Here is a 57,671-nt window from a genome sequence, read left to right as displayed (position 1 = left end):
GGCCGTCGGCGACGTCTGCGCCAAGGACGCCGATTGCGGCGTGAACGCCCGGTGCGGCGTCGCTTGGTCCACCGGCGATCGCCGGTGCCTCGCGTATTGCGACGCCGCGCACCCCTGCACTGGGGACGCGACGTGCTCGACGTACGGCATCCCCGGCCATCCCGAGTTCGGCGTGTGCCAGTAGCGGCGATCGGGGCGCCGCGGGGGGGAGCGCTCTTTCAGTACACGACCGAGGACATGGCGTACTCGCACGAATAGGTGCCGCCGTCCGTACACGTCCGCGAGCACGCGCCGTTCGAGATCTTCATCGTGCAGTTCGAGTAGACGATGTCATACCATTCGGGGTCGTCCGGATAGGGGTAGACCACCTCGCAGCGCGTGCTCGTCCCCGTGCCGGAGCCGTCATAGCCGATCGTGAAGTCGTACGAATCGCCGCAGGTCTCGAAGACCTCCTCGATCGTCCGGCGGCGGGAGCCGTCGAGGTACATCGTGTCGCTGCCGAAGATGTACGCGTCGCCCCAGTTGATAAGCCAGTTGACCCACGTCGTCCCCTCGACGTTACCGCCCCACGTCTCGTCGATGTCCGTGCCGACCCCGTTGTAGACATACGACTCGCTCCAGGATCCATCGGGCTGCCGCTGGCCGTAGAACAACTGCTTCTGGCCGCGGGTGCGCGTGAACCGCTCCTGCGCGTAATGATACACCTGGCCGTCCCACGTCCCCTCGTGCGTCAGCCATTGCGAATTCGACCCGCCGAGCGGCCGCGCGCGCTGCGTGAGGGAGCAGCCCTGCCACGACTCCTCGACCTCGGTCGAGCGAATCGTGCCATTGTCCTCCTTCACGGTGACCACGGAGAGCACGTCGGTGCCATACGAGGACGTGATGACGTCGCCCGTGACGTTGGTCTCGGCGAGGTAACTGTCAGACGCCGGCGTCTCCCGCCAGCGGATCGTCCCCACGCCCAGATCATGGTCCGTGAAGCGGCCCTTGATGTACGTCACCGCGAGCCCGGGGGGATCGTACGCGAACACATCCCCATGCGCGACGTGTGCGCCGAGCGTACCAGGAATGGGGCAAAGACCGAGGAGCGCAGCACTTCGATAAAAATGATTCCGAACGTTCATGGTTCCCCAGCCTACAGCATACGGGAAGAAGTTACCACGGCGGCGTCGTGCCCGATCGGTCGGGGGACAGGGGGCTCCCCCTGGAACGCGCCGACGTCCACGGCGGCGCGTTGACAAGACCCCTCTCGTTCGCCTACTCTTTTCTTTTCGAGCAGGCGGGATCCAATGCAAATCGTCTCGAATGCCCCGTTCCCCTGTGCGTCCTTGATCTGGCCGAATCGAGCGCAGGGGTGGGTGTTCACGGTCGTCTGCAAGGCGACGTTTTCCCTCGCGCCGGGCACGTCCCCGCTCGCGGAGGACCCGGAAGACATCGCCGCCGCCGACGAGCACTGGGACGATGACACGAACCGCAGCCTGCGCGTCCCGAGCGACGTCGTCCCCTTCAAGCCGCGCGCGGACGTGCTCCTCGTGGGCTCCGCGCACGCGCCGCAGCAGGTCCCCGCGCGTTCGGTCGTCGCGCGCCTCCTCGTGGGCGAGGTCGACAAATCGATCGAGGTCACCCAGGATCGCTGGTTCCAGCCCGACGGCTCTCTCGCCGAGGGGCAACGTTTCACGCGAATGCCGCTCGTCTACGAGCGGGCCGGCGGCGGGCCGGACACGGCGAATCCGGTCGGCGTGCGCGCGGGATGGGCCGACGCGATGGGGCGCGTGCGCATGCCGAACATCACGTGGCCCGGCGTCACGGTCCGCGCCCCGGCCGATTTCGTCGAGCCCGTCGGGTTTGGCCCTCTCGCGCCTTCCTGGCCCGCGCGGCGCGAGCGGCTCGGCGCGCTCGCCCGCGGCAGCCTGCCCGATCGCTGGTACGAATCGCACATCCCCGACGGCTTCGATTTCCGCTACTTCAATGCAGCGCCGCCGGATCAGCAGACCGATTTCCTCCCCGCGAACGCGCGGATCCTCCTCGAAAACCTGCACCCCAGCGTGCCGCGGCTCGTCACGAGCCTGCCGGGCCTCGCGCCGGTGTTCCTGGTCGAGGGCCGCGGGCAAGGCGCGCAGCCGATGCGCGCCGATACGTTGTGGATCGACACCGATCGGCTGCTCTGCACGCTGACGTTCCGCGCGCAGATCCCCATGCGCCTGCGCGACGAGCCGGGCGAGGTGAAGATATGGCTCGACAGCGCGCCGCCCTCGAAGGCCGCGGCCGCGCCCGAAGCGCCATCACGACCGCAGAAATCGATCCCGCCGACCGAGGAGGCGGAGATCAAGTCCACGAAGCCAAGGCCGCCACCGGCCCAGACGATCGCCGATCCGAGCCTCGTGCAGGCCGCGTCCGGGCGCGTCTTGCCTTTCCAGTCGACCCCGAGCGCCACCCCCGAGGCGGCGGCCCGCCCCCCCGCGCCCGGCGGGCGCCTCCCCTTCCTGAGTGCGCCGGCCTCGTCGATCAGCGCGCCAACCCCCGCGCCCCCGGCTGCGCCGCCGCTGTATGCCCCTCCGCCCGCGCCCGTCGCGCCGCCCGCGCCCGTCGCCGTCCCGCCGCCCGCGCCTGTCGCGCCGCCGCCCGTGCATGATGCCCAGGCGACGCTCGGCGGGCTCGCGGCGGCCTCGGATGCGGCGGCCGTCGCCGCACCGCGCCCCGAGCCGGCGGCGCCCGTGATCTCGACGAGCGTGCCCGTGCGACGCCGCGCGCCGGCCGCCGAATACGTCGATTTGATCTGGTTCGACGAACACGCGCCGCAGCGGGTGCGACAGCAATCGGCGTGGGCGTCCTACCTGCGGGATCCGCAGCGCCCGACGGAATGGCTCACGGGCGAGGAGCCGGAGGAGCCGACGCAGGCCGTGACGGATCGCCGCGACATCCGGCGCGCGCTCGGCCGCGTGCCGCCGCTCGACGCGATCGGCATGGCCCGCGTGATGGAGGAGGCCATCGACGAGGATGGGATCTTCGAGCAGCCGCTGGTGATCGTGAACGGCGAGCTCGCGATGACCTGCGACCCGCTGGAGACGCTGAAAACGACGATCGCCGTGGCCTCGCAGCTCGCCGCGGCGGACAAGCGGCTGAAGGAGGCGCTCGACGCGGCGGAGGAGCTCTGCCGGGGGCCGCGGAGCGCGGCGGTGCCGCTCCTCGAGGGGGCCTTGTCGCGCGTGCGGCAGGCGTTTGCCCAGGCCAATCGGTCGCTCGCGTCGGATTACCTTGAAACGACGGCGCAGCGAATCCTGATCGAGGAGCGTCATTACCTGAAGCGCAAGCTCTTCGGCGGGGAGCACATCGGCGGATTGCTCTCTCTGGGCAGCGGTTCGCCGCTGCCGACGTACATGCCGGAGGTGCTGTCGGAGAAGCTGCCGCTCTTCCCGCGGCTACGTGTGCGAGCCATTGCCGAGCCGCACCCGCAGCAGGATCCGGCAGACAACGAGTCGATCACGCTGCGCGTGCTGGCGCTGGGCCGCGTGGTGCAATCGCAGCCCGTGGGTCGAGGCGGGCGCTAAGGTCAGCCGCCTGGGCGACCGCCCTTATCGAGATTCACGCCTCCTCCACCCGGCGGCGGCGGCGGCGGCGGCGGCGGTGGCGGCGGCGGTGGCGGTGGCGGCGGTGGCGGCGGCGGCGGCGGCGGCGGCGGCGGCGGTGGCGGCGGCGGCGGCGGCGGCGGCGGTGGCGGTGGCGGCGGTGGCGGCGGCGGAGGACCCGGAGGAGGCGGTGGCGGCGGCGGCGGCGGCGGAGGACCCGGAGGCGGAGGAGGAGGACCCGGAGGAGGAGGAGGACCCGGAGGAGGATCGCCCCCCCGCGCCCTTCGGAGATCCCGCGCCACGCCGACCCCGCCGAACAGGGTCGTACCCCAAACGTACGCGGGGTGATCGGTGACGCCCGTGATCACGTCTGCAACCTCCTGGTACCCGAGCCCCTGAGCAATCGCTGCCGCGTACCCGGCCGCCTTGTCGCCGAACGTGAGAATGCGCGAGGTGCGGTCGTAGAGCCTCCACCATTTCGAGGGGTCCGCCGCGCCCGTCGGCGCGAGGATCGTGACCCAATCGACGACCTCGCGGCCAACCCAGAACCACATCGGCAGCTCGCCCGAGGCCCGCTTCGCCAAGACCCGCGCGGACGGACCGCCATAAAGCACCGTCTCGCAGCCCGTCTTCAGCTTGCCGTCACAGACGGTCTCCTCCTTCACCCGCGCCGCGAGCTCCTGGTTGATGAGGATCGTCGCGCACCCGGTGGCGATCTGGAGGTCGTGACAACGCACCTTGTCGCGCGCACGCGCTGCCTTTCTTCCTGGCTCGCCGACGAATACGTTCGGGGACCCCTCCGCCACGTCCCCCGCTTCGTGCTTCAGGTTCTTGAACGCCTTCTCGCCGGCGTTCGAGAGAAAGACAGCGACGCCCGCGGCGGCGAGCCACCCGAGCGGGCCCGTACCGAACACGAGCAGGCCGAGCGCGAGCCCTCCGAGGGCGCCCAGGACCGCGCCGAGGAACGCCAACGAATGTTCGACCGCGTCGTCGATCCGAACCGCTTGTTCGAGCGGCATCGCTTCGCTCATGCCCCTGCCCCTCCCTTCAGGCCCCGCTCGGCCGCGCCCGCAACGAGAGCGTGGACGCCGCGCGCTCGAGAATGGCGTCCGCCTCGGCCTGCTGCGAAAGCGTCGCCGTGACGCCCAGCGAGACGAATCGCCCCCCGATCACGAACCCCAGCGTCCGCTGGTATATCTTCTGCTTGGCGTCCTCGTAGGTCACCTTCACGTCGATCGCCGGAAGGCCCGCGCAGAGGCGCTCCGATCGCCCGAGGAGCTCGAAGAACGGGAGCTTGCGCCGCTGCTCCACGAGCCGCTCCTCCACGCACGCGGCGAGGTCCTTCCCGCCTCGATCGCTACGCGACATCCCCACCCGGATCGTGCCCTCGGGGCGCGCATATTCGAGGAGGTTGACGGTCCCGTCGACCCAGTTCGCGGGCAACTCGAAGCCCGCCTCGTGCGTGATGTAAAGGCTCAAAGAAAGCTCCTCCTCACCCTACCGCTTCTTCAATCGCAAGCTCGTGAGCAGCCGCTCGACGACGGCGTCGCACTGCGCGCTCTGCGCCCGCGCCGAGGTCGCGATCACCGAGATGAAGGTGCCATAGTGACCGACGAAATAATACCGCTGGTAGACCGGGTGTCCCTGCTGCGTCGCGTGCGCCCGCGCCTCCCGGCCCGGGAGCGCGCCGAGGGGCCGATCGCGCTGCCCGATGATCTTGAGGCTGGGGACCTTGGTCGAGAACACCTTCAGGATCCTCGCCGCCTGCTGCACGACCGTCTCCTCCGTGCGCGGCTCCCGCGTGATCACGAGGTTTTGCGTCCGGAGCCGCGTCATGGCCTCCCGCGGGAAGAACAGGTTCATGCTGCGATCGACGTACCCGTCGGGCACCTCGAACGAAAACTCGTCGACCTCGTAGATCGCCATGGCCTCACCCGAGCCGGATCACTTGATCCGCCGGCACGCTCGACACGAGCGCCGCCGATTGCGTCGCCACGATGAGCTGGTTGTTTGCGCCGAGCGTCGCGAGCGCCTTCACGAAATCGCGCGCCTCCACGTCGCCGAGGTGCTTCTCCGGCGTGTCGATGAGCACGATCGATTGCCCGACGCCCGCCCGCACGAACGTCGTCGCGAAGAGCAACGCGTCGAGCTCGCTGTCCGAGAGCTGCGCCAGGCTGTAGGCCCTCCGCTGGCCGTCGAGGAAGACCGGCAGCATCGCATCGCCCGCGCGATAGAGCCCCCCGAGCTGCTTGGTCGGGCAGAGCGCCTCGAAGGCCTTCTTGATGCGCCCCGGGGGCTTCGGTTTGCCCTCGGCGTCCACGTCGAGCCCGAGCCCCGCCTCCACGATGAAGCGCACGAGCCCGCTGTACTTCATGTCGTCGCGGCCGAGCCGCACCATCCGATCGAGGCTGTCGCCGGCCGACCGCGAGAGATCGATCGCCGACGCGAATGGCAGCCGTCGCGAGGCGTGGAAATACTCGACCTTCCCGAAGGCCGGATCCGGGATGTACTCCGCGAGCAGCGCCGCGAGCGCCGGATCCGGCTCCGGCGGCTCGAGCACGAGGTCGCCGAAGATCGACTCGCTCACGAAGGCGCGCGCGCCGGTGCCATACCGATCCCGCTCCCCGTTCGAGAGCTCCCATTCGATGCGCACCTTCGCCGTGGTCACGCCGGGCCGCAGGAAGCTCGACGACGGCGCGGCCGGGCCATAAGGTCCGACTTGCTCCTTCGCCGCGAGGATCGCTTCGAGGAAGCTCGTCTTGCCGCTCGCGCGCGCGCCCGTGACGACCACGATCTCGTGGGCGCCGTCCGTGCGCGGGTTGATCAAGGAAAACTCCTGATCGGGCAAACCCCGGAAACCGTCGACCCGTAGCTTGCGAACTCTCATGGTGCTCCGATGTATCCCGTGACGGTCGCCGCGTCTTCGATCGCCGCGGGCTGCGGCGGGTTGGGGACCCGGAGCATGCCCGGGTTGATCTGCACGATCGGCGATTGGATCGTGATCCCGCTCTGCGAGATCACGATGAACGAGTCCGGCGAGGTGGAGAGGATGATCATCTCGCTGAAGAGCCGGATGGCCTGCTTCGACAGGTGCGTCGATACGCCGTTGACCGACTGCACGAGGATGTTCTCGCCGACCTGGTGCTGCTGATCGAGCTTGACCCGCACGGTGCGTTTCTTCGCGACCTTCACCGACTGCTCGCCGACCACGGTCTCCGTGTCGTTGTTGCCGACGTTGTGCGTGCGGTCGTTCTGGATGTTCATCCGGAGGTCGTGCTTCACGAGGCCCGTGAAGTCTTTCTCGGCCTGGAGCCGCATGAGCTCGCGGCCCGCGGCGTCCTCGAACATCAGCTCGTTGTAGCCGCCCGTCGCCGGCGACGAGGCCGAGCGGAGCCCGCTCTGCGTCTTGTTCGCCGGCAGCGGGTACGGCACCTTTTGCAGGTTCGTGAAGACGCGCCCCACGATGATGGGCCGATCCGGATCGCCGCCGAGGAAATCGACGATCACCTCCTGGCCAACGCGCGGGAGCTGCACGCCGCCGTATCCCGCGCCGCCCCAGGATTGGCTCACGTGAATCCAGCACGAGCTGTCCTGGTTCATCTGGCTCTCGCGATCCCAGTGGAAATGGACCCGCACGCGGCCGAACTCGTCGGTATGGATCTCTTCGCCCGCGGGGCCGACGACCGTCGCGCTCTCCACGCCGCTCACCTTCGGCTTCGGCGTGACGAGCGGCGGGCGGTAGGGGATCTCGGCGCTGCGCGTTTCGAGCCGGTGGACCCACTCGCCATACGACGTGCCCTCGTACGTCGAATGCACCACGAGCAGCCGGCTCGCGAGCTCGCGCCGCGGATGATCGACGACGCGCATCACGGTCCCGGGCCGGAGCTCGACGAGGTTCGTGCGGAACGTGGCCTTGCGGGCCTCGGCGCGCTTCGCCTCCAGGCGGATCTTCGCGATTCGCTTGGCCTCGCCCTCGTCGTGCCGCGCCGCGCCCTTGTCGTCGGCGCTCGGCGTGGGCTCGCGCCCGTCGCTGCGGAAGAGGGACGCGCCGGGCACGTAATGGAAGCGCTCCATCTGCTGCTCGAAGGCCTCGCCCTCGGCGTGCGTGCCCATCAGCTTGTAGTTCGCCGGCCGCCGGTAGTCGTGGTCGAAGATCGTGTACTTGCCGGGCCGCGTGCGCTGTCCGACGCGCACCTCGGTGACGAACTCGAGATCCTTGTCCACCATCGGTTTGTCGACGAACCGGACGGAGGGCTCGCGGGGTGGATTGTTCTGCGGCGCGTCGTGAAGGACGAGCACGGTGGTCTCGCCTTGCTGGTCGAAGTAAAACGTGATGCCCGCGTCTTCGAGCAGCCGGCAGAGGAACGCGTAATCACTCTCGCCGTACTGCACGCGATATTTGCGTTTCTTGTACGTGGCCGCGTCGACCTTCTGCACGGGCTCGATGCCCCACTCGCGGAGGAGCTGGAGCACGACGTCGAGGTCCGAGAGCTGCTGGAACATGCGGTGGTTGCGCCGCTGCGTGAGGAACCAGAGCTTCGGCACGATCACGAGCTCGTACGTGGAGAGCCCCGCCTCCTCCGACTCGATCTGCTGGATGTGATGGCAGATCCCGCCCCACGTGCGGTAGGCGGTGGCGAGGAGCTGGTCGCGGGAGAGCGTGAACGTCGCTTCCCGGCCGAGCACCGCGTCAAAGTCGATCTCCGGGTTCGGCGAGAGCGCCACGAGGCGGACCTCGAAGAGATCCGACATGCGCTCCGTGACCTGGAACTTGCGCACGTCGAGCGTGTCCCCGGACGCGACGTCGAGCTGCAAGTTGGGGCGCAAGGCCTCGGTGGGCGCGAACATCACCATGGTTGTCTCTCCTCGGGCGACTCTACGCGCGGATGATAAGGGAAGATCCTACGAGACGGAAATGTCCTCCTTGCCCCAACTTGCTCCCACTCAGCCGGCTTCGTGGTATGGTCCGCGCCCCTGCCATGAGGAAGACCAGCCTCGACACCGTACTTCGCGTCAAATGCAAACACCGCGTGGGCCAGCTTGCACGCCTCGCGACGGCCATCGCCGAGCAAGGTGGTTTGCTGGGTGACCTCACGACCTTGCGCAGCATGGAGGGCGATACCCTGCGTGAGGTCACGGTCGAGACGCTGGACGAGGAGCAACGCGACCGCGTCATCGAGGCCGTGCGCGCCGTCGACGGCGTCGAGATTCTCGACACGATCGACCGCGTCTTCGACCTGCACAAGGGCGGCAAGCTCCACATGACGAGCCGGATCGAGCTCCGGCATCAGCGCGATTTGCGCTACATCTACACGCCCGGCGTGGCCCGCGTCGCGCGCGCGATCGAGCGGGAGCCCGAGCGCGCGCGGCACCTCACGGGGATCGGCAACTCGGTCGGTATCTTCACGAACGGCACGCGCGTGCTCGGCCTCGGCCACGTCGGGCCGCTTGCCTCGCTGCCGGTCATGGAAGGAAAGGCCGTCCTTTACGACAAGTTCGTCGGGATCAGCGCCACGCCGATCCTCGTCGACACCCTCGATCCGCGGGAGTTCGTGGACACGGTCATGCGCCTCTCGCTCACGTTCGGCGGCATTCACCTCGAGGACATCCGCATCCCGGATTGTTACAAGATCGAGGAGGAGCTCATCGCGCGCCTCGACAAACCCGTGATGCACGACGACCAGCACGGCACGGCCACGGTCGCGCTCGCCGCGGTGCTCAATGCTTGCAAGATGACGGGCGTGGCGCTGGAGAAGGCGCGCGTCGGGCAGATCGGGCTCGGCGCGGCGGGCAGCGCGATCGCGCGGCTCATGATGGCGCACGGGGCGCGCGACGTGCTCGTGACGGACCGGTCGGAGGAGGCCATGAACTGGCTGAAAGGCATGGGCGCGCGCCCGGTCGATCTGCCCACGCTCATGCGCGAGGCCGATATCGTGATCGCGGCGACGGGCAGGCCTGGCCTCATCGATCCGAAATGGATCCGGCCCGGGCAGGTGATCTTCCCGCTGTCGAACCCGGACCCGGAGATCGAGCCGACGGACGCCATCGCAGCGGGCGCGGCGTTCTGCAGCGACGGGCGCAGCATCAACAATGCGCTCGCGTTCCCGGGCCTGTTCCGCGGCGCGCTCGCCGTGGAGAGCCGCGCCATCACGCCGGAGATGCGTATCGCCGCGGCGCGCGCCATCGCGTCGTGCGCCGAAAAGGGCGAGGTCGTGCCCTCGCCGCTCTTGCCGCACGTGCACGAGGCCGTGTGTGAGGCCGTCGTCGAGGCCGCCCGCGCGCAGGGCCTCGAGGGCACCGCGCGCCTGACGCCTCGCAAGCCTTCCTGACTCAGCCCGCCTCGCTGGTGATCGCCACGACGGTCACCAGCATTCCCTGCACCTTGTAAAGCAATCGCCGGCCGCCCATGCGGTTTTGCAGGTGTCCGTCTTTCCGACCGTGAAGCGCCATCACCCCGCGCGGCACCGGATCAAAGGCGAGCGCATCGATCTCCAGCGAAATCTCCTCCCGTTCGGCCGGCCCGAGCGCTTCGAGGTCACGCACCGCGCGTGCGAACAGCTCGATGTCGCGCACGTCCCTCCCCCGCCCGCGCCGGCTCGACCGCGCCGCGCTGCCTCGCCACGTCACCGGCTCCTCTCTCCCTTGTTCGGCCCAGGCCGCGGAGATCGCCTCGTCGTCGATGCGCAGCGCAAGCTCCTCGGCGAGCTTGGCCACGAAATCCGCGGGGAGCAGCGCGTCCCCCTTCGAGAGCCGCCCCGCGAGCGCCGAAAGCACCTGCGCTTGTGCAGCCCGTACATCCTCGTCACCGCGCGTCTCGTCCATGGGGAGCACGATACACGAACGTGCCCGCGTCGAGCGCCCCGTGGTAGGGTCCGCCGATGCGCCCGGTGGCCCTCGCGTTCGTCTTCGCCCTCCTCGCGGCGGGTCCACGTCCGGCGTCGGCCGAGGCCCCGGCGGCGGAGGTCGACACGCGCCGCTGGTGCGCGGCCGAGCTCAAGGCGCTCGCGAACGAGGTGTGCGTGTTCGTCCCCGAGAAGCCCGCGCCCGGGCCTCGGACGCTCATCATCCACCTCCACGGCGTCATTCAGCCCGATACGCACGATCAATGGAACTCGCAGCGCAACGCGGCGCGGGTGGGCGCGACGTACGGGCATACCGTGATCATGCCGCGGGGCCGGCGCGGGATCGGGCCGAAGACGATGGAGAGCTGGTGGGCCTGGCCGACGAGCATGGACGCGCGCCGGGGCCACGAGGACGCGCTCATCGCCGAATGGACGGCCGCGCGCAATGCGCTGGAGCAAGCCGCGGGCAAACCGTTCGAGCGCGTCTACGTTTTTGGATTCTCGAACGGCGCGTATTATGCCACCTCGCTGGCGATGCGCGGACGGCTCGACGTCGCGGGGTATGCGCTCTTCGCGGGCGGCTCGGGCGCGCCGTATCACGAGACGGAGGCCAAGGGGACGAAGAAACGCGCGCCGATCGTGGTCGCGTGGGGCGCGGGGGATCCCACGCACGACAAACAGCAGGCGCTCGCGAAGATGCTGAAGCGGATGCGCTGGCCGCACCTGGAGATCGGGCGTCCCCGCGCCGGCCACGCGATGACGGACGAGCAGGTCGAAAAGGCGCTCGCGTTCCTCGGCAAGCCCTGATTTTCATTTCGGGCAGGATCCGCGAATCCCCTCGACCCCGCGGCCCCCTCACGCGCCGAGGTGTGATCGCGCCGCCGGATGTGCTAGCCTCCGCGCGTGGTGAAGGAACGGGGACGCGAGCTAGGGGCGGTCGCGATCGCGATCCTCGCGCACGCGCTTTTCCTTTCCGTCGCTCCGCGCGCCCCGGCGCCGGGTGCCGAGGTGTTGCTGCCCCGCGTCGAGCCTCCAGCGGATACGACGGTCGATATCGAGGAGGAAGGCCCGCCCGGCGTGGTGACACGCGCGCCGGCCCCCGCGCCCGAGCAAGCGCCCACGCCCGAATCGGCCCGCGCGGCCGTGCGTGCCCCGGCGCCCGTCCCGGCGCCCGTCCCGGCCCCCGCGCCCGAATCCGCTCCCGCTCCCGAATCCGCTCCCGCTCCCGAATCCGCTCCCGCTCCCGCTCCCGCTCCCGAATCCGCCTCCGCGCCCGAATCCGCTCCCGCTCCCGCGCCCGCCGCGCCGAGCCCTCCCGTCGACGAATACGGCGGCGCGCCCGCGCCGGCCCCCGTCGTCGGCGCGCTTCCCGGTCTCGGTTCGCCGGTATGGGCCGTCCCGGGCGTCGTGCCCGGCGCGCCGGCGGCGCGGCCCGCGCCCACGACCATCGAGGCGCCGCGTCCCGTCGATTCCGATATCGCGAGCCGCGTCATTGCCGGCACCCTTCACAACAAGGACAAGTCCACCGGCATCGACGTCCCCGCGGCCGGCGTCGTCGCCTCCACCATTGCCTCCGCCGTCCGCTCCTCGGCGGTCAAGGACGCCCGCGCCACGTTCGAGGTCAAGCTCGACGCGCAAGGCAAAGTCGAGGGCGTTCGCCTCGTCAGCACCACGGACGCGAATGCGAACCACTGGACCGGCGTCGTGGAGGCCGTGAAGAGCGGGCTCGCCGCGCGGTCCTTGCAAATGGGGCCGGACAAAAAGGGCGTCACGGTCGTCGTCAAGATCGAGTCGAAGGTCCAGTATCCCGCCGGCAGCACGGTGAAGGGCGAGATCAAGCCCCTCTGCGCGAACGAGGTCATCGAGCAGATCGCACAGGCGATCCAGGACGGGATGGCGCCGGGCGGCGGCGGTGGCTACACGCGCGGCATACGCGACGATACGGGCCGTTTCATTCCGTACGGCGACCTCGACGAGGAGCGCAAGCGCCGCTTCTGCATTCCGATCGGCATCGTCGGCGGGGGCGACCTCTCGAATATCGGCGCCCACATGTACAACGTCGTGAGCTCGTCGTTCACGGTCAAGCGCGCCGGCGAGCAAGCGTTGCCCGCGGATACGCCGCTGCCCGTGGATCGGAGCGCGCCGTGGATCCCCGCTGCGCCGGGCAAGACGCGGCCGCCGCCGCCGCCGAAGAAAAAGAAGAAAAAGAAGAGGATTTGAGGGCAGGCTGGGGGATGCAGGCGATACCGTCGTGGCAGCGCCGCATGGGACCCGTGCTCAGGGCGTAACGGGCGGCGCGACGCGTTTCTTCGATTCGGTTGCTTTTTGCGTTTCGAGCGCCTGGATCTGCACGTCGAGGGATTGTCTCTGCCTGCGCAGCCGCTCGATCTGCACGAGCGCGTCGACCGTGGAGAGCGTCTCCTCGGTCGCAGCGCTGTCGACCATGCTGGCGAACCCGAGCGCGTCGCTCGCGCTGGCGAGGCCCTCCGCGACCGCGCCGGTCGCGCTGGGGAAGGTCGAGGCGCTGCTCTGCTCCAGCCGGACGAGGCGGCCTTTCGTGTCGAATCCGAGCGCGAGCCTGCGCTTGGCGAATGCGGCCGGATCAAAGGAGACCGTCGCCGGCGGCTCACGGGGATCCATCACGTCGATGATCCTCGCGTCCACGATACGAATCCCCTCGTACGACTCCCCGATTCGCCCTTCGTCCGGATCCGCGATTTTCCCTTGCGAGAGCAGCCGCAGCGTGGCCGCGCGCGACGGACGATAAAACACGCGCCCTTCCGCCTCTTCCTCGGCCGGCGCCGCGCCCTTCGGTGGTTTCGGCGGCGCGCCGCGATCGGGGGTCAAGGCCATCGCGATGCGGGTCGCATTCCAGAGCTCCAGCATGGCCGGGTGACGCGCGAGCTTCGCCGGCACGTCGGCCGATTTCGTACCCTCGGGCAGCGTGGCTTCCTCGGGGATCTCCGCGACGTCGAAGACACGCACGACGTCTCGCGTGATCGACTCCGGCGCGAACCGTTGCTCTTCGGCGAATGCCTGGAGTCGGGCTTCGAACGCGGCGCTCACCTCTTTGCGTTCTTCGAGGGCCGCGCGAAGCGAGGCGTCGAGCATGGCGCGCTTCGATTCGAGCGCGGCGAGATCTTTCGCGTCCGCGGCGCCGATCCGATCCTCGATCTCCTTCTTCGTTTTCCTGCGCTCACTCGCGACCGCGTCGAGCTCGTGGCCGCGCAGGAAGAGCTTGCGACCCTCCGCGCTCGCCGCGAGGAAATACAAGGTCTGCATGGGCAACCCTTCGAGGTCCTCGCAGGGGAATTTCGCCGCGGAGGGATCGGTACGGAGTTTTCCGCAGGCGAACGTCCGCGCAGCCTCGGTCCCACGGTCCGCGAGCCCCACGAGAAATCCCGCGATCGTGGCCGCCGCTTCGAGCGTATCGGCGACGACCTGCCCTTCGCGCCCCGCGCTCTCCACGTTGATGGACTTGAGCAAACCATTGCCGTACGTCTCGACGGCCAGCGAATCGTCGGACGTGCGGCCCGGTTCGAGGTGGAGCGCATAAAACTCGCGCGTGTCCGGCACGTGCAGGACCGTGACCGTCGCCGCGCTCTGCTCGACGTCGAACGGCAGGCTCTTCACCTTGAACTCGTAGAGCCCCGCGTCGTTTTTCTCGTACGAGACGCTCCGCCGCGACGTGAGCGTGGTCCGGACGCTGACCTCGACCAGCGTCTTCGGCAGGTGATACCGGATGCCCTCGGGCGCGGCTTCCCCGTACGCATGCGGGCCGCTCCCGATCATACGCGTGCCCCCGCAGCCGGACAGCGGCAACACGAGCGCCGCCGCGAGGAGGAAAGACCGTGCCGCGTGTTTCCTTCGCATCAGAGAATCACCATCGTCCCGAGCGTCTGCCGCATGTCCCGGAGGTCCTGCGCATACCCCGGCGGCGCCGTCACGAGCCATTGCTCGACGAGGCCGAGCCAGCGTACACGAATCTCGTCCACCACCTTCGGATCGGGCGTATCAATGACCGCGCGCACGGTCTCGGCGTCGAACGCGCGCCACCGCTGCCGGCCCTCCGGCGAATGCCAGCGCGGTTTGCCCTCGAACCCGACGACGAGGCGCGCGCCGAGCCCCGCGAGCCGCGAGAGGAGCGGGCCCGCGCCCGTGTCGCAGCACATGAAATGCAAGGCGCGGTTCTCCGCCCAGAGCCGCAGCTCGTCCTCGGGGAAATCGTCGGCGAGGAGCAGGCCCTTGGGCGAATTCGTGTCGAGGACGCGGCTCGGCTCGCCGTGCGAGGTCACGAGGATCGCCGCATAAGGTCGCCCCTCTTCCGCGGCGACGCGGAGGGCCGCGAGGACGGTGCTGCGCTCGGTGAGCGTGCGCCCGAAGCGCACGACACGGCCGCCGAGGCCCGCATACAGCGCATCCCGCATCCGCTGGACCTCGACGGTGTCCTCGTCGTACGCGCTGTCGATCGAGAGCACGCGGCGCTCGATCCGCGGGCCGACCTCGACGGCCAACGTCATGCCATGCCCTTCGCTTCGAGCCATTGCCGCGCGAGGCTGTCGATCTCGGCCTCGAGCGGATGAAAATCGCGCCGGAGATAGGTCTTGATGCCCCGCAAAAAGACCCGCTGGCCAATCGGATGCTCGCGGAGCTTCCGGAGCTCGGCCCGGAGGTCGACATCACCGCGGCGGCGGTCCTGATCGAGGAGCACGAGCGTGCCGGCGATCCAGAACGCCGCGAGCGTGGAGGCGGCGAGGGCCATGCCGGCGACCCGCAAGGCATAACTCGGCGCGACCTTCCCGAGCACGTCGAAGGCGACGGCGCGGTGCTCGATCTCCTCGGCGGCGTGCCAGAACAAGAGGTCACGCAGCGCCGGGTGGGCCCGATCGAGGAACCGCTCGCGGAGCGCATTCTCGGCCATGATGGCGGTGAAATGCTCGGCCGCGGCGGTGACGGAGAGGCGGAAGGCCGGGGGGAACGCAGGTTCGAGGACGCCGTACGCGATCTTCTCGTAGACGCGGAGGAACGTCTGGATCTCGTAGCCTTGCTCCTCGAGGCGCTCGAAGAAACGCTCGTGCGTGCGGGCGTGGCGGCCCTCCTGAGCGAAAAAGCCCTTCACCTGGGCGCGGAGCTCGGGGTCGTCGAGTTTGTCGAGGTAATGATGGACGCTGCGCACGAAAAAGCGCTCGCCCGCCGGGAACAGCAGATTGACGCCGTTCGCGATGTGCGTGGCGAGCGCGTTGCCCCCGAACCAGTGGCGCGGGACGGTCTCGTCGAAGTCGAGGCCGGGATCACGAGGCTTGATGGCAGGGCGTTCGTGGGAGGTTTGCATGGCCGACTCCAGGGACGATTCGAGGGTACCCTCACGCCGCTACCCGGTCAACGCGATGCTCCGGACAATCACGGCAAGCCGGATGCTCCGAGGAACAGGCTTTCGCCGAGCGTGATCCAGCCATTTTCATCCCCCTCGACTTGCGCCAAACTCGCGCCCCGCGATGTCTGCCCGAAGCGCCCTCCTCCTCGCCACGCTCTCGCTCACGGCCTGCTCGGCCGCAGAAACCCCGACGCCCGAACGCGCCGCCACACCCGCCGCCGCGCCCGCTGCCGCTCCCGCGACCGCTTCCGCCGCCGCTCCCGCTCCCGCTTCCGCTTCCGCCGCCGCTTCCGCCGCCGCTCCCGCCCCCGTGCCCCGCGATCCGAACGTCGACAAACTCCAGAGCGCCGCGAAGGTCGACTCGCGCGCGTACGACATGGTTCGTTCGCTCGTCGACGAGGTCGGGCCGAGGCTCGCGGGGTCGCTCGGGGACAAGGCCGCCGTCGCCTGGGCCCTCCGCACCCTGAAGGACAAGGGGCTCGACAACGTGCGCGCCGAAAAGGTCATGGTCCCGCATTGGGAGCGTGGCCCGGAGAGCGGCCGGATCGTCGCGCCGTACGCGCACCCGCTCGCGCTCACCGCGCTCGGCGGGAGCGTCGGGACGCCCGCGAAGGGGCTCGAAGGCGAGATCGTCATGGTCGAGTCGCTCGACGCGATGGCGGCGATGGACGAGGCCAAGGTCAAAGGCAAGATCGTCTTCTTCTCGGCCCCCATGACCCGCACGAGCGACGGCTCGGGCTACGGCAAGGTCGCCGGCGTCCGGCACCGCGGCGCCGTCGCCGCCGCCAAAAAGGGCGCGATCGGCGTGCTCCTCCGCTCGATCGGCACCGATCACGACAGGCTCCCCCACACGGGCGCCATGGGCTACGAGAAAGACGTCCCCAAGATCCCGGCCGCCGCGCTCTCCGTGCCCGACGCGGAGCTCCTCGCGCGGCTGGTCGGTCAGGGCAAACCCGTGCGCGTGAGCTTCTCGCTCGGGGCGAAGCTCCTGCCCGACGCCGAGAGCGCGAACGTGATCGGCGAGGTGAAGGGGCGCGAGAAGCCCGACGAGATCGTCCTGATCGGCGCGCACCTCGACGCGTGGGACCTCGGGCAAGGCGCGATCGACGACGGCGCCGGGTGCGCGGCGGTCGTCGAGGCCGCGCGGCTCGTGCTCGGCCTCGGCACGCGGCCGCGACGCACGATCCGCGTGGTGCTCTTCGCCAACGAGGAGAACGGCCTGCGCGGCGCGGTCGCCTACGCCAAGGACCACGCGGCCGAGCTCGACAAGCACCAGCTCGCCCTGGAGATCGATCTCGGCTCCGGCCGCGTGCACACGACGCGCTTCCTCGTCGCCGACACCTCGCGGCCCGTGGCCGAGCGGATCGCGAGCCTCGTTTCGCCGCTCGGGATCCAGTACGACAAGGGCCCGGCGCGCGGCGGCGCCGACCTCATCCCGCTGCACGCCGCGGCCGTGCCGATCGTGGATCTGCACCAGGACGCGACGAAGTACTTCGACGTCCACCACACGGCGAACGACACGCTCGACAAGGTCACGAAGGAGGACCTCGATCAGGTCGTCGGGGCTGTGGCCACGGTCGCATGGGCGGCTGCCGAAGCCCCCGAGACGTTTGCCCGCGTGCCAGAGGAGCTCCGGAAACGCTGAGCAACACGCTTCTCCGGGATGGCCGCGCCGGCCTATAGTCGCTCGATGCGGATCGGAATTGTCTGGACAATCCTCGTCTTCGGGACGTTGCAGGGGCTTCTCGCATGCGGCGCGGAGGAGCCCCCTCCCTCTTCCACGACGACGAGCGGCTCGGGCGGCAGCGGCGGCGGCGAGCCGAAGCTGCCGCCGGCGAGGTGCGGCGAGCTCTGCGACCACGTCTCGCAGATCAAATGCTTCGTGTGGTCGAGCTGCGCGAAAGATTGCGCGGACTACCTCGACACGGACGAGGCGTGTGAAAGCGCGTTCGAAACGCTGCTCGGATGCTGGGCGGATCAGAAAGCGGATTTCACGTGTGTGCCGACGCAGGTCGTGCCGCCGGCCGGCTGCAAGGCCGAGGAAGACGCGTTCCGGGCCTGCGCGCAGGGAAAAACGCGGAGTGATACGGCCGCGTGCACGGGGCAAAGTGGCACGTCCGCGAGCGACGCGTGTACGAGCTCGACGTTCTGCGCAGGAGTCGGTGAGCTGCGCACGTCGTGCACGCGCCTCGGCGACGGGACGTGGCAGTGCACCTGCCGCTCGGATACGTCGCTGCTCGGGACGTGCACGGAGCCGTCGGGCAAATGCGACAATCAAGAGGGTTGTTGCGCTGCATTTTTCTTCTGACGTTCACGACCGCGCACGGGCAAACCTCCCCGGCGCTGCGCGGCGCGCGCTTCGGGTCCGTCGATGACGGGTACGTCATGGCCGCCCTATGGGGCTTCGCGTCCCCCGCGGCCCGCCGCGAGGTCTTGGGGTTTCCGTTGCGCGCGGGACGCGCGTGACTGCGCCCCCTGAACGGAGGGCACGGGGGACGAAAAACCCGTCGTCCACCCTCGACGCGGGCCCGCCTTCGCGTTAGAGGGGCGAGCCATGAAAACCACGGTATCGTTTGTCGGGATGCTCTCCCTCGTCGTGAGCGCTTTCGCGTGCGGCGGCGCGGAGACCGAGGTGAAGGAACCGTCGCAGGAAGAGGCGAAGCCGGCCGAGACGACGGCCGTGCCGACGCCCGAGCCCGCGGCCACGACGACGACGACGACGACGACGACCGAGGCGAAGAAGCCCGCGCCGCCGCCGCCCGTCGTCGAGGACATGAAGCCGAGCGAGGACCCGAAGCCGCTGCCGAGCGTGAAGATCACGGCGCCGAAGAACGACGCGTCGATCGGCGACCTGGCCAAGGCGAAGGACTTCGAGATCAAGCTCGACGTGAAGGACTGGGCCACGGTCGAGAAGGGGCCGCACGTCCACCTGATCCTCGACGACCTCCCGTACAAGGCGATCTACGACACGAAAAAGCCCGTGAAGGTCTCCGAGCTGCTGCCCGCGGGCACCGAGCTCACGGAGGGCGAGCACACGCTCGTCGCGTTCGCGAGCCGCGCGACGCACGAGTCGGTCAAGGGCAAGGGCGCGCAGCAGCTCGTGACGTTCTGGGTCGGCAAGAAGGGCAAGAGCGCGTTCGACCCGAAGAAGCCCCACGTCGTCTACAGCCGCCCCAAGGGCGAAAACAAGGGCGCGATGGGCAAGGAGCTGCTCCTCGATTTCTATCTCTTCGGCACGGCGCTCGACAAAGGCGAGAAGGTCAAATACACGATCGCCGGCGCGGGCCTCGCCACGCCGCTCACGGGCGAGTTCACCACGTGGGCCCCGAAGGTCGCGAAGAACCTGCCGAAGGGCGACTACGAGGTGACGGTCGAGCTCGTCGACAAGGACGGCAAGCCCCTCGAAGGCCCGCTGACGAAGACGACCCGCAAGGGCATCTCGGTCGATCCCGAGGCCGCCGCGAGCGATCCGCACGCCGGCCACGGCGCCGAGCCCGCCGCGCCCGCCGCTGCGCCTGCCGCCGCACCTGCTCCCGCGCCCGCGCCCGCTCCCGCCAAGAAGTAACGCGCCCCGCGCGATTCGTTGGACGACCAACCCTTCGTGAAGAAGCGCGGGGGGACGTCGCTCAAGGATCCAGCGCGAGCCGGCCCATCCACAAAGCGCCGTCGTTGCGAGGAAGGAGCCCGTCCTTCCCCTCGGAATACCCGAGGACCGCACTCACGAGCGACACCTCGCCCGCCCCCACGTCGAGGGCAGCGAACCGCCCCGCGTTGCACGAGAGGATCCGATGGCCGAGCGGCGCGCCCGCGGGGTCGAGGACCAACGCGAACAGCGCGCTCCCGAGGCCCCCGCCGAACGTCGAGGTGCCGCCCGGGAGCGGCTGCCCGCCGATGCGAAACCCCGACGTCGCGCGGCCCGCGAGCACGACGCGCCCGTCCTCGGCGACGGCCACGTCGGCGAGCGCGAACGCCTCCAGGACCGCGCTCGCCGGGTGATCGAAGTGCTGCCCCCATATCGGACTGCCGGTCGCGTCGAGCGCCACGACGAACCCATCGTCGCCCGGGCCCGTGCTCACGAGCGGCTCCATTCCGACGTCGATCACGCCGGTAAAAGCCCCCGCCACCACGACCCCGCCCCCGGGCCGCACTGCGAGCCGCACCTGGTGGCTCGGGCGAAGCAGGACGTGCCCGAGGTCCCGCGCGAGGATCGGCGTGCCTTGGGGATCAAACGCCGCGACGAAGAGCCTTGCCTCCGGCGGCGTGACGATCCCAGGCCCCACGATCGGCGGCAGGCCATGGCCGAAATCGAGCACGCCCTCGGAGACGCCCACGAGCCAGGTGGTGCCCTCGTCGTCGACCGCGACGTCGATCGCTTGCTGCTCGTACGCATCGCCGAAGCGGTTCGCGTAAAGCAGCGCGCCCGCGGCGTCGTACGCGGCGACGAGCAGGTCCGGGCCGCAGTCGTCCACGGGCGGCGTCGCCTCGATCGGGCCGCCGGCGAACGAGATCCATCCGTGGAGGCTCTTCACGAAGCTCACGCCGCCGTCCGGGCGGGCTGCGATACGCGGGTAGGGCAAGGTGCAAAGGGTGCGCGGAGGAGCCACGTCCTCGATGAATCCGGTGCTCCACACGGTCGAGCCTGTGTCCGACATGCGCGCGACGAAATAGCCGTATCCGCTGGTCGGGTTCTGGAGCACGCCGGCCCCGAGATCGATCGTGTAGTCGTAATGCCCTCCCACGAAGAGATCCGCCCCGTCGCGCTGCGAAAGGGAGGAGATCCCTTCCATGCCAACGTTGCCGAACTTGTGATCCCACAGGACGTTTCCCTGCGCGTCGAAACGGACGAGCACGACGTCGCCCGCGCCGTCTGCGGAGATCTGCCGATCCCCGAGGTTCAGGTTCGCGAGGAGCGAGCCGCCGAGGACGAACCCGCCCCACGCGTGCTCGACGTCGAGCTCGGTGAGGCCGCCCAAGCCCTGCGGGAGGCTCGACGCGAAGCGCGGCGGGAGCGGCCGGGAGGCGGCGTCCTTGCGGGAAAACGTGATCTCGTGCCTCGGTCCCTGGAGCTGCGACGCCGCGTCATAAAACGACTGGAAGGAGCCGGTCTCGGCGTCGTACACGGCGCCCTGGAGCTCCATGGGCCGGCCGATCGAGCAGAGCCATGCGAGCTCGTCGCCCGGCGTCTCCAGGCTCGTGCCCGTGAAAGGGACGCGGACCGTGCTGTCGTTGTAGGCCTCGACCGCGAGCGGGAACAAAGACGCGCCCTCGGGCACGCGGATCTCGCCGACGACCGGAAAGACTGGGGCGTCCGGCGTGGTCACGTCGAGTTTGTCGAGCCAGATCTCGGCCTCGGTCTCGTCGCTCCACGTGGAGAGGGTGGCCGTGAGGTCGAACGCGCCGTCGAGGTGAACGCGGCCGTCCACGCCCGTGGAGAGCTCGACTTCGGGGTTCAGGAAGTCGACGCGCACGCTGCCTCCTTCGCCGCGGCAAGCGACGAGCACGAGCGCGGACAGGGACGCAGCGAGGAGGGGCGCGGCGGAGGAGCGGGGGGCCATGGCGGGTCAGTAATGTACCGTGAAATGCGCCGAGGTCGGCCCCACGCGCAAGGATGCGGCGGTGGAGCTCGGCGCGTCACGCCCGCCGTAAATCCAGAAGCCGAGCCCCGCGGCGGTGCTCGCGAGCGCGAAGGCGAGGGCCCGGGGGACGAACGGGGCCGGTAAGCCGTCGAGATGCTCGTCATGGGCCATGGCGGATGCGAGGCTCACGCCGGCGAGGCCCGCGCCGAGGGCCACCGCGAAGATGCCCATCTCCGTGAAATGGTCGCTCCGGCGGGGGCCGGGTCTTCGGTCGGCCACGAGCCCCACGGCCGCCGCCGTGCCGGCGGTGAGGCTCATGCCGATGCCGCCGGCGAGCACGAGCTGGCCGATGAACGCGAGCTTCGGATCGAGCACGTCATAACAACCGGCGACCCCGCAGCGCTCGACGTGCGTGGCCGCGACCCCCATGAGGACGCCGCCCGTCACGACGAACGCCGCGCCGAGGCCGAGGAGGCCGAGGCTATACGGCACGGTGGGCGCGCGCGCCGGCGGCGGCTCTTTCGGCGCGGGCGCAGGCGCGGTCGGCGTCGGCCGCAGGGCCGCGCGCGGCGGCGCGGAGGGTTTGTCTTCAATGATGATTGTCGTGTCCTCGCGCGCGGGCACGGGCAGCGGCGCGGACGGCGCAGGGTCCTCCGGGCGCGCCGCGGCCGGCGTGGTCAGGGCAACGAGCGCGCCCGCGAGCGCCGTGGAGAGGAGACGGTTCCAGGGCCGCCGCATGGGACCCCTCAACGAGACGCCGCGGCAACGCTGCCCGCAAGCGCGTGGTCCGCGCAGCGGAAGCCGATCATGTGACGGACGGTCGCCATACCTTCGTGCTCCCCTTCCCGCCCGACGCGCGGACGGCGTGATCGCTCGCGCCCCTGACGCGTGTCCACGTTCTCAAAGTTTCACGCCGCGTACAAGCCGGCGGCCGCGATGGCCTCCGGCGGCCAAGGCGAGGGCGGTCGCCGCGCGCTTGTATTGTTCTTGATCCGCCATCGGATCCGCCTGTAACATCGCAAACGATGCGTCTCGTATCGCTGATTCTCGCAGGCGTCGCTCTCTGCACGATGACCGGGCGTGCCCTGGCGGACGAGCCCGCGGCAGGCGCGCCGCAAGCGGGAGCGTCGCAGGTCGCGGTGCAGACGGCGCGTGCGGAGATGGACGCCGGGAACTTCGTGACGGCCTGCCCCGCGTTCAAGGCGGCCTACCGCGACGATCCGCGCGCATCCACGCTCTTCTGGCTCGCCACGTGTTACGACAAGTGGGGCCGCATCGCGACGGCGGCCGTGCACTACGACGATTACCTCAACGCGTTCGGGCAGCTCTCGGACCTCGAGCAAAAGGCGGAGCGCGACAACGAGGAGACCGCATCGGCGCGCCGGCAGGAGCTCGAAAAGCGGCTCCCCAAGGTCATTTTGCGCGTCCCGCGTGACGCCCCGGGGACGACGCGTGTGCTCCGCAAGCCGCTCGACGGAGGCCCGCTCATCCCGCTGGCCATTGGCATCCCCCTCCCGATCGACCCCGGCGAGCACGTGCTCACGACCGAGATCCCGGGCCGTCCCTCCTCGTTCACGAAGTTCAGCGTGAAGGAAGGGGAGAACCAGGTGGTCAACGTGACCATGCCGCCGGCGACCGAGTCCGGGGATCCCACCAAAAAGGCGAAACCCCTGCAACCCGTGCCTTCGATGATGCCGGCGCTCGACCCGGGGATCTCGGGGCGCCGCGTCATGGCCTACACGCTCGGCGGCGTGGGCGCCGTCGGCATCCTCGGCGGTATCGTGACGGGGGTCGTCACCTGGGCGCAGAAGGAGCCCATCGAAAAGAATTGCAGCGGCAGGATCTGCAATCCGACCGGAGAGGGCGCCAAGGACACCGCGGCAATCACCGGGATCGTCAGCAGTGTCACTCTGCCTGTCGGCCTCGGCGCCCTGGCGGCCGGCGTCATTCTGTATCTCACGGAGCCCCCGCCCTCGAAATTCGGTTCGACGGAGCCTCGGTTGCGCGTGAACGCCGCGGCGAGCCCGGGCAGGGGCGGCGTCGAAATCGATTGGAGCTTCTAGCACCGCGTGAAACGCCCCCCTCCCCCGCGCGGCGAGCGTGGAGGGGGGCGGGCGTCGCTCAGCGCACCCAGACGCGGACGTTGTCCGGGAAGTAGTTCGTCCCGCTCTCGTTCGGCGCTTGCGGCCAGCCGGCGCAGTTGTCGAGCGCGGTGCTGTAACTCGTATCGATGCCAAACGCGAACGTCGTTCCGGGGCAGGACGGGCCCGACGGATCACGCGCCACGAGCACCGACGTGCCGCAGAGAATGCTCCGGTAGTCGTCCCACTTCGCGAGCGTCCCGCAGGTGACGCCGCCGGCGAACGTGTTCGTCACGTTGGCGTTGTCCTCCGCGTCGAAATAAAACGGCCCGCCCGCGGCGAAGAGCTCACGCATCGTTTGACCGAGCGTCGCCGCCGGGAGCCCCGCGATGAGGGTCCGCACTTCCTGATCGTTCGCGCTGATCGCCGTGTCGGAGGCGTCGAGCAGCACGTCGGCCGTGATCGGCACCGTCGCGTACGCGCTGTTCACGTAGTTCGTCGTGTACCCGGTCTCCGCGCCCGCGCCGACGAGGCTCGGGTCGAACGAGGGGCCGTCGTTGAAGACGAGCGTGAAGCCGCCGCCCGCCGTGGTCATGTCGCAACGCACGGTAAACGAAGGCGTGGGGCCGGTGCCGTCCGGATCGATGACATAGTCGCCGTCGGTCGCGGCGGGCGTCGCGGCTTTGATCGCCTTGCAGCTCGCCGGCAGCAGCGTGCAGGTCACGCCGTCGCCTTCATACCCCGCGTTGCAGGCGCAGGTAAACGAGCCGGGCGTATCCGTGCACGTCGCGTTCGCGCTGCAGTCGTCGATGCCGAGCGCGCACTCGTCGTCGTTCGTGCACGTCACGCCGTCGCCCGAGAACCCCGCGTTGCACGCGCAGACGAACGAGCCGACCGTGTCCGTGCACGTCGCGTCCGCGCTGCAGTTGTCCGTCCCGAGCATGCACTCGTCGACGTTCGTGCACGTCACGCCGTCGCCCGCATATCCCGTGTTGCAGGCGCAGGCGAACGAGCCGGGCGTGTCCATGCACGTCGCGTTCGCGCCGCAGTTGTCGATGCCGAGCATGCACTCGTCATCGTTCGTGCACGTCACGCCGTCGCCCGAGAACCCCGCGTTGCACGCGCAGACGAACGAGCCGACCGTGTCCGTGCACGTCGCGTTCGCGTCGCAGTTATCCATCCCGAGCATGCACTCGTCGGCGTTCGTGCACGAAAGCCCGTCGCCCATGTAGCCCACGTTGCAGACGCAGGCGAACGAGCCGGGCGTATCCATGCACGTCGCGTTTGCGTCGCAGTTGTCGATGCCGAGCATGCACTCGTCATCGTTCGTGCACGTCACGCCGTCGCCCGAGAATCCCGCGTTGCACGCGCAGACGAACGAGCCGACCGTATCCGTGCACGTCGCGTTCGCGTCACAGTTGTTCGTGCCATCGGCACACTCGTCGGCGTTCGTACACGTCACGCCGTCGCCGGTGTACCCGGTGTCGCAGGTGCACGTGAACGAGCCGGGCGTATCCGCGCACGTCGCGTTTGCGCCGCAGTTGGCCGTGCCATCCGTGCACTCGTCCACGTTCGTGCACGTCGCGCCGTCGCCCGTGAACCCCGCCTTGCACGCGCAGGTGAACGAGCCCTCCGCGTTCGTGCAGGTCGCGTTTTCATCGCAGTCGTCCGTACCCGCCGCGCACTCGTCCACGTCGGCGCACGCGCTCGGCGTCCCGGTGCACGCGAACCCGTCCTCGACCACGCACGTGCCCGAACAGCCGTCACCGGCCGCCGTGTTGCCATCGTCGCAGGCTTCGCTCGTGGCGAGGGTCCCGTCCCCGCAGACGACCTCCGAGCCGGGTGGATTCTGGTCGATCTGGCTTCGATCCACGTTTGCCACGAGCTCGCAGCCCATCGAGCCGGCGCCGAGCACACCCGTGAGGATCGACGTGAAGAGCCCTGTCCATCTCGTGTTCATGATGTTTCTCATCCACATATCGTGGACCGACCGCGCGCCGCAACGTTATCCGCCGCGAGCCCGCGAGGTTGTCTCGGAACACGGCCTCTCGGGCCCCCGCGCGGATACACGCAAAGCCTGGGCCCGCGCCCTCCTGCCCCGGCGCGCACCGGGGCCCATTCCAGGATCGTAACAAATTGCACAGCGTATCCCCCGCGCCGCGATCGTGTGGATCTGCTTGTACCTGTGCGCAAGTGTGCCGTAGCATGCGTCACAGTGGCTCCCTTTCCTTGCTTCCTGGTCCCATCGGTGAGCTCCCCGGCGCGTGCACGGTGCAGCTTTCACGCTGGCGTCTTGGATCCTTCGGAGCGTGGCGAGCACCGCGTCGGGCGTGGCGCGGACGATGGGGCTCGGGCAGTGGAGGTCGAGGTTCGATGATGAGCAAGAAACGCTTCAATCACTGGGCGATCGTGCTCTTGGGTGGGGGGCTCGTCGCGAGCTGTACGAACATCCTCGGGATCGACACGAGTTACGATCCCAACCCCTGCACCGACCTCTCGATCGATCCACAAGAGTGTGGCCAGGGCGCCTGCCACGTCTTCCTCGACAAGGACGAGCGCTGCCTCAACGGGCTGCCGACGGAGTGCGTCGAGGGAACCGCGAACGAGCAGGAGGTCTGCAAAGACGGCATCGACAACAACTGCGACGGCAACGTCGACGAGGGTTGTCCCTGCGAGGCGGGAGAGACGCAGGAGTGTTACAACGGCTCGACGGACGAGTCGAAGTTCGGCCTCTGCATGAAGCGCGGTACGCAGATCTGCACCGCCGGCGCGTGGTCCCAGTGCGACAGCAAGGTGCTCCCGTCGACCGAGGAATGCGGCGACGGCCGAGACAACGACTGCGACGGCAAGGTCGACGAGAACTGCCCGTGTACGCCGGGTGAGCCCTCGACGGCGTGTTACGGAGGCCCCGAAGGCACGGAAGGCGTCGGCGTTTGTCGAAGCGGTACACAGAAATGCCAGGCCAACGGCATGTGGGGGGACTGCGACGGCGACGTCGTGCCCGGCACCGAGTCGTGGAACGGGGCGGACGACGACTGCGACGGCAAGACCGACGACGGCTACCTCTGCGCGAAGGGGACGAAGCAGTCCTGTTACGACGGCCCGGGCGGGGTGGACAGCGAAGAGATCAGCCCCATGGGCGGCGTGACGCCGGAGTGCAAGGCCGGCGAGCAGGAGTGCATCGAGGGCAACTGGGGTCCCTGCATCGGTCAGGTGAAGCCCAAGGACGAGTTCTGCGACGGCAAGGACAACGATTGCAACCACGTCGTCGACGACGGGAGCTTCCAGGTCGCCGAGCTCTGCAACAACAAGGACGACAACTGCAACGGGCTCGTGGACGAGGGGAGCCCGGGCGGCGGTGAGGTCTGCAATACGGGCAAACCCGGCCCCTGCAAGGACGGCGTCACGGCGTGCGTGAACGGCGGCGTCGAATGCCAGCAGAACGTGCAGGCCACGACGGAGCTCTGCAACGGCGTCGACGACGATTGCAACGGCGCGATCGACGACGGAGATCCCGAGGGACAGGCCCCCTGCAACGCGTCCGACGCCGTGGGCGCGTGCGCGAATGGCAAGACGAAGTGCCAGACGGGCAAACTCACCTGCGTCCCCGCGGCGCCGGCGACGGAGCTCTGCAACGGCATCGACGATAACTGCGACAGCATCATCGACAACGGCAACCCGGGCAGCGGGCAACCCTGCACGGTCCCGGGGCAGCTCGGGGTGTGCGCGAACGGCGTGACCAACTGCCAGGGCGGCGGGATCGTCTGCGCGCAGGTGGTGACCCCGACGGCCGAGATCTGCGACAGCAAGGACAACAATTGCAACGGGGCCACGGACGACAACGTGCCGGGGACGGGGGCGCCCTGCACGGTGGCCGGCCTGCAAGGTGAATGCGCCAAGGGCGCGACCGCCTGCCAGAACGGCGTCGTCATCTGCGCGCAGAACAAGCAGCCCATCGCGGAGCTCTGCGACGGGCTCGACAACGACTGCAACGGGTCCGTCGACGAGGGAGATCCGGGCGGCGGCGCGACCTGCAACGTCCAGGGCCAGACGGGCGTCTGCGGCGTCGGCGTCATCAAGTGCACGAGCGGCGCGCTGAGCTGCGCGCAGACGAAGTTCCCCTCGCCCGAGCTCTGCGACGGCCAGGACAACGATTGCGACACGCAGGTCGACGAAGGCAACCCGGGCGGCAACGTCCCGTGCGACACGGGCAAGCCGGGCATCTGCTCCGCGGGCGTGTTCGAATGCGTCAGCGGGTCGGCGATCTGCAAGCAGACGGTGAACCCGCAGCCCGAGGCCTGCGACGGCATCGACAACGACTGCGACGCGCAGGTCGACGAAGGCAACCCGGGCGGCGGCGGCGCATGCACGGTCGGCGGGCTCAATGGCGAGTGCGCGAAGGGCATCTTCGCCTGCCAGAACGGCGTGCTCTCGTGCACGCAGACGGTCCAGTCGATCCCGGAGATCTGCGACGGCAAGGACAACAACTGCAACGGGTCGGTCGACGACGGCAACCCGGGCGGCGGCGTGGCGTGCAACACGGGGAACGTGGGCGTCTGCGCGGCGGGCACGACCGCGTGCACGGGCGGCTCGACCGTCTGCAACCAGAACAACCAGCCCACGACCGAGCTCTGCGACGGCCTCGACAATGACTGCGACGGACAAACGGACGAGAGCAACCCCGGCGGCAACCAGTTCTGCACGGTGGCCGGGCAGCAGGGCGTCTGCGCGGCGGGCACGACGGCCTGCCAGGCGGGGCAGATCCTCTGCAACCAGAACGTCCAGCCGAGCGCGGAGATCTGCGACGGCAAGGACAACAACTGCAATGGCAGCGTCGATGAAGGGAGCCCTGGCGCCGGGATGGCCTGCACGGTCTCCGGGCAGCTCGGCGAATGCGCCAAGGGCTCGACGATCTGCTCGGGCGGCGGCGTCGTCTGCCAGCAGACGGTGACGTCGACGGCCGAGACGTGCGACGGCAAGGACAACGACTGCGACGGCCAGCTCGACGAGGGCAACCCCGGCGGCGGCGCGGCCTGCAGCACGGGCCAGCAGGGCATTTGCTCGGCGGGCACGACGTCGTGCTCGAATGGCTCGATCGCCTGCGTCCAGAACCTGCAGCCGTCGAGCGAGACGTGCGACGGCCTCGACAACAACTGCAACGGCACCGCGGACGAGGGCAACCCGGGCGGCGGCGCCGCCTGCACCACGGGCAAACAAGGCGTCTGCGCGGCGGGTACGACCGCGTGCTCGAATGGCGCGCCCGTCTGCAACCAGAACGTGCAGCCCTCGACCGAGGTCTGCGACGGCAAGGACAACGACTGCAACGGCGTCGTGGACGACGGCAACCCGGGCGGCGGCGTCGCCTGCACCACGGGCAAGTCGGGCGTCTGCGCGCCGGGCACGACCGCGTGCACGAACGGCTCCATCGCCTGCAACCAGAACGTGCAGCCGACGGCGGAGACCTGCGACGGCAAGGACAACGATTGCGACAACCAGATCGATGAGGACAACCCGGGCGGCGGCGTCGCCTGCACCACGGGCCAGCAAGGCGTCTGCGCGGCGGGTACGACCACGTGCTCGAATGGCGCGACCGTCTGCACCCAGACCACGGCGTCCTCGGCCGAGATCTGCGACGGGCTCGACAACGACTGCGACGGCCAGGTCGACGAGGACAACCCGGGCGGCGGCGTCGCCTGCACCACGGGCCAGCAAGGCGTCTGCGCGGCGGGTACGAGAGCGTGCTCGAATGGCGCGCTCATCTGCAACCAGACCACGGCGTCCTCGCCCGAGGTCTGCGACAACCTCGACAACGACTGCGACGGCCAGAAGGACGAGGACAACCCCGGCGGCGGCATGCCGTGCCCCACGGGTCAGCAGGGCGTCTGCGCGGCAGGCACCACCGCCTGCACGGGCGGCTCGATCACCTGCAACCAGAACGTGCAGTCCTCGGCCGAGCTCTGCGACGGGCTCGATAACGACTGCGACGGCCAGATCGACGAAGGCAACCCGGGCAGCGGTCAGGCCTGCAGCACGGGGCAGCAGGGCGTCTGCGCGGCAGGCACGACGAGCTGCTCGAGCGGGTCGATCGTCTGCAACCAGACCACGCCGTCCTCGGCCGAGATCTGCGACAACCTCGACAACGATTGCGACGGCCCGAAGGACGAGGGCAACCCGGGCGGCGGCATGCCGTGCACCACGGGTCTGCCGGGCGTCTGCACGGCAGGCACGACCGCCTGCACGAGCGGAGCGATCGCATGCAACGCGAACACGCCGGCGTCGGCCGAGCTCTGCGACAACCTCGACAACGACTGCGACGGCACCATCGACGAGGGCAACCCGGGCGGCGGCGCTGCCTGCACCACGGGCCTGCTCGGCGTCTGCGCGGCGGGTACGGAAGCGTGCTCGGGTGGCACGATCGTCTGCAACCAGAACGCGACGGCGTCGACCGAGCTCTGCGACGGGCTCGACAACAACTGTGACGGCACCGCGGACGACGGCAATCCGGGCGGCGGTATGCCGTGCAGCACGGGTCTGCTGGGCGTCTGCGCGGCAGGCACCACCGCCTGCACGGGCGGCACGTCTGTCTGCAACCAGAACGTGGCATCCTCGGCCGAGACCCCCTGCGACGGGCTCGACAACAATTGCGATGGGATCGTCGACAACGGGCCGTTCTGCTGCCCCAGCGACACCATCAAGAACGGCGACGAGAGCGACATCAACTGCGGCGGCACCTGCACTGTGAAGTGCGCCGACGCGGGCATCGACTGCACGACCAGCGCGCAATGCGGATCGAGCACCTGCGGCGCGAGCAACAAGTGCGCGGCCCAGACCTGCGGCGACGGCGACGACTGCATGTCGGGCGTCTGCACGACCGGCACCTGCCAGGCGGCCACCTGCGGCGACGGCGTGAAGAACGGCATCGAGAGCGACATCGATTGCGGCGGCATCTGCCCGAAGAAGTGCGCGCTCACGAAGACCTGCAGCGAGCACGCCGACTGCGAATCGGGCGCGTGCGTGGGCAGCGTCTGCATGGCGGCCGCCTGCGACGACGGCTCCCTGAACGGCAGCGAGACCGACGTCGACTGCGGCGGCTCCTGCACCACGGATTGCAGCAATGGGAAGGCTTGCGGGGTCGCCGGCGATTGCTTGAGCGGCACCTGCGACCGTGGCCTCTGCGTGCCGGCGGCGTGCAAGGACGGAACGCTGAACAACAGCGAGACGGCCACCGATTGCGGCGGCCCTGATTGCCAGGTCTGCCCGGCCGTCCTGGCGCTCGTCACGTCGGGGACGAGTTCGCCGTACGCCATCCAGCGCACCTTCTACAACGGGTCGACATGGTCGAGCGGGACGTTCGCCACCACCACCGTGGTGGGGACACCTTCCCTTGCCATCACGACCACACGCCACGCCATCGGCGTCGTCCGCAACGGCACCGACGACCTGCTGTTCACCCGGTGGAACGGGCTGAGCCCTGCCGCGGCCTGGGCGCCGTTCACGGGTCTTCCGAATAGCGCCAAGGCAAACGGGACCCCCGTGATCAGCGCGTTCGGTCCCCTGGCGGAGCTCGCATTCCGCTTCCCGGGCCCCGGCCTGGGCAAGTACCACACGGTCCGGCACCTCGGTTCGCCGGCGTCGTCGACGTGGCTCACGCCCTACCAGTTGACCGGGACGCCGACGAACGCGACGGTCCACGACCTCGACTGGCTCCTCCGCAGCGCCACGGGGGATGCGACGCTGGTGTTCCCCGAGCAGGGCACCTCCGACATCTTCGCCCACGTCCGGACGAACGGCTCCTGGGCGACGGCCGCGACCACCGGCGACGTCACGGCGACCAACACCATCCAGCCGAACATCATCCGCCTCAGCGGCGGTGATCTCCTGATGACGTTCGTGAACAGCGCCAACCAGATCTCCTTCTCCCGGTACTCGGGCGGGGCCTGGTCGGCGCCTGTTGTCGCCCGCAATGTAGGCTCGGGCAACGACAAGTCGAACTCGAACCTCCGGCCGGGTCTGGCGCCGCTCGCGAACAACGGCGCGGTCCTCGTCTACCGGAACACCACCGACAGCAACAGGCTCTACTCGCTGATTTACGATGGGACGAACGGCTGGAACACGGCGGCCACGAAGGTCGCAAACACCAACTACACGGTCACCGCGCCTCCCGTCGTGGTTCCAGGCATCGGCGGGCAAGACGCGGAGCTGCTCTTCATCGAAAGCGGAACGCTGAAGCACTCGCGCATGAGCGGCTCGACCTGGATTACGGCGGCCACCGTCGCCGGCATCAGCGCGAACGTCCAGGCCATGGGCGCAGCAAGCTTCCGCTGACCCGCCTCCGGGCCCGCAGGTTCGTCCTGCGGGCCCGCCCTCTCCCGCCCTCGCGCCCCTCTCGCTTCCCGTCACCGCCGCCCCCATCGCCCGCTCGGCCTCCTCCACGAGGCCCTGTCGCCAGTTTCTTGGCCCAAACCTCGAAAAGTGAGTAGGGCGCCGGTGGGCATACACGCCCGATTCTCGGGGCACGCGACCGCGGCCACGTGGCCCACCGTCGGCGAAGCCTGTCGGAACATCAGCACCGAGCGACTCCATGCGGGACTGATGACGGTGAGAAGAATGCACATGACGAACGCACGATCGATCCTGGGTGGGATGGTGTGCCTCGGCCTGCTCGCGTCGGCGCGCGAGGCACCGGCGCAGGACGTGGCCGCGGCCGAAGCGCTCTTCCGGAAGGGCGTCGCCGAGATGGAGGCGCAGCAATTCGCGGTCGCCTGTCCCCACATCGCGGAGAGCCAGCGGCTCGATCCACGCCCCGGGACGCTGTACACGCTCGCCTATTGCGAGATGAACGCGGGTCGCATCGCGACGGCCGTCGCCCATTACGAGGATTACTTGCGGGCGTACGACCGCATGACGCCCGAGCAACAGAAGAAGCAAGCGGATCGTGCGCAAAAAGCATCGGCGCAAAAGGAGACGCTCTCGAAGGAGGTCCCCGAGCTTTTGATCGTCCTGCCTCCGGCCGCCCCCGCCGGGACGCGGGTCCTTCGCGACGGCACTCCGATGGGCGCCGCCATGCTCGGCATTTCATTGCCGATCGATCCCGGCGAGCACGTCGTGGTGCTGGAGGTCCCGGGCGCAAAGGCCGTCGAGACGAAGGTGAGCGTCGCGCGCGGCGAAAAGAAGACGCTGGAGCTCGTGTTGCCGGCGCCCGAGCCCGCGGCGAATCCGAAGCCGCCGCCGCCGCTCGTGCCGAACGTCGCCGAGAAGCCCAAGGAGCCCGAAACGCCCGTCGCGCCGGCGAGCCGAGGCAGCGGGCTGCGGACCGGGGGGTTCGTCGCGCTGGGCATCGGGGTCGCGGGGCTCGTGACGTATGGCGTGACAGGCGGGCTCGCCGTGGCGAAGAAGGCGGACGTCGACGCGAATTGCAAGGGGACGCAGTGCAACCAGGCCGGGATGGATGCCGTGGAGCAGGGGCGGACCCTCTCCACCGTGGCGACGGTGGGGCTCGGGGTGGGCGTCGTCGGCGTGGCGGCGGGTATCGTGATGGTGGTCATGGGCGGGGGTGGTGAAACCAAAGGCCCGGTCAAGACGGGCGTGCGGGCAGCGACTTTCGACGTCGGGCCGAGTGCGGTCTCGCTGGGATTGAAGGGAACGTTCTGATGCGATCGCGTCGAGGTTTCGGGCTCTGCTTGGCGGCCGGGCTGTTCACCTTGCAGGCTTGCGCGCAGGTCCTCGGGTACGACGAACCGTACGAGCTTATCGAGGGGACGGGCGGGGCGGGCGGCGCTGGTGGAATGGGGGGAGCCGGAGGGATGGGCGGCGCCGGAGGGATGGGCGGCGGCGGCGGCGAAGGCGCCACGTGCGCCATCGACAACAAGTACAATGGCACGGAGACGGACGTGGATTGCGGCGGCGGCGACTGTCCGCCGTGCGGCACCGGCAAGTCGTGCAAGCTCTCCGGCGATTGCAAGGACAAGATTTGCCAGAACGGTGCGTGCGGCGCGCCGACGTGCAGCGACGGGGTCGCGAACGGCGACGAGGCGGACGTCGATTGCGGCGGCGCGAAGTGCCCGAAGTGCGAGCCTGGCGATGCGTGCGTGGTCGACGGGGATTGCACACAGGGGTATTGCCTGGACGAGGTCTGCCAGTCGGCCCCGTGCGACGGGCAGCCGTGCGTCGTGCCGGGGAAGCAAGGGGAGTGCGCCCAGGGGCTCACGGATTGTTCGAGCGGGAGCGTTGAATGCCCGGATACGGTGATACCGTCGTCCGAGGTGTGCGACGGGCTCGACAACGACTGCAACGGCAGCGTGGACGACGGCAACCCGGGCGGCGGCATGGCTTGCGCCACCGGGTTGCTCGGCGTCTGCGCGGCCGGCACCACCGCTTGCGAGGGCGGCGTGGTCGCCTGCAACCAGAACCAGGCGGCGGGGCGCGAGCAGCCCTGCACCTTGCTCGACGAAGATTGTGACGGACTCATCGACAACGGGCCCTACTGCTGCCCCGACGACGGCATCAAGAACGGCGACGAGAGCGACGTCGACTGCGGCCACCACTGCCCGGTGAAGTGCGTCGATGCGGGCATCTACTGCACGAGCGTCGCCGAATGCGGCACGAGCACCTGCTCGGGCAATAAGTGCGTGGCCCAGAGCTGCGGTGGCGGCGACGACTGTGTCTCGAAGGTCTGCACAGGCGGGACGTGCCAGGCGGCCACCTGCGGCGACGGCGTGAAGAACAGCATCGAGGGGGACGTCGATTGCGGCGGCAGTTGTCCCACGAAGTGCGCGTTCACGAAGACCTGCAACAACGGCGACGACTGCCCATCGGGCGCGTGCTCGGGCGGCGTCTGCGTGGCGGCCACCTGCGACGACGGCGTCATGAACGGCGACGAGACCGACGTCGACTGCGGCGGCACCTGCGCAACGGATTGCAGCAATGGTAAGGCGTGCGCGGTCAACGGCGATTGCGTGAGCAACACCTGCGACCGCGGCCTCTGCGTGTCTTCGACGTGCAAGAACGGCTTGAAGGACGGCACGGAGACGGGCCTCGATTGCGGGGGCGCGAGTTGCCAGGTTTGCCCGACCCTCCTCGCGCTCGTCACATCCGGGACGGCCTCGCCGCCGTACAGCATGCAGAGCGCTGTGTACAACGGGTCGAGCTGGACGATCGGATCGTTCGCGTTCGGGATCAACGTCATGGTGGGTACGCCGTCCCTCGCCATCACGACCACACGCCACGCCATCGGCGTCGTCCGCTACGGCTACGGCACCGACGAGCTGTTGTTCACCCGATGGAACGGCACCATCGGTACCTGGACCGAGATCGAGTATGTCCCGGAGAGCCCCAAGGCGAGCGGGAACCCCGTGATCAGCGCGTTCGGTCCCGTGGCGGAAGTCGCATTCCGCCACCCGGGCCCTGGCATGGGCAAGTACCACACGATCCGGCACATCGGTTCGCCGTCGTCGTCGAAGTGGCTCACGCCCTACCAGTTGACCGGGGCGCCGACGGACGCGACGGTCCACGACCTCGAGTGGCTCCTCCGCAGCGCCACGGGTGATGCGGTGCTGGTGTTCCCGGAACAAGACTCCTCCAAGGTGTTCTTCCAGTTCCGAACGAACGGCTCCTGGGCGACGGCCGCGATCACCAGCGGGGTCACAGCAGACACGGCGATCCAGCCGAACATCATCCGACTCAGCGGCGGCGATCTCTTGATGACGTTCGTGTATAGCAACATCATCGTCTGGTCCCGGTACGCGGGCGGGGTCTGGTCGACGCCTCTCACCGTCCGCTATGGCGCGGGCGGCGACAAGTCGACCACGAACCTCCGGCCGGCACTCGCGCCGCTCGCGAACAACGGTGCGGTCCTCGTCTACCGGAACACCAGCGACAGTAGCTGGCTCTACTCCGTCATCTACAACGGGACGAACGGCTGGAACACAGCGGCGGCGAAGGTCGCGAACGCCAACTACACGGTCTCCGCGCCCCCCGTCGTGGTCCCGGGCATCGGCAGCCAGAACGCGGAGCTGCTCTTCAGCGAAAGCGGCACCCTCAAGCACGCGCGCCTGAGCGGCAGCACCTGGACCACGCCGGCCGCCGTCGGCGGCATCAGCGCGAACGTCCAGGCCATCGGCGCGGCGAGCTTCCAGTAACCCCCTCGCAGCCCGCAGGCTCGTCCTGCGGGCCGCGCCCCTCCCGCCCCCGCCCCACCTACCGCTTCCCCGCCGCCGCCTTCTTCTTCAGCTCCGCCTCTTCCACGAGGCACCGATGCGGCTTCGTCCCCGCGCTCCCTTCCCCGCAGATCAAACAAAAGAACGCCGTCACCGGCTCCGGCGGTGGCGCCTGCTTCCCCGGCCTTCGCGACGGCGCCGCGGACAGCGGCTTCCCCTCGGCCGCCGCTGCCGCCGCGGCCGCCTGCTCCGCCGCCTTCTTCCGCCGCTCCAGCTCGTCCCGCAGCGCGCGCACCTCCGCGGCGAACGCGTCCTTCTGCGTCGCGAGGGTCTCGGCGTCCTGCTCGGCTTGCCGGAGCGCGCGGCCGAGCTCCTCAATGCGGCGACTCGCCGCGGAGAGGTCCCCCGCCCGGCCGTCGGTCCGGTCGCGGGCCTCCGCGAGCTGCCGTTCAAGCTCTTCGCACCTCTTCTGCGCCTCCCGTAACTCGCCAGACGCCTTCTCGGCACTCGCGCGAGCCTCCCGGACCTCGCCAGACGCCTTCGCGGCGCTCGCGCGAGCCTCCCGGACCTCCTCAGACGCCTTCGCGGCGCTCGCGCGAGCCTCCCGGACCTCCTCAGACGCCTTCGCGGCGCTCGCGCGAGCCTCCCGTAACTCGTCAGACGCCTTCGCGGCGCTCGCGCGAGCCTCCCGTAACTCGTCAGACGCCTTCTCGGCACTCGCGCGAGCCTCCTGAAGCTCGCGCTCGAACCTGTCCGCTCGTGCTTCCGCCGCCGCCGCCGCTTCCGCCGCCGCCGCCGCCTCCGCCGCTTCCGCTTCCGCTTCCGCCGCCGCTTCCGCTTCCGCTTCCGCCGCCGCTTCCGCTTCCGGCAACGCCTTCTTCGCCTCGGCGGCGGCCTTCGACAGCGCCCGCGCTTCCTCCCGCGCGGCCCCGAGCTCCCGCGCGAGCGCCCCCCGCGACCGCAAGAGCACCCCGATCACGAGCGCGAGCGCGGAGACCACGGCGACCAGAATCAACGAGAGCCCATCCATACGCGCGACCGGCGAGCGCGCAGCATGCGGCCTATCGGCCCTTCAAGGCAAACACTTGCGCCCGCTCCCCGATCCCGCCAAGGTGGCCCGCCCTTCCGGAGGACGCGCGTGGCCGTCGCGAACGAGGATTATTTCTACGAGGCCCTGCCCTTCGCCGAGACGCACCCCGACCACCTCGGCGCGATCGGCGTCCTCTTCGGCCTCCGGCCCGCGTTGCCCGCCCGCTCCCGCGTCCTGGAGATCGGCACCGCCACCGGCGGCAACATCCTGCCCATGGCCGCCGCCTTCCCCGAGAGCCGCTTCGTCGCCCTCGACCGCGCCGAAGACTCCCTCGCCATCGCCCGCAAACACGCCGAGGGCGCACGCCTCCGCAACGTCGCGCTCCACCTCGCCGACATCCGCGAATTCGAGGACGAGCCCCACGCCTTCGATTACATCCTCTGCCACGGCGTCTACTCGTGGGTCCCCGACGACGCCCGCGAAGCCATTCGACGCGTCGTCCGCCGCCACCTCGCGCCCCACGGGCTCGCGTACATCAGCTTCAATACCCTCCCCGGCTGGCACCTGCGCGGCGCGATCCGCGACATGCTCCGCCGCGAGGTCTCCGCCGAAGGCTCGGCCGCCGAGCGCGTGGAAAAAGCGCGCGCCTTTTTGCGCTTCCTCGGCACGGAGACACTCCGCTCCGATCCCACACGCGCCTGGCTCGCGAGCGAGCTCGAGACAATCGCCGAGCTCTCGGACCATTACCTGCTCGGCGAGCACCTCGTCGCCTACAACCGCGCCGAGTACTTCGCCGATTTCGCCCGCGACATGAAAGACGCCGGGCTCGCCTTCGTCACCGACGCCCAGGTGCCGCTGGTCTTCCCCGAGCGCCTCGGGCCCGCCGCCGCCGAGGCCGTGCGCGCGCGGGCAGGAAACGATCTCGTCGCCGTCCAGCAGCAGCTCGACCTCCTCGAGCTCCGGTGTTTTCGCCGCGCCATCCTCTGCCGCGACGACGCGCCGCTCTCGCCTCGCGTCTCGGCCGATCGCCTCGCTTCGCTCGTGCTCGCCTCGCCGCTCTCGCCGGGGGCCACGGCGCCGGACCTCGCCGAGGGCGTCGAGGAGACGTTCGTCGGGCCAGGCGGCGCGATCGGCACGGACCAGGCGACGCTCAAGGCCGCGCTCGTCGCGCTCGCCGCGTATGCGCCGGGCGGGCTTTCGTTCGACGCGCTCGCCTGGGAGACCGGCGAGAAGCTCGGGCTCGCCGCATTCGAGGGCGAGGCGCGGGCGCGGCTCGCGCGGAACCTGCTCGGGCTCTACACGAAGGGCGCGATCCGGCTCTGGGCCTCGGCGAAGCCCGCGGCCCGGGCGCCCGACGAAAGACCACGCGCCTTCCCGTTCGCCCGTTATCAGGCGAGCATCGGCAGCCCGTTTTGCACCACGCTCCTGCACGAAGGCGTGCAGGTCGACTCGTTCGATCGGGTGATCCTCGCGCGCATGGATGGAACGCGCGACGCCGCGGCGCTCACGGCGGCGGCGCTCGAAGACGCGCGGCGCGGCGTGGTGTCGGTGGAGATGAACGGCGCGCCCTGCGTGGACGGCGAGGTCTTCGCCGAGATCACCGAGCAAAAACTCCTGCGCTTTGCGCGGATGGGTTTTTTGATGGAGTGATCGGGCGCCGCGGCGTGTATCATCGTCGGCGGATCTCCATGGCAGGCACGACACACGAGGTCAAACCGGGGGAGTGCATCGCCACCATAGCGGCGCAGTACGGCGTCCCCTGGAAGACGGTATGGGAAGCGCCGGAGAACGCGGCGCTGCGCAAGACGCGCAAAGATCCGAACGTGCTCGCGCCGGGCGACAAGGTGACGGTGCCGAAGGCGAAGCCGCGGCAGTCGCCGATCGAGACGGGCAAGGCGCACCGGTTCGTGATCCACCGCGAGCGCATCAAGGTCCACCTCCGGCTCACGGCAAACCGCGAGCCGCTGAAGGACGAGCCCTACCGGATCGAGTTCGGCGAGCACGAGATCGAAGGAAAAACCTCGGGCGAAGGGATGCTCGAAGCCGAGGTGCCGTCGGATCAGAAAGACCTCGTGCTGACGCTGCCGCGCAGGCAACAGACGTACACGCTGGTGCTCGGTGACATCGATCCGATCGACACGATCCGCGGCGCGCAGACGCGCCTCCACAACCTCGGCCTCTACCGCGGCGAGCTCGACGGCGAGCTCGGCGACGAGACCACGGCCGCGATCGAGTTCTTCCAGCGCATTCAAAAGCTCGGCGTGACGGGGAAGTACGACGCGGCGACGCAGAAGGCGCTCGCGGAGTTTTACGGGTTCTGATCGGGAGAGCGGCCATGGATGACGTCGAGGATCTCGGGCTCGAGTTCATCTCGGAGGCAGACGACGCGCTGGAGGAGAAAGGCGCGACGACGGCCCCGACGGGCGGCGCGGAGCCCGAGGAGGAGAGCGCCGAGGGCGCGCCCGCCGAGGATCCCGAGATCCCCGAGGAAGAGGCCGCGGCGGGCGAGTCGCCGGAGAAGCCGGCGATGCAGATGGGGATCCGGCTCGTCGCGCGCTCGGCCGAGGGGACCGTGCTCGTGAATTCGCTCGAGGTCCTGCCTTCCTTCGAACTCTCGATGTGAGCGGCGCTCGCGGGACGATGCCATGACCCTGAAGCTCGACAAGTACATCACCGACAAGCTCACGTCCGACAAGGGCGGCGTCTGCACGCAGGGGGAGCTCGACGCGGTGTGGGCAGACGTGTCGCCGTACGTCGGGAAGACGGTGCGCGACGTGGGCGCGGCGAAGTGCCTGGAGATCGCCGCGCTGCTCGCGGGGCGGTTCGAGGGCTGCCTGACGCACATGTACTGCGATCACCTCGGGCTCGTGACGATCGGCATTGGCCTCCTGCTCGATGGCAGCGCGAAGAGCGCGCTCGACAGCCTGCCGATGACGTTGAAGAGCACGGGCGCCGCGGCCTCCGCGTCCGACAAGAAAAAAGACTGGGACGCCGCGAAGGATCATTTCAACGACCACAGCGACAAACCACCGATCGCCTCGAAGTACGCCTCGCTGATGAAGTGCCAGATCAGCACGGAGACGGCGCGGAAGAAGTGCACGGAGGTGATGAAGTCGAAGGCGGACTCGCTGTTCAACACCGCGTATCCGAACACGAAGCAGCACGAGGGCGGCTACCTCGATTACCCGGCCATCGCCTGGGCGCTCGTCATCAACCTGGCCTTCGCGGTCGGCAACTCCGGCCTCGACAAGTTCAAGAATATGAACAAGGCCATCAAGGAGAAGAACTGGGAGACGGCCGCGAAGGAGTCCTGGGTGAAGGACCACTCGCGGTTGACGCTCGGCGCGCGCTACCAGCTCTTCATCCTTTGCGGCGGGAAAGGCCAGAGCCAGAGCACGAGCTCGGGCCCGAGCGATCAGGTGATCCTCCGCGAGCCGACGACCACGTTCGACCTGAAGAACTTCTCGCAGGAGCAGCTCTACGATCACCTGCGCGACGTGTGGAAGCGCTCGCAGAAGCGGTTCGGCAACGAGGGCAAGGCGGAGTTCGATTTCCAGGACGAGGAGGGCCGCATGAACCTCCTCGGCGCGCGCGGGTTCGAGTTCGACACGATGGTGCCCGTCCCGAGCACGAACACGAAATACGACGATTGCCTCTTCCTGATCTACAAGAAGGACGGCAAGAAAGCCGTCTCGAAGTTCCAGTGCACGACGGAGTGGACGTCGGCGGGCGCGTCGGCCGTCATCCTGCTCGGCCAGCACAAGTACAAGCTGGCCGTGCACAAGAAGGACAGGGAGTACAAACCGCTCGTGGGCGTGAAGGCGTACGCGGACATCAAGGGGTTCGGCTATCGCGCGCTGAACCCGGATCCGCACGTGAAGTGCACGCGCATCACGGACGCGAGCAACGTCGGCGCCGTCGGCGAGAGCGCGGCGAGCACGCACGACAACGCGTCGATCAACATCCATTACGGCGGCGAGAAGAACACGGTCGCCGAGGATCGCGCGGGCGCGTGGTCCGAGGGCTGCCAGGTCCTCTCGGGGATGGCGAACTACCTGCGCTTCATCCAGCTCCTCGAGACGGATCACTCGCTCAAGAACACGACGACGAACGAGCTGTCGCCGAAGGCGAGCAAGGACGGGACGCGCTCGATCATTTACACGCTCGTCGAGGGTGACGCGCTGAGCCCGCGGCGCACGCCGATAAGCTTCCCCGTGGCGCTGAAGGACTCGCGCGTCGCCTCGCCCGAGAACGCGGCGGCGTACTACGCGCACACCGAGGTCGAGAGCAAAGGCGGGTATTACCCGCTCGGCGCGAACACGGTCTGGCATGGCGGCGTGCACCTGCACGTGGCCGAGGGGACGCAGGTCGTGGCGCCTTACAAGGGGAAGGTCATCGCGGCGCGTTTGCCCTCGGACCCGAAGAAGGCGATCACGCATTACGGCAGCATGAGCTTCGTGCTGCTCCAGCACGAGATCGACGGGGCGACGCTGAACAAGACGGCCCCGCGCGGCAAGGTGATCGGCTATCGCGCCACGCAGGACGTGAACGTGCGGGCGAAGGCCACGAAATCGGCCGACAAGGTCGGCGTGCTGAAGGAAGGCGACCGCGTCGACCTCGTCACGGACAAGTACACCTCGGCGGACGGGTTCGTCTGGGCCCAGGTGACGGTGACGCGCTCGGCGGACGCGGCGCTGAAGGGGAAAAAGGGATATGTCGCGGTGAAGGGCGACTGGTTCCAGTCGTACCACGAAGCGGTCACGTTCCCGAAGCTCGACGAGAAGAAGCAATACAAGTTCTGGTCGCTCTACATGCACCTCGGGGCCGTGAAGTTCGACGGCTCGAACGAGCTCTTCAAGGCGGTGAAATGGCTCCACGCGCCGAAGCCCGCGACAGAGCCGGCGTCGACGGACACGATCTCCGCCTCCGTGGGCGAGGGCGGGATCAACAAGGCGGCCGACGTCCGCAAGGTGCAGACGCGGCTGCAGAAGCACGGCAAATACAAGGGCGCGATCCAGGACGCCTGTGATCAGGCGACGAAGGACGCGATCAAGACGTTCCAGTCGGCGTGGGCGAAGAAGCCGGACGGCCGCGTGGATCCGGGCGGGACGACGTGGGGCAAGCTCTGCCAGCCGCCGCCGCCGGCGGGCAATGGCGGCGTCGAGCTCGACGCGGCGCTCGTGAAGGAGCTCGACAAGGGCGTCGTGGCGAAGGTCGATCGCGAGGTGGAGACGGGTGACGTGCTCTGGGTGTCGGGCCTGTATGGCTCGACCGGCGCGCGGACCGGCATGGTCCACTGGGAGATCTTCTCGGAGGAGTTCGTGCTGCCCTGGGCCAAGAAGGTCGAGGACATGGACGACGATTTCAACATGGACTGCGACGCCATCCTGAAGATGGTGGAGCAGGACGAGGTCTCGTGGAGCTTCTACGACGAGAACGAGATCCTCAGCGTCGACGAGCTGCACCGTTTCTACAAGACGAACCCCAAGTCGCGGGACCTGCGCAACTATGCGTGCCGCTTCATCAGCGAGTGGGCCGTGGATCTGTCGAAGGCGATCCCGGCGATGAAGGGCCGGTTCAACACGTGGGGGCTCGAGGATCGGCTGAAGCCCTCGATCTGGTGGCAGGAGGCGCAAGGGAAGAAGGTCCCGCTGCCCGCGAGCCCCAAGGTCTGGCATTACAACCCGATCACGTTCCTCTACCGCGTCGCGCTGGCGAGCGGCGAGGCAGCCCCGCAGCCGGCGGCATCGTCGAGCGCGCAGTCGTCGTCGAGTTCGTCGACGAGCTCGCAAACGTCGTCGAATACGAGCTCGCAAACGTCGTCGAGCACGGGCTCGCAGAGCTCGTCGAACACGAGCAGCTCGTCGTCGTCGAGTTCGTCGTCCAGCTCCTCGTCCAGCTCGTCGGGCGGCGGAAAGAAGTACGACGGCAACGTGACCGACGGGAAGCTCAGCGAGCATTTCACGCTCGCCGAGTTCATCGCCTCCTCGACGGCCGACAAGAAGGGCATCAAGAACACGCCCAAGGCCTCCGAGATCGCAGCCATGAAGGCGCTCTGCGACAACGTGCTGGAGAAGGTCCGCGCGCATTTCGGCGCCTCTGTCGCCGTCTCCAGCGGCTTCCGTTGCGAGAAGCTGAACACCGCCATCGGCGGATCGACGACGTCGCAACACGTGAAGGGCGAGGCCGCCGATTTCAAGGTCTCCGGCAAGACCGTGAAGGAGGTCTTCAACTACATCGCGTTCGAATCGAAGATGCCCTTCGATCAGGTGATCTTCGAATTCAACCGCTGGGTGCACGTCTCGTACACCACCGGGACGAACCGCAAAGAGATCCTCGAAGCCTACAGCGACGCGAACGGCAAGACGAAGTACCGGAACATCAAGAAGCCCATGTGAGCCGCGCGCTCAGCGCCACTGGCCTTCGTCGATGTCCGGGAACGTGAGCGTCCCGCTGCCTTCGGGGACGTCGTCGATCCGCGCCTTGCCATTCTCGTCGAGCGTCCCCTCGATCACCTTGCCGTCCGCGAGCTCCAGGCGATACCGCGCGCCGGCCACGGGCTTCGGCGGGTCGCCGTCGTCGACGAGCTCGATGTCGGTCCACGCGCCCGCAGGTACGGGCGACGCCGCGGACGCGGCGCTCGCGCCCGCGCTCGGGGGCGTGAAGGTGCCGCCCTCGTTCGGCTCCCATTGCCCTTGATCGATGTCGGGGAACGTGATCGTCCCCTTGCCCTTGGGCAAACCTTCGAGGCGCGCCTTGCCGCTGTCGTCGAGCGTCCCCTCGAAGGTCTCGCCGCTGTCGAGCTCGACACGATAACGCGCGCCGGCCACGGGCTTCGGCGGATCGCCGTCGTCGAGCAATTCCACTTCGACGAACGTCGTGTCCTCCGCGACGGACGATCCCGTGACGGGGCTCGCGCCGGCAGGCGCCGGGCCTCCGAGGCCGTAGGCCTTGCCCTCGTCGTTGGGCTTCCACTTCTTCTTGTCGATCTCGGGGAACGTGACCGTGGCGCTGCCCGCCGTGACGCCCTCGACGCGCGCCTTGCCATTCTCGTCGAGCACGCCCTCGACGACCTTGCCATTCCGAAGCTCGACCCGGAACGGCTGGCCCACGAGCGGCTTCGGCGGATCGCCGTCGTCGACGAGTTCGATTTCGACCCAATCCCCCGAGCCGTCCTCGGCCTTGTCCTCGCCCATCCGGTCATTCCGGACAGACCCGCTCTTCACGGGATTGTCGAACCTGCGCGAGACGTCGACGCGCGCGAGCGGGAAGATCAGATCGATGAGGCCCTTCGCGGCGGGATGCGGCCCGGCCGCAATCTCGGCCGCGGCGGCGACGTACGCGTCCTTGACCTGCGGATCGGGGACGATGACGTTGCCTTGGGGATGAAGCTGAAGCGCGAGGTCGAGATCGACCTTCGTGTTCGCGGTCTTCACGCCGCGCGCCTCGTCGGCCGCGAGGAGCACGAGCTCTTTCGCGAGCGTCGAGGGGCGTTTTTGCAGGCCAAACGAGCCGAAGAGCAGATCGGTGAGCTTCGCGATGAGCTTCAGCGTGGAGTCGATGACCTGATCGGACTCGACGCGCGCGAGCACCGGATACTCGGGCGGGACCTCGGGCGCGGGGCGCAGATCGCCGGCCTCGTTTTTCGGACCCGTGAGGGGCGTCGTGTCCGCGCCCTCGACCATGAAGCCTTCGAGCTCGACGTCGCGCGGGTGCACGAGGACGAGCGAGAGCGAGCCGCGCAGGTATCGATCCGCGAGCTGCTCGATCACAACGTCGTCGCGGAGGTGATGAATCGAGGAGCGATGGAGCTCCTCGGCGAGCATGCGCCGGAGCTCCAGCATGCCGCGGCGATCGAGCGCGACGTTGCGCAAAAACGCGAGGATGCCGTGCCGATCGAGGCGCCGCGGGCGGCCCAGCAGGATGTTCCCGAAGCCTGTCGTCTCGGCGCTCATTCGACAGGACTCGTGTTACGCGGACGCACGAAAGGCGCCTCGCGGAAAAGGTCGGCGAAGCTCTTGCCGAGCGAGTCGATCGCGCCCTTCGTCGTCTGCGCGGTGCCACTCGCGACGTTCACGTAGGTGTCCGGCACCGCGGGCGCGGGGCGGCTCGACGTCGGAGGCGACGCAGGGCCGAGCGAGGCGGAGAGCTTGTCGATCGCGAAGCGCGCGCTCTCGCCGGTGGTCTTCGCGGCGCTCTTGTATTCGACCGGCACCGAAGGCTTCGGCCGCCCGAGGCCGCCGCCAGGCCAGCGCGCGGTGTCGAGCGCGATATCGACCGTGCTGCGCGCGCCCTGGATCCGCGATCCCTCCTCGCCCGCGACGAGCACGTACGTGCGCGCGATCGTCGATTCGCGTTTCTCCCGGGCGAACCTGCCGAAGAGCAGCGCCGCGAGATCCGCCACGAGCTTCGCCGTGGATTCGATGACCTGATCGCTCTCGACGCGCGCGAGCACCGGATACTCGGGCGGGACCTCGGGCGCGGGGCGCAGATCGCCGGCCTTGTTTTCCGGGCCGAGCACGGCGCCCGTCGCGTCGCCCTCGACGAAGAAGCCCGGCGCGCGGGTGTCGCGCGGGCGCAAGAGCACGAACGTGATGCGTCCGGTCGAGATGCGCTCGACGAGCGAACGCAAGACCTCGTCGTCGGGCATCGTGTCGACGAGGACCTTGGGGACGTCGTCGGCGAGGACGCCTCGCAGATACCGCGCGCCGCCCCGCTTTTGGGCCATTTGCACGAGCATCTCGACGGCCTCGTCGCGGCTCGGGAGCTTGGGGCGGCCGAGCTGGAAGAGCCCCATGCCCGTTCGAAAGAACGTCATCGGCAGGTCTCTTCCCAGAAGCGTACCACGGTCTCGTGATCTTCGATGAGCGCGCGCCGGAGATCAAGCCTCTTGCCGAAAGCCTGAGAACCCCGGTACGCTCTTCCCGAGATCCATGCCTTATCCGCAGGGCAGCCTCGGCATCGCCATCTCGACGCCTTTCGGCGCGGATGCGGTTCTGCTCGTCGATCTGCACGGTGAAGAGCGGATCTCGGGGCTCTTCCGCTTCGAGCTCGAGCTCGTGTCGCCGGAAAAGGCGCTCGACTTCAAGGCGATCGTCGGCAAGGGCGTGACCTTGACGATCCGGGGCATGGCCAAGGAGAAGCCGCGCTTCATCCACGGGATCTGCACGCGGTTCGTCCAGGCAGGTCGCGTCGGCAAGCAGACACGCTACCGCGCGGAGCTGCACCCGTGGTTGTGGCTCCTCGGCAAGACCAGCGATTGCCGCATCTTCCAGGAGAAGAGCGTACCCGACATCCTGAAGGCGCTCTTCCAGGAGCTCGGCTTCTCGTCGGGCGAGCACTTCAAGGATTCGCTGAAGGGCTCGTACGCGCCGCGCCCCTACTGCGTGCAGTACCAGGAGACCGCGCTCGATTTCGTGTCGCGTCTCATGGAGGACGAGGGGATCCACTATTATTTCACGCACGAGGACGGCAAGCACGTGATGGTCTTGACCGACGACAGCGCGTCGGCCGTGCCGTGCCCGAACCTCGACAAGGCGCGGTTCGTCGAGCAGTTCTCGTCGTCGACGGACGAGGACGCGGTCGTCGAGTGCACGCTCGAAGAAGAGATCGTCGCGGGGAAGTACGCGTCGACGGATTACAACTTCGAGATGCCGAGCACGTCGCTGCTCGCGGAGGTCTCGGGTGAATCCGGCAAGCTCGAGCTCTTCGAGTACCCGGGCGGGCACATCGAGAAGAGCCCGGGCGACGCGCGCGCGAAGCTCCGCATCGAAGCGGAGGAGGCGCGGGCGGTGCGTTTGTCCGGCGCATCCAATTGTCGCGCCTTCACCGCGGGCCACGCGTTCAAGCTCGACGAGCACGATCGGGACGACGCGAACACCGACTGGGTCCTCGGCGCGGTCGTGCATCGGGCGAGCCAGGAGGGGTACACGAATACCTTCGAGGGCTTCCCGAAGAAGACGCCGTACCGCCCGCCGCGCATCACGCCGAAGCCCGCGATCCCCGGCACGCAAACGGCCGTCGTCGTGGGCAAGAGCGGCGAGGAGCAGTGGACGGACGAATACGGGCGCATCAAGGTCCAGTTCCACTGGGATCGCAAGGGCGCGAAGGACGACAAGAGCTCGTGCTTCGTGCGGGTCGTGCAGTCCTGGGCGGGCAAGAGCTGGGGCGCGTGGTTCTTGCCGCGCATCGGGCAAGAGGTCGTCGTGAGCTTCATCGACGGCGATCCGGACCGGCCGCTCGTGACGGGCTCGGTGTACAACGCGGAGCAAACGGTGCCTTATGGGCTGCCGGGCGCGCAGACGAAGAGCACGATCCTGAGCCGCTCGACGAAGGAGGGCGACGCGGGGAACGAATTGCGCTTCGAGGACAAGAAGGACAGCGAGGAGTTCTACGCGCACGCCCAGAAGGACATGCTCTTCGAGGTGGAGAACGACTGGACGGTGAAGGTCCTCCACGATTACACGAAGAACGTCAAAAACGAGCGGAAGGTGACGATCGAAGAGGGCGACGAGTCGCTCACGGTCACCAAGGGCAACCGCACGATCAAGGTCGACAAGGGCGACGAGACGCACAGCGTGAAGGGCAAACGCACGCTGGAGATCACCAAGGACGAGGCGCACACGAACAAGGCGAACCTCGATTACAAGGTGACGAAGAACTACACGATCAAGGTCGACGGCGACCTCGTGATCGAGGCGAAGAGCGTCACGATCAAGGCCAAGCAGGCGTTCACGATGAAGGCGGGCACGGATTTCAAGGCCGAGTCCGGGACGGGGATGACGCTGAAGGCCGGCACCGATTTCAAGGCCAAGGGCGGGACGAACATGACGCTCGAGGGCGCGATCGCGCTGAAGGCGAAGGGCGGCGCGCAGGCGGCGGTGGAGGGCGGCGGCATGCTGACGTTGAAGGGCGGCATGGTGAAGATCAACTGAGCGAGGGCCCGATGCCGACCGACCACGAAGAGCGCGACGAAACCGGCAAGCTGATCTCCCGGTTCCAGATGGAAGAGGGCGAGCTGCACGGGGAGTTCGTCCAGTACGGGGAGACCGAAAAGCAGATCGCGCACCGGGCGAATTACGCGAAGGGCAAGCTCCACGGGCTGTCGATCACGTACGACCCGGAGGGGCGCGAGGTCGAGCGTTCGTCCTTCGAGAACGGCGCGCTGCACGGCGAGACGAAGCTCTTCGACGAGCACGGCAAGATCTCGCAGATCGTGACGTTCGTGAAAGGCGAGCAGCACGGGCCGACGCGTCTTTACGACGAGGGCCGGCTGCGGACGCTGATGCATTTCGAGAAGGGCAAACAGAACGGCCCGTTCCTGTCGTTCGATGAGCAGGGAAACGAGGTCGTGCGGTCGTTCTACAAGAACGGCAAGCTCGAAGGCGAGTCCTTGTTCCTCGACGGCAAGGGCAACACGCTGCGGAAAGCGAACTACAAGGCGGACAAACTGCACGGGGAAGTGATCGAGTACTTCCCGAACGGCGAGGTCCGCGAGCGCGCCACGTACGACAACGGCAAGAAACAAGGCGACGCGTTCAGCTACGACGTGCAAGGCAAGCTGAAGGCGAAGGCGTCGTACAAGGACGGCGAGAAGCGCGGCGAAGTCGAGTACGACGACAAGGGCATTCCCAAGTCGAAGGAGGAGAAGGAGACGTCCTTCTTCGACAAGATCGTGAACAAGCTCGCGGGAGGCTGACGATGGGCCAGCACGTATGCATGGGCGCGATGATGCAATGCAGCTTCGGCGTGGCGCCGAGCTCGCTCACGGTGCTGCCCGCGAACCGGACGTTGAACAGCGCAGGACCGCTGGCGAACATCATGGACGGCAAGCCGATGCTGAACGTGCTGCCGTTCGGGATGTGTCAGAGCCTGGCGAACCCGACGGTGGCCGCGGCGACGGCGGCGGCGATGGGCGTGCTCACGCCGATGCCGTGCATTCCGAACACGCCGGCGCCGTGGATCGTTGGTGCACCCACGGTGCTCCTGGCGAACATGCCCGCGCTGAACAACAGCTCGAAGCTGATGTGTATGTGGGGCGGCGTGATTCAGATCTCGTTCCCCGGGCAGGTCACGGTCCAGGTGCCCTGAGAGGCGTTACGCCTTGGCGCAACGCGCGAGGGCGACCTTTTCGAGCTGCGCGAAGGACGTCCCGAGGCCGTCGAGGTCTTTCTTTTTGCGGAGGCCCTCCCGCACGCCGTCGATGATGTCTCGAAGCTGCGTGCTCGGGCCGTCGATAAGGAGGGCCTTGCGCCGGAGCTTGAACATCAGGGCGGCGTTGACGTTGGAGGGCGCCTTCGTCGCGACGAACCTGCGGCGCGCGTCATCGTCGCCGAGCACGCGCCATCGCGCAAAATCAAGCTCCAGGGTCTCCTCCCCGGGCGCGCGGAGGACAGCCTCGGCGAGTGGCTTTGCGATCGGGCCGAGCCAGGCGAGCGCCTGCTGAAAATACGGCGCACACGGTTTGTCATGGGGCAACCTCAGGCGCTCGGTGTGCAGGAGCGCGAGGACGAGCGGTCCAACGGCGGACGGATGACCGAGGAGCCCGAGCGCGGGCGCGACGTCGACCGCGAGGTACGGGTAATAGAGAAATCGGCTCAACTCGAACGCCATGTCCGAAGCCTCGGCCTCGAACGTGCCGAGCTGCTTCGCGGCCGCGCCGACGTCGCGCACGCGGGTTCGAATGATGTTCTTCAACGTCGCGAGGCGCTCGGCGGGCGTACCCCCTTTTTTGCCTCGCGCATTTCTGGCGAGATGCGTGAGCAGCTCGCTGGGCGCTCCGCCCACACCGGGCAGCCAGACGGCCGCGGCTGCGCCCCACCGCGCGCCCGCTTCGTGGCGACGCCAGTCGAGGTTTGTCCGCAAGCGGATCCGGTACCGCGCTTCGAGCTGGCCCGCGCGCGCGCCACACGCGAGGACTTCCACGTCGTCGAAGAAACCACTCGCCTTGTCGAGGAGCTGCGCTTCGTCGAAATAATCGAGGTCGGGCGCGATCGTCGGCAGCGCCTTCGCGCGTGTTCCTTCACAAAGCATGCGCAGCATCGTGGCGGGGTCCGACGGCAGCGGCAGCAGCGCATCTGCATGCACCCGTCGTGCGTCGACGACGAATTCCCTCGCCCCGCGAATCTCGATGAGCGTGCAGTCCTGGTAGTCGCTCATGGGTCGACGCCGGAGCCCGGCTTTCGGGTCAAACGGCGCTGTGCCTCATCTCCGCGGGCGAACGTCACACGCCGGGTTTGCCGCCGCTGCCGGGCCATTTCGCGCCGGGAGCGGCAGGGGTGCCCGGCTTGGCGCCGGGGGATGCGGGCGCGGACGGAGGCACGGGGGCGCCGGGCGTGGGTTTGGCGCCGGCAGGGACCACGGGGGCGCCGGGGGCTGCGGGCGCGGGTTTGGCGCCGGCGGGGACCACGGGCGCCGCGGGCTTGGCCGCAGGGGCCGCCGGGACGCCGGGCGCAGCAGGCGCGGCGGGAGCAGCGGCTCCCGCGGGCACGACGGGTTTGTCGCCGACCTTCGGGGCCGCGGGAGCACCGGGGACGGCGGGAGCACCGGAGGCCGCGGGAGCACCGGGGACGGCGGGCGCGGCAGGCGCGGCGCCCGCGGGCACGGCGGGTTTATCGCCGACCTTCGGGGCCGCGGGCACGGCCGCGCCGCCTGGAATGGCAGGCTTTTCACCGGGCTTCGGCGCTGCTGCGGCGGCCGCGTCCGCACCCGGAACCGCCGCAGGGGCGCCTGGAACCGCCGCAGGGGCGCCCGGAATCGCTGCCTTCGCGTCCGGAACTCCCGCAGGGGCGCCCGGAACCGCTGCCTTCGCGTCCGGAACTCCCGCAGGGGCGCCCGGAACCGCTGCCTTCGCGTCCGGAACTCCCGCAGGGGCGCCCGGAATCGCTGCCTTCGCGTCCGGAACTCCCGCAGGGGCGCCCGGAACCGCTGCCTTCGCGTCCGGAACTCCCGCAGGGGCGCCCGAAATCGCTGCCTTCGCGTCCGGAACTCCCGCAGGGGCGCCCGGAACCGCTGCCTTCGCGTCCGGAACTCCCGCAGGAGCGCCCGGAACCGCTGCCTTTGCGTCCGGAACTCCCGCAGGGGCGCCCGGAACCGCTGCCTTCGCGTCCGGAGCCGCTGCCTTCGCGTCCGGAACCGCTGCCTTCGCGTCCGGAACCGCTGCCTTCGCGTCCGGAACCGCTGCCTTCGCGTCCGGGGCCGCTGCCTTCGCGTCCGGAGCCGCTGCCTCCGCAGCCGCATCCGCCGCCGCCTCGCCCTCGGGCGCCGCCGCGCCATCCGCACCGCCTGCCGCCGCGTCCGCGCCGCCTGCCGCCGCGTCCGCGCCGCCCGCCTCCGCGCCGCCGGCCGCAGCATCCGCGCCGCCGGCCCCGGCCTGCGCGCCCGCGCCGGCCTGCGCGCCGTCGCCGCCCTTGCGCGCGTCCTGGGCCTCCTTCATCGATTGCATCGCGGTCTTGCCGGCTTCCTTGACGATGTCCTTCGCCTTTTCGAGGCCCTTCGTCAGGTTCTCGGCCGACGCCTTGACCGCGTCACCCGTCGCATTCGCGGCCTCCACGACCTCCGCGGCCGCGGCCTGCGCCGCCTGCGCCGCCTGCGTGCACGTATCGCTCGCCTCCTTGGCGACCGCCGTCATCTTCTCCTTGGCCGCGGCAATGACGTTCTTGGCCTTCTCGCCTTCCGTCCGCACCTCGCCCATCTGCTGCGAGAGCACGCCCGTCAATGCATTCGCCGCGCCTTCGAATCCCGCCGCGCCCATCGCGGCCGCCGCCTGCTCCGCCGCCGAATTCACGGCCTCGGCCGCATTCACGCCCGCCGTCACCACGGCCGACGCCGCGTTCGCCGCCGACGCAATCATCCCTTCGAGCCCGCCCGACACCGCGAGGTTGATCGCGCCCGCCGCGTCGAGCCCTGCGCCCGCCGGGATCACGAGCGCGAGCGAGCCCTGCACCGCGCCGAGATCCCCCTGAATCCCGCCGAGGACCCCGTACGCCGCTTTCTTGATCTCCGAAAGCGCCGTCCGCGCCTTGAGGAGAATGTCTTCCTTCGTCGCATTGGCGAGCCCCTTCGCCAGCGCGATTTCCCGATCGACCGCGAGCCTCGCGACCTGCTCCAGCTTGATGAGCCGCGCCGGGATGTCGTTGATGAGCGCGTTCGTCTTGTCCTCGAACGCCTTGCCGAGATCCTTGAAGCGCTGGATCGAGGTCTCCACCGTCCTGCGAATGGAGGCGACGAGCTCGAGGACCTGCGTCTCGATGAGGTCCTTCATCTCCAAGGCGAGCTTCTTGAAACGCGCCTCGGCCGCCTTGATCGTCGCCATGAGGTCGGCGAGCGTCTTCTCGTAGAACGTCTTGCCCGCCTCGACGAGCGCGTCGGCCGCGGCCTTGATCTGCTTCTTGCAGTTGTCGAGGTAATCGGGGATCTTCTTCGTGATCGCGTCGACGAGCGTCTTCTGCAGCTCCTCGAACGTCTTCTTGACCGCCTCGCCCTTGTCTTTGATGCTCGAAGCGATGCTCGACGCGATCTGAACCGCCTGCATCGCGAGCTTCGGCCCGAGCGCGGCGATCTGCGCGACGACCTTGATGCCCTGCGCCTGGATCTTGGGCTTCAGCAGGGTCGCCTGCATCTCGAAGTCCTTGATCAGCTTCTCCCCTTGCGCCTTCGTCTTGGCCTCGATCTGCTTGATCGCAGCCTCGCCCTTCGCGCGGATCTTGGGGATGACCGAGGTGTCCTCTTCGTAACCAGCGCTGATGAAGTCGGCGAGCGCGTCGTCGTGGCCCTTCGCGCCCTCGGCCACGAGATCCCGGACGATCTTGTCGGCGTCGAGGTTCAACTCGGCCTGGAGCGCCTTGATCGAGGCGTTCATCTTGCCGCCGAGCTCCTCGACCGAGCCCACGACGGAATCCTCCATCGTCTGGAGGATCTTCTTGCATTCGGTCTCGAACGTGCCGAGCAGCTCGTTCGCCGCCTTGCGCACGTCTTCCAGCGTGCCGAGCGTCAAATCGCGGATCTGTTCGAGCAGCTTGTCGAGCAGACGATCGAGATCGGCCTTGATCCCCCGCACGAGCGCGAAGCCGTCCGCGAGGAGTTTGTCCACGGTGCTCGTGATCGTGAGCAGCGCCTCGTTGAGCAGCTCCGCCGTGCGCGCGACGAGCCCGTGCGCGAGGTTCGAGATCTCGTCGATCGTCTTTTGGATCGCGTCATTGACCTTCGCGATGATGTCCTGCGCGCACTGGTTGATGCGCGTGGGGACCTCGCCGATCGTGCGCCGCACGTCGCCGATCGTCTGCTTGATCGTGTCGTCGGTCTGCTTGACCAGCGACTTCAGCGTCTCGCGCGCCTGCTCGATCGAGTCCTTCGTCGCAGAGCGCAGCTCGTCGACGACAGCGTCGACGTTCGCCGACATCTCGACCTTCGCGCCGTCGTGGTCGGGCACCTTCGCGAGCGCCAGCTCGAACTTGGCGCGCAGATCGGAGCCGATCGCCTCGATCTTGCCGTCGATCTGTCCGCCGAGATCACCGAGCTTCTGATCGACCGTGTCGGCCTGCGCCTTCACCGCGTCGAGGACCTTCGTCGCCTGATCCTCGCCGAGCTGTCCGATCTCGTCGATCTTGCCCTTCGCCGCGTCGGCCGCGCTCTGAATCTGATCCTGCGCCGTCTTGACGAGGGTGTCCTTCTGCGATTCGAGTTTGCCCTCGACCTCGTCGACGAGGCCGTCGAGCTTGCCCTTGGCCGTCGAGATGGCTTCCTCGCCCATCTTCTTGAGCTCGGGCGTGATCCCTTTGAGCTGGCCCTCGGTCTCCTTGATCGCCGTGTCGATGCCGGCCGAGATCCCGTTCTTGGTCTCGTAGAGGGCCTTGTTGAGCTTGAGGATCTGCTCTTCGGCCTTGCTGATGATCTGGTTCGTCGAGTCGCGGACGGTCGAGACGCCCTTCGTGACCGTGACCTCGGCCTTGTCGATCTGCTCCGAGGCGAACTTCCCGAGCTTGCTCGGAATGCTCTCCGTGGCGCCCTGGCTCTGATCTGCGGTCGTCATGCGGCTAAGAACCGTCCTCTCCCAATGGCGCGGTCACGGCGAGCGATGCCCACGAAATCGGGATGCCACGATACCGCGGCGCGCGCGCCGTTGACAAGCCTCACCCCTCGCCAGACGCCTCTTCTCCCCTCTCCCGCGAGGGGGGTTTGGGGGCAGAGCTCGGCTCGTCCAAGCGAAGCCCCCAAGCGATGAACGAGGGGCGGGGATGAGGGAGTCCTTCAGCCCGGCGCCTCGCCGAGCCCCTTCCGAATGGCCGCACGGGACAAACGCACCTCGCGGATCTTGCCGCCGTTCTTGTTCACGTTTCCGAGCCAGGCGATCTGGCCGACGAGCGCGCACGTGGCGCTCCCGAGCTCGATCCGCGGCGCCTCGCGCTCGGCGAGGACGAGGATGAGGCCGAAGTGGAATCGTGCGCCTGCATAAAAACGGACGAGGGAGCAGAGAGGCCCGAGCGCGTCGCCGTCCGGGAGGAATCGAAGGAATTCATCGAGCTTCATGGGCCCGATGCGCAGATCGAACGTGGACTCCTGATCCCAGAAACGCCCCCCGAGGCAAGCGTCACGGCCGAGCGCGCGGTTCTGGCCGGATCGGCCGATCGCCGTGCGGTCGGCCTCCTCGATCGGGTGAAAGGCCCCGGTGAGCGGGATGGGCTCGATGGGAACGCCGAAATGCCGGCGGAGGATCGCGACGAGGCCTTCGAGCGAGCGCGACTCGCTCCCCAGGTTCGCCGCGTGCTCGAGGAGCGCCCGATCCTGGACCGCGAGCCGGCCTTCGAGCGCCTTGAAGCCGAGGCCGAGCAGGGCGAAGAGGTGCCGCGCCGCATCGTCCTTCTCGGGCGAGGAGGCGCCGAGGCCGACGCGGTGGCCCTTGCGGATGCGATAAGCAAACGAGACGAGGCGGTGGTTGAAGATGTCGAGGAAATCACGCGCCGCGGTGTCGCCGCGGACGGCGCGCATGTAAATCGACTCGACGATGGGCGGCGGCAGCGGGCCGAGGGCGCCGCCGAGGCCGAGGAAGTTCACGAGCATCTTCGCAGGCTCGCCCTCGCGGTGCGGCGGGCGAATACGCGCGACGTCGGTCTCGGGGAAGGCGAGCGCGACGCTCCCGGCAAATCGCACGGACTCGCGCGACGGATCGGAGCCTTCGCCGACGGGGACGGCGTCGCCCTCGCGCCAGTGTTCGAGGAGGGAGACGGCCTGATAAAAATCGAACGCGTGCCCCTCGTCGAAGAGCCAGGCCTCTACAGAAGGGCTCTTTCGCCAGCCGTGGGCGGCCATCGTTTCCAGACCTCCGCGCGCGATGCTCGCTTCAGCACGAGCTCGGTGAACGCATTGATGTGCGCCTGTAAGGCGAAGAATCGGCTGAGGATCGAGGCCAAGAGGACCGGGCTCGATCCGGCGAACTGCTCGTCCGCGAGCGTGAGCGTGATCTCGAGGCCCCGGCAATACCCCCGCCACGCGTCGCTGCCGAGGCGGCGCGTGACCACGCGGCTCGACACTTCGAGGAGCGCGTCGATCTGGCGCTCGGCGTCGGGCGCGTCGCCGAAGACATAGGCGCGCAGGATCTCGCGCAGGGCCGCGACGCCCGTCTTGCCGTCCGTGATCGAGAGGTGGTTCTGCGAGAGGTTCGAGACGAGCCGCCAGAGCGCTTCGCCGCCCATGGGCGCGGCGCGCTGGGGGGTCGGTTTCGTGAGACAAACGATTTTTCGCGCCGGGACGGGGCGCTCGGGCGAGAGCTGCGTGTCCTTGGCGATCTCGTTCGCGAGATCGCGGTTCGTGCAGAGGACGCCGGCGTAGACGGTCTCCGACGGGGGACGCGCGAGCTTGAAGTCCGTGTCGACGAACGTGAGCCAGACGTCGGTGCCCGGCAGGTCCTTGCGGCCCGTGGCGACGCGGCGCGCGTGCCAGAACGCGCGCGGCCGCTCGCCCGCGCGGTGGTGCACGAAGGAAAAGAACGGCGCGTAGTCGACCTGCTTGGGCTCGCCGGGCGCGGTGGCCGCGACGCGCGTGATTGAATGGACCTCGGTGGTCCGCTCGCGGCGCGCGTCGGCGACGAGGCGATACTCGGGCCGCGTGTGATCGACGCGGATGGGCTCGGCGCTGCGCGGGAAGAGGTTGATGATCGGGGTGCAGCCGAGCTTCAACGTCGTCGGGCGGACCGCGACGCCGGCCGGCGGCTTCTGATCGAAGAGGACCAGGATCTTCGCGTTCTTGCGCGGCGGGAGCTTCGGCAGCTCGATGTCGAAGAAATGAAACTTCTCCGGGAACGCGAAATACTCCTGCACGAGGCGATGGCCGCGGTGCGCGTGCGGCGGATACGGCAGGACGTCCTCGTTCGCCTCGAAGCCGACGGGGCGAATCTTGCCGTACGTCCAATCTTGCGAGGGGTTTTCCCCGACCACGAGGACCTGCACGGCGTGCGCCGCGAGCAGATCGTAGAGGCGCGCCGCGCCCATGCCGCCGCCCGCGATGTGGAAGCGCAGCGAGCGCATGCCGAGTTTGTCGAGCGGCACCCCGCCGGTCGCGATCTCGATCTCGAGCGCCGCCGCGGCGTTCGTGAGCAGCCACGAGGGGACGTCGAGGTTCTCGGGCGGGACCATGCCCGCATTGACGATCTCGATCGGCCAGAGCGTGACCGGAAACGCCGTACGAAAATAACAAACAGGGCCGCTCTGCGAGGCCGCGAAGAGCGGCGTGTGCTTCTCGACCGTGTACCCGGAGCCGAGCTTGGCTTCCTTCGGGTCGATCTCGAACCCGGCGATCGCCATTGCCGGCACGGGACACGCGAGCTGCGGATACAGCGTGCCGAGCAGCGACGTCGTGTAAATCGGCAGCTCGGCCTCGATGTCCCGCGTGAGGCGCGCCGAGAGGAACGCAAAGGCCTCGACGAGGCGCTCGACGTGGGGATCGGCCGAGGCCTGGTTCGAGGTACCGAGGCGCGCCGCGATCTTCGGATAGTCCTTCGCGAACTCGGCGCCACGCTCGCGCAGATACGCGAGCTCGCGCGCATAGAGCTCGAGCATCTCCCGATCGGGATCTCCCTTGCTCATAAGGCCCCCTGGCTCGCGTCGAGCGGAGCCTCGAAGGAGAGCGGCTCACGCACCTCGTCCGTGACGAGCGTCGCCGAGAGCGCGACCACGAGGCGCGCATGCGGCGCCGCGTCCTCGCGTCGTTTGATCTCCACGCGTACGTTCTGGAGCCTCGGCTCGTACGCCTCGATCGTCTTTTGCACGAGGCGCACGAGGCGGCGAAGCTCCTCCGGGACGAGCGCACGGCCGCCGAGCTCGAGGTCGGGCAAACCGTAATCGAGGGTCGTGCGCTGCCGGGAGAGAGCCTCGTCGCCGGAGATGGGGCTGCGGGTGCCGAGGATTCGACCGAGCTCGCGGGCCACCGAGGCGCGCAGCCCGTCTCGATCGAGGGTGCAATAGGGGACCGCTTCTTGTTTTTGAGCAGGGTTCTCGTCGACCAACCGGTCGAACAGGGGAACCCTGCCCGCGCTCGTGGATCCCCACGCCTTCGCCATTCTGTCGTTCCCCTGGGACGATGAAGCGTCCTCGGGTTAGAGCTTCTTGTTCTCCTCGAGCGTCCAACCCGCCTCGGCCGTGCCCTTCTTGCCGGCCGGCGAAGGCTGGCCCTGCTGGGCGTACGACCACTTGATCTTGCGGTAGTTGAACGTGACCGTCTCGATGGGACGACCGCCGCTGCCGCCGCTCACCGAGACGTTCGTCAGGATCACGTCCTCGAACGTGATCTTGTAATAAAGGACCATGTCGCCGTCGTTCTTGTCGGCCTGGAAGACGGTGAGCTCGGCCTTCTTGATGTTGTCGCCGCCGCTGCACTTGAGGTTCAGCGTGGGCGACGTGATGTCGAGGAACTTGCTGAACGTGAAGTCCTGATGAACCGTGCGGCCGTGCGAACGCGCGTTCGCCGAGGCGCCCGCCGTGAGGGGCATCGAGACGCCGTGGCTGAAGGAAAGGATCTCGACCTTGTCCTTGCCCTGGCTCGCCGTGCTCTCGCCC

General features: G+C 68.7%; 41 protein-coding genes (2 of these 41 running past the window's edge). 19 read left to right on the top strand and 22 right to left on the bottom strand.

All coding sequences use genetic code 11. The features are described from left to right. Positions 1 to 184: the 3' end of a hypothetical protein gene (locus POL67_RS08400; protein ID WP_271916584.1), read on the top strand. 929 nt of this gene lie to the left of the window's left edge; 184 of the gene's 1,113 nt are visible here — the last part of the coding sequence; its start codon lies beyond the left edge, outside the window; the stop codon is at positions 182 to 184. A gap of 34 nt (positions 185 to 218) precedes the next feature. Here POL67_RS08400 and POL67_RS08395 read toward each other — a convergent pair whose 3' ends face one another. Further along, positions 219 to 1,124 (bottom strand): hypothetical protein, encoded by a 906-nt coding sequence (locus POL67_RS08395; protein WP_271916583.1) that lies wholly within the window; start codon positions 1,122 to 1,124, stop codon positions 219 to 221. Between the two features lie 165 nt (positions 1,125 to 1,289). Here POL67_RS08395 and POL67_RS08390 point away from each other — a divergent pair, with 165 nt between their 5' ends. Next, a complete protein-coding gene (locus POL67_RS08390; RefSeq protein WP_271916582.1) occupies positions 1,290 to 3,548 on the top strand; it encodes a DUF2169 family type VI secretion system accessory protein in 2,259 nt (752 codons plus the stop codon). A gap of 2 nt (positions 3,549 to 3,550) precedes the next feature. On the opposite strand, the gene POL67_RS08385 is transcribed toward POL67_RS08390, so the two are convergent. The 5 genes from POL67_RS08385 to POL67_RS08365 are packed head-to-tail and all read right to left on the bottom strand — an operon-like array spanning position 3,551 to position 8,420. Continuing rightward, the gene (locus POL67_RS08385; protein ID WP_271916581.1) at positions 3,551 to 4,597 is read right to left on the bottom strand and encodes a PAAR domain-containing protein; all 1,047 of its coding nucleotides are present in this window, start codon (positions 4,595 to 4,597) and stop codon (positions 3,551 to 3,553) included. Between the two features lie 16 nt (positions 4,598 to 4,613). Then, the gene (locus tag POL67_RS08380) at positions 4,614 to 5,045 is read right to left on the bottom strand and encodes a DcrB-related protein (protein ID WP_271916580.1); all 432 of its coding nucleotides are present in this window, start codon (positions 5,043 to 5,045) and stop codon (positions 4,614 to 4,616) included. Between the two features lie 18 nt (positions 5,046 to 5,063). After that, the gene (locus tag POL67_RS08375) at positions 5,064 to 5,492 is read right to left on the bottom strand and encodes a DcrB-related protein (protein ID WP_271916579.1); all 429 of its coding nucleotides are present in this window, start codon (positions 5,490 to 5,492) and stop codon (positions 5,064 to 5,066) included. Between the two features lie 4 nt (positions 5,493 to 5,496). Then, positions 5,497 to 6,453, bottom strand: coding sequence for an OLD family protein (locus POL67_RS08370; protein WP_271916578.1), 957 nt, complete (start codon positions 6,451 to 6,453; stop codon positions 5,497 to 5,499). Further along, the gene (locus POL67_RS08365; RefSeq protein WP_271916577.1) at positions 6,450 to 8,420 is read right to left on the bottom strand and encodes a type VI secretion system Vgr family protein; all 1,971 of its coding nucleotides are present in this window, start codon (positions 8,418 to 8,420) and stop codon (positions 6,450 to 6,452) included. Before POL67_RS08365 ends, POL67_RS08370 begins: the two co-directional genes overlap by 4 nt. A 125-nt stretch (positions 8,421 to 8,545) precedes the next feature. Here POL67_RS08365 and POL67_RS08360 point away from each other — a divergent pair, with 125 nt between their 5' ends. Further along, positions 8,546 to 9,895, top strand: a complete 1,350-nt coding sequence (locus POL67_RS08360; RefSeq protein ID WP_271916576.1) for an NAD-dependent malic enzyme — start codon at positions 8,546 to 8,548, stop codon at positions 9,893 to 9,895. Position 9,896: 1 nt separating this feature from the next. On the opposite strand, the gene POL67_RS08355 is transcribed toward POL67_RS08360, so the two are convergent. Continuing rightward, on the bottom strand, positions 9,897 to 10,388 hold the full coding sequence (locus POL67_RS08355; protein ID WP_271916575.1) for a type II toxin-antitoxin system RelE family toxin: 492 nt from the start codon (positions 10,386 to 10,388) through the stop codon (positions 9,897 to 9,899). A 56-nt stretch (positions 10,389 to 10,444) separates the two neighbouring features. Here POL67_RS08355 and POL67_RS08350 point away from each other — a divergent pair, with 56 nt between their 5' ends. Together POL67_RS08350 and POL67_RS08345 are read left to right on the top strand one after the other, a co-directional pair. Further along, positions 10,445 to 11,215 (top strand): alpha/beta hydrolase, encoded by a 771-nt coding sequence (locus tag POL67_RS08350; RefSeq protein ID WP_271916573.1) that lies wholly within the window; start codon positions 10,445 to 10,447, stop codon positions 11,213 to 11,215. A gap of 99 nt (positions 11,216 to 11,314) precedes the next feature. Beyond that, on the top strand, positions 11,315 to 12,628 hold the full coding sequence (locus tag POL67_RS08345) for a hypothetical protein (protein WP_271916572.1): 1,314 nt from the start codon (positions 11,315 to 11,317) through the stop codon (positions 12,626 to 12,628). 57 nt (positions 12,629 to 12,685) lie between these two features. Here the strand turns inward: POL67_RS08345 and POL67_RS08340 are convergent, their stop codons facing one another. From POL67_RS08340 to POL67_RS08330, 3 genes are read right to left on the bottom strand one after another with little or no spacing between them, the layout of a single operon-like run. After that, the gene (locus POL67_RS08340; protein ID WP_271916571.1) at positions 12,686 to 14,281 is read right to left on the bottom strand and encodes a hypothetical protein; all 1,596 of its coding nucleotides are present in this window, start codon (positions 14,279 to 14,281) and stop codon (positions 12,686 to 12,688) included. Next, a complete protein-coding gene (locus POL67_RS08335) occupies positions 14,281 to 14,928 on the bottom strand; it encodes a hypothetical protein (RefSeq protein ID WP_271916570.1) in 648 nt (215 codons plus the stop codon). Before POL67_RS08335 ends, POL67_RS08340 begins: the two co-directional genes overlap by 1 nt. Then, positions 14,925 to 15,740 carry a metal-dependent hydrolase gene (locus POL67_RS08330; protein WP_271916569.1) on the bottom strand — a complete coding sequence of 272 codons (816 nt, stop codon included), beginning with the start codon at positions 15,738 to 15,740 and terminating at the stop codon, positions 14,925 to 14,927. The genes POL67_RS08335 and POL67_RS08330 overlap by 4 nt, the downstream gene beginning before the upstream one ends. 163 nt (positions 15,741 to 15,903) lie before the next feature. Between POL67_RS08330 and POL67_RS08325 the strand changes: the two genes are divergently transcribed. From POL67_RS08325 to POL67_RS08315, 3 genes are all read left to right on the top strand, one after another. Beyond that, the gene (locus tag POL67_RS08325; RefSeq protein ID WP_271916568.1) at positions 15,904 to 17,427 is read left to right on the top strand and encodes a M20/M25/M40 family metallo-hydrolase; all 1,524 of its coding nucleotides are present in this window, start codon (positions 15,904 to 15,906) and stop codon (positions 17,425 to 17,427) included. Positions 17,428 to 17,472: 45 nt separating this feature from the next. Continuing rightward, positions 17,473 to 18,090 carry a hypothetical protein gene (locus tag POL67_RS08320; RefSeq protein WP_271916567.1) on the top strand — a complete coding sequence of 206 codons (618 nt, stop codon included), beginning with the start codon at positions 17,473 to 17,475 and terminating at the stop codon, positions 18,088 to 18,090. Between the two features lie 246 nt (positions 18,091 to 18,336). Then, complete coding sequence (locus POL67_RS08315) at positions 18,337 to 19,347, top strand: hypothetical protein (protein ID WP_271916565.1); 1,011 nt, start codon at positions 18,337 to 18,339, stop codon at positions 19,345 to 19,347. A 61-nt stretch (positions 19,348 to 19,408) separates the two neighbouring features. Here POL67_RS08315 and POL67_RS08310 read toward each other — a convergent pair whose 3' ends face one another. After that, entirely contained in the window at positions 19,409 to 21,337 is a 1,929-nt protein-coding gene (locus POL67_RS08310) for a hypothetical protein (protein ID WP_271916564.1), read from the bottom strand. Between the two features lie 6 nt (positions 21,338 to 21,343). Then, positions 21,344 to 22,096: a hypothetical protein gene (locus tag POL67_RS08305; protein ID WP_271916563.1), complete on the bottom strand. Its 753-nt coding sequence runs from the start codon at positions 22,094 to 22,096 to the stop codon at positions 21,344 to 21,346. A gap of 287 nt (positions 22,097 to 22,383) precedes the next feature. Here POL67_RS08305 and POL67_RS08300 point away from each other — a divergent pair, with 287 nt between their 5' ends. Further along, complete coding sequence (locus POL67_RS08300; protein WP_271916561.1) at positions 22,384 to 23,421, top strand: hypothetical protein; 1,038 nt, start codon at positions 22,384 to 22,386, stop codon at positions 23,419 to 23,421. A gap of 58 nt (positions 23,422 to 23,479) precedes the next feature. On the opposite strand, the gene POL67_RS08295 is transcribed toward POL67_RS08300, so the two are convergent. After that, positions 23,480 to 25,399, bottom strand: a complete 1,920-nt coding sequence (locus POL67_RS08295; RefSeq protein WP_271916560.1) for an EGF domain-containing protein — start codon at positions 25,397 to 25,399, stop codon at positions 23,480 to 23,482. A gap of 413 nt (positions 25,400 to 25,812) precedes the next feature. Between POL67_RS08295 and POL67_RS08290 the strand changes: the two genes are divergently transcribed. From POL67_RS08290 to POL67_RS08280, 3 genes are all read left to right on the top strand, one after another. Beyond that, a complete protein-coding gene (locus POL67_RS08290; RefSeq protein ID WP_271916559.1) occupies positions 25,813 to 31,764 on the top strand; it encodes a MopE-related protein in 5,952 nt (1,983 codons plus the stop codon). 288 nt (positions 31,765 to 32,052) lie between these two features. Continuing rightward, on the top strand, positions 32,053 to 33,090 hold the full coding sequence (locus POL67_RS08285; RefSeq protein ID WP_271916558.1) for an outer membrane protein assembly factor BamD: 1,038 nt from the start codon (positions 32,053 to 32,055) through the stop codon (positions 33,088 to 33,090). Then, positions 33,090 to 35,576 carry a hypothetical protein gene (locus tag POL67_RS08280; protein ID WP_271916557.1) on the top strand — a complete coding sequence of 829 codons (2,487 nt, stop codon included), beginning with the start codon at positions 33,090 to 33,092 and terminating at the stop codon, positions 35,574 to 35,576. The genes POL67_RS08285 and POL67_RS08280 overlap by 1 nt, the downstream gene beginning before the upstream one ends. A gap of 58 nt (positions 35,577 to 35,634) precedes the next feature. Here POL67_RS08280 and POL67_RS08275 read toward each other — a convergent pair whose 3' ends face one another. After that, on the bottom strand, positions 35,635 to 36,609 hold the full coding sequence (locus POL67_RS08275) for a hypothetical protein (RefSeq protein WP_271916556.1): 975 nt from the start codon (positions 36,607 to 36,609) through the stop codon (positions 35,635 to 35,637). Positions 36,610 to 36,732: 123 nt separating this feature from the next. Here POL67_RS08275 and POL67_RS08270 point away from each other — a divergent pair, with 123 nt between their 5' ends. From POL67_RS08270 to POL67_RS08255, 4 genes are read left to right on the top strand one after another with little or no spacing between them, the layout of a single operon-like run. After that, positions 36,733 to 38,274 (top strand): methyltransferase regulatory domain-containing protein, encoded by a 1,542-nt coding sequence (locus POL67_RS08270; RefSeq protein WP_271916555.1) that lies wholly within the window; start codon positions 36,733 to 36,735, stop codon positions 38,272 to 38,274. A gap of 38 nt (positions 38,275 to 38,312) precedes the next feature. Continuing rightward, entirely contained in the window at positions 38,313 to 38,945 is a 633-nt protein-coding gene (locus POL67_RS08265) for a PGRP and LysM peptidoglycan-binding domain-containing protein (RefSeq protein ID WP_271916554.1), read from the top strand. 14 nt (positions 38,946 to 38,959) lie between these two features. Next, positions 38,960 to 39,247, top strand: a complete 288-nt coding sequence (locus tag POL67_RS08260) for a hypothetical protein (protein ID WP_271916553.1) — start codon at positions 38,960 to 38,962, stop codon at positions 39,245 to 39,247. A 22-nt stretch (positions 39,248 to 39,269) separates the two neighbouring features. Continuing rightward, positions 39,270 to 43,022, top strand: coding sequence for a D-Ala-D-Ala carboxypeptidase family metallohydrolase (locus POL67_RS08255; protein ID WP_271916552.1), 3,753 nt, complete (start codon positions 39,270 to 39,272; stop codon positions 43,020 to 43,022). A 9-nt stretch (positions 43,023 to 43,031) separates the two neighbouring features. Here the strand turns inward: POL67_RS08255 and POL67_RS08250 are convergent, their stop codons facing one another. Both POL67_RS08250 and POL67_RS08245 read right to left on the bottom strand, forming a co-directional pair. Further along, positions 43,032 to 44,579 (bottom strand): MSCRAMM family protein, encoded by a 1,548-nt coding sequence (locus POL67_RS08250; protein WP_271916551.1) that lies wholly within the window; start codon positions 44,577 to 44,579, stop codon positions 43,032 to 43,034. Next, a complete protein-coding gene (locus tag POL67_RS08245) occupies positions 44,576 to 45,442 on the bottom strand; it encodes a hypothetical protein (protein WP_271916550.1) in 867 nt (288 codons plus the stop codon). The genes POL67_RS08250 and POL67_RS08245 overlap by 4 nt, the downstream gene beginning before the upstream one ends. A 115-nt stretch (positions 45,443 to 45,557) precedes the next feature. Between POL67_RS08245 and POL67_RS08240 the strand changes: the two genes are divergently transcribed. From POL67_RS08240 to POL67_RS08230, 3 genes are read left to right on the top strand one after another with little or no spacing between them, the layout of a single operon-like run. Beyond that, a complete protein-coding gene (locus POL67_RS08240) occupies positions 45,558 to 47,558 on the top strand; it encodes a type VI secretion system Vgr family protein (RefSeq protein ID WP_271916549.1) in 2,001 nt (666 codons plus the stop codon). A gap of 11 nt (positions 47,559 to 47,569) precedes the next feature. Beyond that, positions 47,570 to 48,322, top strand: coding sequence for a toxin-antitoxin system YwqK family antitoxin (locus POL67_RS08235; RefSeq protein ID WP_271916548.1), 753 nt, complete (start codon positions 47,570 to 47,572; stop codon positions 48,320 to 48,322). A gap of 2 nt (positions 48,323 to 48,324) precedes the next feature. Next, positions 48,325 to 48,714 carry a DUF4280 domain-containing protein gene (locus POL67_RS08230; RefSeq protein ID WP_271916547.1) on the top strand — a complete coding sequence of 130 codons (390 nt, stop codon included), beginning with the start codon at positions 48,325 to 48,327 and terminating at the stop codon, positions 48,712 to 48,714. A 6-nt stretch (positions 48,715 to 48,720) separates the two neighbouring features. Here POL67_RS08230 and POL67_RS08225 read toward each other — a convergent pair whose 3' ends face one another. The 6 genes from POL67_RS08225 to POL67_RS08200 form a co-directional block, all read right to left on the bottom strand. Beyond that, complete coding sequence (locus POL67_RS08225; protein WP_271916546.1) at positions 48,721 to 49,782, bottom strand: hypothetical protein; 1,062 nt, start codon at positions 49,780 to 49,782, stop codon at positions 48,721 to 48,723. Positions 49,783 to 49,846: 64 nt separating this feature from the next. Further along, positions 49,847 to 53,653 carry a hypothetical protein gene (locus tag POL67_RS08220; protein WP_271916545.1) on the bottom strand — a complete coding sequence of 1,269 codons (3,807 nt, stop codon included), beginning with the start codon at positions 53,651 to 53,653 and terminating at the stop codon, positions 49,847 to 49,849. A gap of 218 nt (positions 53,654 to 53,871) precedes the next feature. Beyond that, positions 53,872 to 54,930: a type VI secretion system baseplate subunit TssG gene (gene tssG / locus POL67_RS08215; RefSeq protein ID WP_271916544.1), complete on the bottom strand. Its 1,059-nt coding sequence runs from the start codon at positions 54,928 to 54,930 to the stop codon at positions 53,872 to 53,874. Next, positions 54,894 to 56,702, bottom strand: coding sequence for a type VI secretion system baseplate subunit TssF (gene tssF, locus POL67_RS08210; protein WP_271916543.1), 1,809 nt, complete (start codon positions 56,700 to 56,702; stop codon positions 54,894 to 54,896). The genes tssG and tssF overlap by 37 nt, the downstream gene beginning before the upstream one ends. Continuing rightward, positions 56,699 to 57,175: a type VI secretion system baseplate subunit TssE gene (gene tssE, locus POL67_RS08205; protein WP_271916542.1), complete on the bottom strand. Its 477-nt coding sequence runs from the start codon at positions 57,173 to 57,175 to the stop codon at positions 56,699 to 56,701. Before tssE ends, tssF begins: the two co-directional genes overlap by 4 nt. A gap of 36 nt (positions 57,176 to 57,211) precedes the next feature. Beyond that, on the bottom strand, positions 57,212 to 57,671 hold the 3' portion of the coding sequence (locus POL67_RS08200) for an Hcp family type VI secretion system effector (protein WP_271916541.1). 35 nt of this gene lie beyond the right edge of the window; only the last 460 of its 495 coding nucleotides appear in the window; its start codon lies off the right edge, out of view; its stop codon occupies positions 57,212 to 57,214.

The sequence above is a fragment of the Polyangium mundeleinium genome, assembly GCF_028369105.1.
Classification (GTDB): Bacteria; Myxococcota_A; Polyangia; order Polyangiales; family Polyangiaceae; genus Polyangium; species Polyangium mundeleinium.
This window is presented reverse-complemented; position numbering and strand designations above follow the sequence as displayed.

What these genes read in the sequence shown, in the direction of transcription:
- POL67_RS08395 (WP_271916583.1), bottom strand. Translation starts at nt 1,124, where the DNA reads ATGAACGTTCGGAATCATTTTTATCGAAGTGCTGCGCTCCTCGGTCTT.
- POL67_RS08390 (WP_271916582.1), top strand. Translation starts at nt 1,290, where the DNA reads ATGCAAATCGTCTCGAATGCCCCGTTCCCCTGTGCGTCCTTGATCTGG.
- POL67_RS08385 (WP_271916581.1), bottom strand. Translation starts at nt 4,597, where the DNA reads ATGAGCGAAGCGATGCCGCTCGAACAAGCGGTTCGGATCGACGACGCG.
- POL67_RS08375 (WP_271916579.1), bottom strand. Translation starts at nt 5,492, where the DNA reads ATGGCGATCTACGAGGTCGACGAGTTTTCGTTCGAGGTGCCCGACGGG.
- POL67_RS08370 (WP_271916578.1), bottom strand. Translation starts at nt 6,453, where the DNA reads ATGAGAGTTCGCAAGCTACGGGTCGACGGTTTCCGGGGTTTGCCCGAT.
- POL67_RS08365 (WP_271916577.1), bottom strand. Translation starts at nt 8,420, where the DNA reads ATGGTGATGTTCGCGCCCACCGAGGCCTTGCGCCCCAACTTGCAGCTC.
- POL67_RS08360 (WP_271916576.1), top strand. Translation starts at nt 8,546, where the DNA reads ATGAGGAAGACCAGCCTCGACACCGTACTTCGCGTCAAATGCAAACAC.
- POL67_RS08355 (WP_271916575.1), bottom strand. Translation starts at nt 10,388, where the DNA reads ATGGACGAGACGCGCGGTGACGAGGATGTACGGGCTGCACAAGCGCAG.
- POL67_RS08350 (WP_271916573.1), top strand. Translation starts at nt 10,445, where the DNA reads ATGCGCCCGGTGGCCCTCGCGTTCGTCTTCGCCCTCCTCGCGGCGGGT.
- POL67_RS08340 (WP_271916571.1), bottom strand. Translation starts at nt 14,281, where the DNA reads ATGCGAAGGAAACACGCGGCACGGTCTTTCCTCCTCGCGGCGGCGCTC.
- POL67_RS08335 (WP_271916570.1), bottom strand. Translation starts at nt 14,928, where the DNA reads ATGACGTTGGCCGTCGAGGTCGGCCCGCGGATCGAGCGCCGCGTGCTC.
- POL67_RS08330 (WP_271916569.1), bottom strand. Translation starts at nt 15,740, where the DNA reads ATGCAAACCTCCCACGAACGCCCTGCCATCAAGCCTCGTGATCCCGGC.
- POL67_RS08325 (WP_271916568.1), top strand. Translation starts at nt 15,904, where the DNA reads ATGTCTGCCCGAAGCGCCCTCCTCCTCGCCACGCTCTCGCTCACGGCC.
- POL67_RS08320 (WP_271916567.1), top strand. Translation starts at nt 17,473, where the DNA reads ATGCGGATCGGAATTGTCTGGACAATCCTCGTCTTCGGGACGTTGCAG.
- POL67_RS08315 (WP_271916565.1), top strand. Translation starts at nt 18,337, where the DNA reads ATGAAAACCACGGTATCGTTTGTCGGGATGCTCTCCCTCGTCGTGAGC.
- POL67_RS08310 (WP_271916564.1), bottom strand. Translation starts at nt 21,337, where the DNA reads ATGGCCCCCCGCTCCTCCGCCGCGCCCCTCCTCGCTGCGTCCCTGTCC.
- POL67_RS08305 (WP_271916563.1), bottom strand. Translation starts at nt 22,096, where the DNA reads ATGCGGCGGCCCTGGAACCGTCTCCTCTCCACGGCGCTCGCGGGCGCG.
- POL67_RS08300 (WP_271916561.1), top strand. Translation starts at nt 22,384, where the DNA reads ATGCGTCTCGTATCGCTGATTCTCGCAGGCGTCGCTCTCTGCACGATG.
- POL67_RS08295 (WP_271916560.1), bottom strand. Translation starts at nt 25,399, where the DNA reads ATGAACACGAGATGGACAGGGCTCTTCACGTCGATCCTCACGGGTGTG.
- POL67_RS08290 (WP_271916559.1), top strand. Translation starts at nt 25,813, where the DNA reads ATGATGAGCAAGAAACGCTTCAATCACTGGGCGATCGTGCTCTTGGGT.
- POL67_RS08285 (WP_271916558.1), top strand. Translation starts at nt 32,053, where the DNA reads ATGACGAACGCACGATCGATCCTGGGTGGGATGGTGTGCCTCGGCCTG.
- POL67_RS08280 (WP_271916557.1), top strand. Translation starts at nt 33,090, where the DNA reads ATGCGATCGCGTCGAGGTTTCGGGCTCTGCTTGGCGGCCGGGCTGTTC.
- POL67_RS08265 (WP_271916554.1), top strand. Translation starts at nt 38,313, where the DNA reads ATGGCAGGCACGACACACGAGGTCAAACCGGGGGAGTGCATCGCCACC.
- POL67_RS08260 (WP_271916553.1), top strand. Translation starts at nt 38,960, where the DNA reads ATGGATGACGTCGAGGATCTCGGGCTCGAGTTCATCTCGGAGGCAGAC.
- POL67_RS08255 (WP_271916552.1), top strand. Translation starts at nt 39,270, where the DNA reads ATGACCCTGAAGCTCGACAAGTACATCACCGACAAGCTCACGTCCGAC.
- POL67_RS08250 (WP_271916551.1), bottom strand. Translation starts at nt 44,579, where the DNA reads ATGAGCGCCGAGACGACAGGCTTCGGGAACATCCTGCTGGGCCGCCCG.
- POL67_RS08245 (WP_271916550.1), bottom strand. Translation starts at nt 45,442, where the DNA reads ATGACGTTCTTTCGAACGGGCATGGGGCTCTTCCAGCTCGGCCGCCCC.
- POL67_RS08240 (WP_271916549.1), top strand. Translation starts at nt 45,558, where the DNA reads ATGCCTTATCCGCAGGGCAGCCTCGGCATCGCCATCTCGACGCCTTTC.
- POL67_RS08235 (WP_271916548.1), top strand. Translation starts at nt 47,570, where the DNA reads ATGCCGACCGACCACGAAGAGCGCGACGAAACCGGCAAGCTGATCTCC.
- POL67_RS08230 (WP_271916547.1), top strand. Translation starts at nt 48,325, where the DNA reads ATGGGCCAGCACGTATGCATGGGCGCGATGATGCAATGCAGCTTCGGC.
- POL67_RS08225 (WP_271916546.1), bottom strand. Translation starts at nt 49,782, where the DNA reads ATGAGCGACTACCAGGACTGCACGCTCATCGAGATTCGCGGGGCGAGG.
- POL67_RS08220 (WP_271916545.1), bottom strand. Translation starts at nt 53,653, where the DNA reads ATGACGACCGCAGATCAGAGCCAGGGCGCCACGGAGAGCATTCCGAGC.
- tssG (WP_271916544.1), bottom strand. Translation starts at nt 54,930, where the DNA reads ATGGCCGCCCACGGCTGGCGAAAGAGCCCTTCTGTAGAGGCCTGGCTC.
- tssF (WP_271916543.1), bottom strand. Translation starts at nt 56,702, where the DNA reads ATGAGCAAGGGAGATCCCGATCGGGAGATGCTCGAGCTCTATGCGCGC.
- tssE (WP_271916542.1), bottom strand. Translation starts at nt 57,175, where the DNA reads ATGGCGAAGGCGTGGGGATCCACGAGCGCGGGCAGGGTTCCCCTGTTC.